This window comes from Sphingomonas donggukensis, assembly GCF_023674425.1.
Taxonomy (GTDB): Bacteria; Pseudomonadota; Alphaproteobacteria; order Sphingomonadales; family Sphingomonadaceae; genus Sphingomonas; species Sphingomonas donggukensis.
Genome location: NZ_CP098401.1, coordinates 1861801 through 1913596, shown reverse-complemented (window position 1 = coordinate 1913596; position 51796 = coordinate 1861801). Strand labels below are relative to the sequence as shown.

63 protein-coding genes and 1 tRNA gene (2 of these 64 running past the window's edge) are annotated in these 51796 nt (G+C 68.2%); 31 read left to right on the top strand and 33 right to left on the bottom strand.

Annotated elements, in window-relative coordinates; genetic code table 11:
* The 3 genes in view from fumC to M9980_RS09435 are tightly spaced (at most 52 nt apart) and all read left to right on the top strand, a layout consistent with a single transcriptional unit that may run on beyond the window.
* Positions 1 to 348, top strand: partial view of a class II fumarate hydratase gene (gene fumC, locus M9980_RS09445; RefSeq protein WP_250749796.1) — the end only. Its footprint begins 1032 nt before the window's first position; the window shows 348 of its 1380 coding nt (coding positions 1033-1380); its start codon lies beyond the left edge, outside the window; its stop codon occupies positions 346 to 348.
* A gap of 52 nt (positions 349 to 400) precedes the next feature.
* Entirely contained in the window at positions 401 to 616 is a 216-nt protein-coding gene (locus M9980_RS09440) for a hypothetical protein (protein ID WP_250749793.1), read from the top strand.
* The gene (locus tag M9980_RS09435; protein ID WP_250749790.1) at positions 613 to 810 is read left to right on the top strand and encodes a hypothetical protein; all 198 of its coding nucleotides are present in this window, start codon (positions 613 to 615) and stop codon (positions 808 to 810) included. The genes M9980_RS09440 and M9980_RS09435 overlap by 4 nt, the downstream gene beginning before the upstream one ends.
* On the opposite strand, the gene M9980_RS09430 is transcribed toward M9980_RS09435, so the two are convergent.
* On the bottom strand, positions 807 to 1220 hold the full coding sequence (locus M9980_RS09430) for a polyketide cyclase (RefSeq protein WP_250749787.1): 414 nt from the start codon (positions 1218 to 1220) through the stop codon (positions 807 to 809). The two genes, M9980_RS09435 and M9980_RS09430, sit on opposite strands and share 4 nt — an antisense overlap.
* Entirely contained in the window at positions 1220 to 1795 is a 576-nt protein-coding gene (locus M9980_RS09425) for a DUF2585 domain-containing protein (RefSeq protein WP_250749784.1), read from the bottom strand. Before M9980_RS09425 ends, M9980_RS09430 begins: the two co-directional genes overlap by 1 nt.
* Positions 1796 to 1871: 76 nt before the next feature.
* On the opposite strand from M9980_RS09425, the gene gmk reads away from it, so the two are divergent.
* Both gmk and M9980_RS09415 read left to right on the top strand, forming a co-directional pair.
* Complete coding sequence (gmk, locus tag M9980_RS09420; protein WP_250749773.1) at positions 1872 to 2528, top strand: guanylate kinase; 657 nt, start codon at positions 1872 to 1874, stop codon at positions 2526 to 2528.
* A 21-nt stretch (positions 2529 to 2549) separates the two neighbouring features.
* The gene (locus tag M9980_RS09415; RefSeq protein ID WP_250749771.1) at positions 2550 to 3110 is read left to right on the top strand and encodes a hypothetical protein; all 561 of its coding nucleotides are present in this window, start codon (positions 2550 to 2552) and stop codon (positions 3108 to 3110) included.
* A 37-nt stretch (positions 3111 to 3147) separates the two neighbouring features.
* Here the strand turns inward: M9980_RS09415 and M9980_RS09410 are convergent, their stop codons facing one another.
* From M9980_RS09410 to M9980_RS09380, 7 genes are all read right to left on the bottom strand, one after another.
* Positions 3148 to 3840: an ATP12 family chaperone protein gene (locus M9980_RS09410; protein ID WP_250749769.1), complete on the bottom strand. Its 693-nt coding sequence runs from the start codon at positions 3838 to 3840 to the stop codon at positions 3148 to 3150.
* A complete protein-coding gene (locus M9980_RS09405) occupies positions 3837 to 4067 on the bottom strand; it encodes a hypothetical protein (RefSeq protein ID WP_250749767.1) in 231 nt (76 codons plus the stop codon). Before M9980_RS09405 ends, M9980_RS09410 begins: the two co-directional genes overlap by 4 nt.
* Complete coding sequence (locus M9980_RS09400) at positions 4064 to 4807, bottom strand: HAD-IA family hydrolase (protein ID WP_250749764.1); 744 nt, start codon at positions 4805 to 4807, stop codon at positions 4064 to 4066. The genes M9980_RS09405 and M9980_RS09400 overlap by 4 nt, the downstream gene beginning before the upstream one ends.
* Positions 4808 to 4965: 158 nt before the next feature.
* The gene (locus M9980_RS09395) at positions 4966 to 5571 is read right to left on the bottom strand and encodes an ankyrin repeat domain-containing protein (RefSeq protein ID WP_250749762.1); all 606 of its coding nucleotides are present in this window, start codon (positions 5569 to 5571) and stop codon (positions 4966 to 4968) included.
* Positions 5572 to 5680: 109 nt separating this feature from the next.
* Positions 5681 to 6937 carry an RluA family pseudouridine synthase gene (locus M9980_RS09390; RefSeq protein ID WP_250749759.1) on the bottom strand — a complete coding sequence of 419 codons (1257 nt, stop codon included), beginning with the start codon at positions 6935 to 6937 and terminating at the stop codon, positions 5681 to 5683.
* Positions 6934 to 7311, bottom strand: a complete 378-nt coding sequence (gene crcB / locus M9980_RS09385; RefSeq protein WP_250749758.1) for a fluoride efflux transporter CrcB — start codon at positions 7309 to 7311, stop codon at positions 6934 to 6936. Before crcB ends, M9980_RS09390 begins: the two co-directional genes overlap by 4 nt.
* Before the next feature lie 47 nt (positions 7312 to 7358).
* A complete protein-coding gene (locus M9980_RS09380) occupies positions 7359 to 8099 on the bottom strand; it encodes a hypothetical protein (RefSeq protein WP_250749756.1) in 741 nt (246 codons plus the stop codon).
* Positions 8100 to 8182: 83 nt separating this feature from the next.
* On the opposite strand from M9980_RS09380, the gene M9980_RS09375 reads away from it, so the two are divergent.
* Entirely contained in the window at positions 8183 to 8404 is a 222-nt protein-coding gene (locus M9980_RS09375) for a hypothetical protein (protein WP_250749754.1), read from the top strand.
* A 65-nt stretch (positions 8405 to 8469) separates the two neighbouring features.
* Here the strand turns inward: M9980_RS09375 and M9980_RS09370 are convergent, their stop codons facing one another.
* Together M9980_RS09370 and M9980_RS09365 are read right to left on the bottom strand one after the other, a co-directional pair.
* Positions 8470 to 9018, bottom strand: a complete 549-nt coding sequence (locus M9980_RS09370; protein ID WP_250749752.1) for a glycine zipper 2TM domain-containing protein — start codon at positions 9016 to 9018, stop codon at positions 8470 to 8472.
* Between the two features lie 78 nt (positions 9019 to 9096).
* Positions 9097 to 9936, bottom strand: a complete 840-nt coding sequence (locus tag M9980_RS09365; protein ID WP_250749750.1) for a class I mannose-6-phosphate isomerase — start codon at positions 9934 to 9936, stop codon at positions 9097 to 9099.
* A 119-nt stretch (positions 9937 to 10055) separates the two neighbouring features.
* Between M9980_RS09365 and M9980_RS09360 the strand changes: the two genes are divergently transcribed.
* The 6 genes from M9980_RS09360 (at position 10056) to M9980_RS09335 (ending at position 14925) form a co-directional block, all read left to right on the top strand.
* Entirely contained in the window at positions 10056 to 11027 is a 972-nt protein-coding gene (locus M9980_RS09360; RefSeq protein ID WP_250749748.1) for an outer membrane protein assembly factor BamD, read from the top strand.
* Between the two features lie 14 nt (positions 11028 to 11041).
* Entirely contained in the window at positions 11042 to 11821 is a 780-nt protein-coding gene (locus M9980_RS09355) for a TlyA family RNA methyltransferase (RefSeq protein WP_250749747.1), read from the top strand.
* An 871-nt stretch (positions 11822 to 12692) separates the two neighbouring features.
* Positions 12693 to 13247, top strand: a complete 555-nt coding sequence (locus M9980_RS09350) for a TspO/MBR family protein (RefSeq protein ID WP_250749745.1) — start codon at positions 12693 to 12695, stop codon at positions 13245 to 13247.
* Positions 13248 to 13261: 14 nt separating this feature from the next.
* Positions 13262 to 13543 (top strand): accessory factor UbiK family protein, encoded by a 282-nt coding sequence (locus M9980_RS09345; RefSeq protein WP_250749743.1) that lies wholly within the window; start codon positions 13262 to 13264, stop codon positions 13541 to 13543.
* A gap of 90 nt (positions 13544 to 13633) precedes the next feature.
* A complete protein-coding gene (locus M9980_RS09340) occupies positions 13634 to 14137 on the top strand; it encodes a type III secretion system chaperone family protein (protein WP_250749742.1) in 504 nt (167 codons plus the stop codon).
* 38 nt (positions 14138 to 14175) lie between these two features.
* On the top strand, positions 14176 to 14925 hold the full coding sequence (locus M9980_RS09335; RefSeq protein ID WP_250754861.1) for a pyrroline-5-carboxylate reductase family protein: 750 nt from the start codon (positions 14176 to 14178) through the stop codon (positions 14923 to 14925).
* A gap of 93 nt (positions 14926 to 15018) precedes the next feature.
* On the opposite strand, the gene M9980_RS09330 is transcribed toward M9980_RS09335, so the two are convergent.
* Positions 15019 to 15525 carry a MarR family winged helix-turn-helix transcriptional regulator gene (locus M9980_RS09330; RefSeq protein WP_250749741.1) on the bottom strand — a complete coding sequence of 169 codons (507 nt, stop codon included), beginning with the start codon at positions 15523 to 15525 and terminating at the stop codon, positions 15019 to 15021.
* 66 nt (positions 15526 to 15591) lie between these two features.
* On the opposite strand from M9980_RS09330, the gene M9980_RS09325 reads away from it, so the two are divergent.
* Both M9980_RS09325 and M9980_RS09320 read left to right on the top strand, forming a co-directional pair.
* Positions 15592 to 16674, top strand: coding sequence for a branched-chain amino acid aminotransferase (locus tag M9980_RS09325; RefSeq protein WP_250749740.1), 1083 nt, complete (start codon positions 15592 to 15594; stop codon positions 16672 to 16674).
* A 48-nt stretch (positions 16675 to 16722) separates the two neighbouring features.
* A tRNA-Gln gene (locus M9980_RS09320) sits at positions 16723 to 16797 on the top strand.
* Between the two features lie 24 nt (positions 16798 to 16821).
* Here M9980_RS09320 and M9980_RS09315 read toward each other — a convergent pair.
* From M9980_RS09315 to M9980_RS09300, 4 genes are all read right to left on the bottom strand, one after another.
* Positions 16822 to 17622, bottom strand: a complete 801-nt coding sequence (locus M9980_RS09315) for a DUF2189 domain-containing protein (protein WP_250749739.1) — start codon at positions 17620 to 17622, stop codon at positions 16822 to 16824.
* Positions 17623 to 17746: 124 nt separating this feature from the next.
* Positions 17747 to 19147: a PepSY-associated TM helix domain-containing protein gene (locus M9980_RS09310; protein WP_250749738.1), complete on the bottom strand. Its 1401-nt coding sequence runs from the start codon at positions 19145 to 19147 to the stop codon at positions 17747 to 17749.
* A gap of 2 nt (positions 19148 to 19149) precedes the next feature.
* Positions 19150 to 21363, bottom strand: a complete 2214-nt coding sequence (locus tag M9980_RS09305) for a TonB-dependent receptor family protein (RefSeq protein ID WP_250749737.1) — start codon at positions 21361 to 21363, stop codon at positions 19150 to 19152.
* A 62-nt stretch (positions 21364 to 21425) separates the two neighbouring features.
* Positions 21426 to 21857 (bottom strand): hypothetical protein, encoded by a 432-nt coding sequence (locus M9980_RS09300; protein ID WP_250749736.1) that lies wholly within the window; start codon positions 21855 to 21857, stop codon positions 21426 to 21428.
* 72 nt (positions 21858 to 21929) lie between these two features.
* On the opposite strand from M9980_RS09300, the gene M9980_RS09295 reads away from it, so the two are divergent.
* Entirely contained in the window at positions 21930 to 23000 is a 1071-nt protein-coding gene (locus tag M9980_RS09295) for a hypothetical protein (protein ID WP_250749735.1), read from the top strand.
* Here M9980_RS09295 and M9980_RS09290 read toward each other — a convergent pair.
* Positions 22955 to 23509, bottom strand: a complete 555-nt coding sequence (locus M9980_RS09290) for a CAP domain-containing protein (protein WP_250749734.1) — start codon at positions 23507 to 23509, stop codon at positions 22955 to 22957. The genes M9980_RS09295 and M9980_RS09290 overlap by 46 nt on opposite strands.
* 25 nt (positions 23510 to 23534) lie before the next feature.
* Between M9980_RS09290 and hemW the strand changes: the two genes are divergently transcribed.
* Positions 23535 to 24653, top strand: a complete 1119-nt coding sequence (gene hemW / locus M9980_RS09285; RefSeq protein WP_250749732.1) for a radical SAM family heme chaperone HemW — start codon at positions 23535 to 23537, stop codon at positions 24651 to 24653.
* 88 nt (positions 24654 to 24741) lie between these two features.
* On the opposite strand, the gene M9980_RS09280 is transcribed toward hemW, so the two are convergent.
* Entirely contained in the window at positions 24742 to 25938 is a 1197-nt protein-coding gene (locus tag M9980_RS09280; protein WP_422921352.1) for a penicillin-binding protein activator, read from the bottom strand.
* Positions 25939 to 25950: 12 nt separating this feature from the next.
* Between M9980_RS09280 and rsmI the strand changes: the two genes are divergently transcribed.
* Positions 25951 to 26787: a 16S rRNA (cytidine(1402)-2'-O)-methyltransferase gene (rsmI, locus tag M9980_RS09275; protein ID WP_250749728.1), complete on the top strand. Its 837-nt coding sequence runs from the start codon at positions 25951 to 25953 to the stop codon at positions 26785 to 26787.
* Here rsmI and M9980_RS09270 read toward each other — a convergent pair.
* The gene (locus tag M9980_RS09270) at positions 26784 to 27317 is read right to left on the bottom strand and encodes a hypothetical protein (RefSeq protein WP_250749727.1); all 534 of its coding nucleotides are present in this window, start codon (positions 27315 to 27317) and stop codon (positions 26784 to 26786) included. The two genes, rsmI and M9980_RS09270, sit on opposite strands and share 4 nt — an antisense overlap.
* 136 nt (positions 27318 to 27453) lie before the next feature.
* Between M9980_RS09270 and M9980_RS09265 the strand changes: the two genes are divergently transcribed.
* From M9980_RS09265 to M9980_RS09240, 6 genes are all read left to right on the top strand, one after another.
* Positions 27454 to 27834 (top strand): YraN family protein, encoded by a 381-nt coding sequence (locus tag M9980_RS09265; RefSeq protein WP_250749725.1) that lies wholly within the window; start codon positions 27454 to 27456, stop codon positions 27832 to 27834.
* 31 nt (positions 27835 to 27865) lie between these two features.
* A complete protein-coding gene (gshB, locus tag M9980_RS09260) occupies positions 27866 to 28834 on the top strand; it encodes a glutathione synthase (RefSeq protein WP_250749723.1) in 969 nt (322 codons plus the stop codon).
* 217 nt (positions 28835 to 29051) lie between these two features.
* Positions 29052 to 29660 carry a DedA family protein gene (locus M9980_RS09255; RefSeq protein WP_250749720.1) on the top strand — a complete coding sequence of 203 codons (609 nt, stop codon included), beginning with the start codon at positions 29052 to 29054 and terminating at the stop codon, positions 29658 to 29660.
* Between the two features lie 111 nt (positions 29661 to 29771).
* Positions 29772 to 30230, top strand: a complete 459-nt coding sequence (locus tag M9980_RS09250) for a hypothetical protein (RefSeq protein ID WP_250749717.1) — start codon at positions 29772 to 29774, stop codon at positions 30228 to 30230.
* An 80-nt stretch (positions 30231 to 30310) separates the two neighbouring features.
* Entirely contained in the window at positions 30311 to 30634 is a 324-nt protein-coding gene (locus tag M9980_RS09245) for a hypothetical protein (RefSeq protein WP_250749713.1), read from the top strand.
* Positions 30582 to 30974 carry a hypothetical protein gene (locus tag M9980_RS09240; protein WP_250749710.1) on the top strand — a complete coding sequence of 131 codons (393 nt, stop codon included), beginning with the start codon at positions 30582 to 30584 and terminating at the stop codon, positions 30972 to 30974. The genes M9980_RS09245 and M9980_RS09240 overlap by 53 nt, the downstream gene beginning before the upstream one ends.
* Positions 30975 to 30978: 4 nt before the next feature.
* On the opposite strand, the gene M9980_RS09235 is transcribed toward M9980_RS09240, so the two are convergent.
* Both M9980_RS09235 and fsa read right to left on the bottom strand, forming a co-directional pair.
* Entirely contained in the window at positions 30979 to 31863 is an 885-nt protein-coding gene (locus tag M9980_RS09235; RefSeq protein ID WP_250749707.1) for a tyrosine recombinase XerC, read from the bottom strand.
* A gap of 10 nt (positions 31864 to 31873) precedes the next feature.
* Positions 31874 to 32527, bottom strand: coding sequence for a fructose-6-phosphate aldolase (gene fsa / locus M9980_RS09230; protein WP_250749704.1), 654 nt, complete (start codon positions 32525 to 32527; stop codon positions 31874 to 31876).
* Positions 32528 to 32628: 101 nt separating this feature from the next.
* On the opposite strand from fsa, the gene M9980_RS09225 reads away from it, so the two are divergent.
* Entirely contained in the window at positions 32629 to 34083 is a 1455-nt protein-coding gene (locus M9980_RS09225) for a sensor domain-containing diguanylate cyclase (protein WP_250749702.1), read from the top strand.
* A gap of 351 nt (positions 34084 to 34434) precedes the next feature.
* Here the strand turns inward: M9980_RS09225 and M9980_RS09220 are convergent, their stop codons facing one another.
* The 4 genes from M9980_RS09220 to M9980_RS09205 form a co-directional block, all read right to left on the bottom strand.
* Positions 34435 to 34593 carry a hypothetical protein gene (locus M9980_RS09220; RefSeq protein ID WP_250749693.1) on the bottom strand — a complete coding sequence of 53 codons (159 nt, stop codon included), beginning with the start codon at positions 34591 to 34593 and terminating at the stop codon, positions 34435 to 34437.
* A gap of 62 nt (positions 34594 to 34655) precedes the next feature.
* Positions 34656 to 35117, bottom strand: coding sequence for a PA2169 family four-helix-bundle protein (locus M9980_RS09215; protein WP_250749690.1), 462 nt, complete (start codon positions 35115 to 35117; stop codon positions 34656 to 34658).
* Positions 35084 to 36301, bottom strand: a complete 1218-nt coding sequence (locus M9980_RS09210; RefSeq protein ID WP_250749687.1) for a hypothetical protein — start codon at positions 36299 to 36301, stop codon at positions 35084 to 35086. Before M9980_RS09210 ends, M9980_RS09215 begins: the two co-directional genes overlap by 34 nt.
* Entirely contained in the window at positions 36298 to 36528 is a 231-nt protein-coding gene (locus tag M9980_RS09205; RefSeq protein WP_250749684.1) for a hypothetical protein, read from the bottom strand. Before M9980_RS09205 ends, M9980_RS09210 begins: the two co-directional genes overlap by 4 nt.
* A gap of 275 nt (positions 36529 to 36803) precedes the next feature.
* On the opposite strand from M9980_RS09205, the gene M9980_RS09200 reads away from it, so the two are divergent.
* On the top strand, positions 36804 to 38432 hold the full coding sequence (locus M9980_RS09200) for a deaminase (RefSeq protein ID WP_250749682.1): 1629 nt from the start codon (positions 36804 to 36806) through the stop codon (positions 38430 to 38432).
* Between the two features lie 336 nt (positions 38433 to 38768).
* Here M9980_RS09200 and uvrA read toward each other — a convergent pair whose 3' ends face one another.
* Entirely contained in the window at positions 38769 to 41810 is a 3042-nt protein-coding gene (gene uvrA / locus M9980_RS09195) for an excinuclease ABC subunit UvrA (RefSeq protein WP_250749679.1), read from the bottom strand.
* A 266-nt stretch (positions 41811 to 42076) separates the two neighbouring features.
* On the opposite strand from uvrA, the gene M9980_RS09190 reads away from it, so the two are divergent.
* Both M9980_RS09190 and M9980_RS09185 read left to right on the top strand, forming a co-directional pair.
* Positions 42077 to 43534, top strand: coding sequence for a DNA methyltransferase (locus M9980_RS09190; protein ID WP_422921351.1), 1458 nt, complete (start codon positions 42077 to 42079; stop codon positions 43532 to 43534).
* 66 nt (positions 43535 to 43600) lie between these two features.
* Positions 43601 to 44047, top strand: a complete 447-nt coding sequence (locus M9980_RS09185; protein ID WP_250749676.1) for a hypothetical protein — start codon at positions 43601 to 43603, stop codon at positions 44045 to 44047.
* 122 nt (positions 44048 to 44169) lie between these two features.
* Here M9980_RS09185 and M9980_RS09180 read toward each other — a convergent pair whose 3' ends face one another.
* On the bottom strand, positions 44170 to 44652 hold the full coding sequence (locus M9980_RS09180; RefSeq protein WP_250749672.1) for a vgr related protein: 483 nt from the start codon (positions 44650 to 44652) through the stop codon (positions 44170 to 44172).
* A gap of 146 nt (positions 44653 to 44798) precedes the next feature.
* Between M9980_RS09180 and M9980_RS09175 the strand changes: the two genes are divergently transcribed.
* Positions 44799 to 45533 (top strand): hypothetical protein, encoded by a 735-nt coding sequence (locus M9980_RS09175; RefSeq protein ID WP_250749669.1) that lies wholly within the window; start codon positions 44799 to 44801, stop codon positions 45531 to 45533.
* Here the strand turns inward: M9980_RS09175 and M9980_RS09170 are convergent.
* Both M9980_RS09170 and M9980_RS09165 read right to left on the bottom strand, forming a co-directional pair.
* Positions 45530 to 45790, bottom strand: a complete 261-nt coding sequence (locus M9980_RS09170; RefSeq protein ID WP_250749666.1) for a hypothetical protein — start codon at positions 45788 to 45790, stop codon at positions 45530 to 45532. The two genes, M9980_RS09175 and M9980_RS09170, sit on opposite strands and share 4 nt — an antisense overlap.
* A 4-nt stretch (positions 45791 to 45794) precedes the next feature.
* A complete protein-coding gene (locus M9980_RS09165) occupies positions 45795 to 46223 on the bottom strand; it encodes a copper chaperone PCu(A)C (protein WP_250749663.1) in 429 nt (142 codons plus the stop codon).
* Between the two features lie 103 nt (positions 46224 to 46326).
* Between M9980_RS09165 and murI the strand changes: the two genes are divergently transcribed.
* Positions 46327 to 47130: a glutamate racemase gene (gene murI, locus M9980_RS09160; RefSeq protein WP_250749660.1), complete on the top strand. Its 804-nt coding sequence runs from the start codon at positions 46327 to 46329 to the stop codon at positions 47128 to 47130.
* A 194-nt stretch (positions 47131 to 47324) separates the two neighbouring features.
* Here murI and M9980_RS09155 read toward each other — a convergent pair whose 3' ends face one another.
* A complete protein-coding gene (locus M9980_RS09155; protein ID WP_250749657.1) occupies positions 47325 to 47477 on the bottom strand; it encodes a hypothetical protein in 153 nt (50 codons plus the stop codon).
* A gap of 233 nt (positions 47478 to 47710) precedes the next feature.
* On the opposite strand from M9980_RS09155, the gene hemA reads away from it, so the two are divergent.
* On the top strand, positions 47711 to 48955 hold the full coding sequence (hemA, locus tag M9980_RS09150; protein ID WP_250749654.1) for a 5-aminolevulinate synthase: 1245 nt from the start codon (positions 47711 to 47713) through the stop codon (positions 48953 to 48955).
* 68 nt (positions 48956 to 49023) lie between these two features.
* On the opposite strand, the gene bla is transcribed toward hemA, so the two are convergent.
* Positions 49024 to 49917, bottom strand: coding sequence for a class A beta-lactamase (bla, locus tag M9980_RS09145; protein ID WP_250749638.1), 894 nt, complete (start codon positions 49915 to 49917; stop codon positions 49024 to 49026).
* 102 nt (positions 49918 to 50019) lie between these two features.
* Between bla and M9980_RS09140 the strand changes: the two genes are divergently transcribed.
* Positions 50020 to 50886, top strand: a complete 867-nt coding sequence (locus M9980_RS09140) for a LysR family transcriptional regulator (RefSeq protein ID WP_250749635.1) — start codon at positions 50020 to 50022, stop codon at positions 50884 to 50886.
* 296 nt (positions 50887 to 51182) lie between these two features.
* Here M9980_RS09140 and M9980_RS09135 read toward each other — a convergent pair whose 3' ends face one another.
* Both M9980_RS09135 and M9980_RS09130 read right to left on the bottom strand, forming a co-directional pair.
* On the bottom strand, positions 51183 to 51662 hold the full coding sequence (locus tag M9980_RS09135; protein WP_250749633.1) for a hypothetical protein: 480 nt from the start codon (positions 51660 to 51662) through the stop codon (positions 51183 to 51185).
* An 83-nt stretch (positions 51663 to 51745) separates the two neighbouring features.
* A protein-coding gene (locus M9980_RS09130; RefSeq protein ID WP_250749630.1) for a fasciclin domain-containing protein crosses the window boundary here: on the bottom strand, positions 51746 to 51796 show its 3' end. Its footprint extends 507 nt past the window's final position; 51 of the gene's 558 nt are visible here — the last part of the coding sequence; the start codon falls outside the window, past its right edge — the gene reads right to left on this strand; the stop codon is at positions 51746 to 51748.

Below are 51796 nucleotides of genomic sequence, written 5' to 3'. Positions count from 1 at the left end.
GCGATCACGGTCGGCGGCTTGCAGGGGCATTTGGAGCTGAACGTGTTCAAGCCGATGATCGGTGCCGCCGTCCTGCGCTCGATCGACCTGCTGAGCGTCGGCATGGCGAGCTTTGCCGAACGGTGCATCGAGGGGCTGGAGGCGGACGAGCGGCGGATCGGGGAGCTGGTCGATCGCTCTCTCATGCTGGTGACCGCGCTCGCGCCCGAGATCGGCTATGACAATGCCGCGAAGATCGCCAAGCACGCGCATGAGCATGGCCAGACGCTGAAGGAGGCCGGGCTTGCGCTGGGGCTGGTCGATGCGGCCACGTTCGACCGGCTGGTGCGGCCCGCCGATATGGTGTGACGGAACCAACCCGGCAGTCCCGCGCTATGCGAGGCGAACGGAGATTTCGGACATGTTGAGCACAGCCATCGGCGCCCTGATCGGGGGCGCCATCGACAGCGCGAGCGGAGACGATTCGGCCGCGGACGGCGCGATCATCGGCGGTGCTACCGCGATGTTCGTGCGGGCGATCGTGCCGTTTGCGGCCACCTATGCGGTCGGCTGGGGTGTGCTCAAAGGTCTGGAGAAGGCCAAGAATACCGTGTTTTCCGAAGGGGTTGTGAAATGATCGGCAAGATTATCGGTGCGCTCGTCGGGCGTGAGATCGACCGTCGCGACGGTTCGGCCGGCACCAAGGGCGCCCTGCTCGGCATGGCCGCGGCGGGTGGCCTGCGCCGGCTCGGGCCCCTCGGCCTGATCCTGGGTGGCGGTTACGTCGCCAAGAAGGCGTATGACCGTCGCAAGGCGTCGCGCCGGGTCTAAAGCGACCTCGCGAGGCTCTTGAGCCTTTGCAGGTCACGGTGGATCCACTTGGCGTCGGCGGCGAATCTTTCGTCGCTCATGCCGGGCTGACGGAACAGCGTCACCATCACCTCCGCCCCGCGACCGTTGGCGACGATGCGCATGGGGACGTGGACGTCGGCGCCGTTCGACACCTCAACGACGTGGTCCATCACGCCGTGATCGTTGTGCGGCGTGAAGCGGATGCGGACCGGGCCTTCGGGACCGTCCGCCATCCACCCGTCGCCTTCGGGGCGCAACGCGGACTCGGCAAGACCGCTCGCCCAGCGCGGAAATACTTCCGGTCGCCAGATCGCCGCATATAGATCGCGCCAGTCGCGGTCGATCGACATGCTGTAGGTACGCGACGGCAGCATCGGGGCATCGGTCATCAAAGTGCTCCCTGCCAAGCCCGGATCGCGTCGCTCGGCGCGACCAGCATGACGATGTTGAGGGTCAGGTTGTCGCGGATCACGTAGAGCGCGACGAGTTCGAAAGCGATGGCGACCGCTACCGTCGCCCACACCGGCGCGCGCCGCGCGAAGGCGAAGCCCAGCGCCATCCACGCGACGTCGGTGACCGAATTGACGATCGAATCGCCAGTGTAGCCGAGCGCGATGGTCGCTTCCCGGTAGCGATCGATGATGATGGGTGAGTTTTCCAGCACTTCCCATGCCGCCTCCAGCACCACCGCCAGGATCAGTCGTTCGCCGGGCGGGCGCCGCCGCAGGACGAGCCAGCCCAGCGCGTAGAACAGGAAGCCGTGGATGATGTGGCTGGGGGTGTACCAGTCGGCGAGGTGCTGGCTGTTGCCGCTGTCGAGTGCGCCGTGCCACAGTTCGACATAGCCGCAGGTGCAGATGGGGTTGCGCCCCGCCCACCAGAGGGCGAGCGCCTGGACGAGCAGGATCGCCGCGACGATGAGCCAGTTGCGCGCGCGGATATCGGACAGGGCGGGGGATGGCATGGGCCATCGATAGGCCCGATCGCCCGCGTATTGCCAGTGCGGTTGACCCCGCGGCTCCCCCGCGCCACTAGCGGCCATGCCCAGCCGCACCGAATCCGACCCGCATGGCTTCAAACGCCGGGGGATGCTGTTCGTCCTCTCCTCTCCATCGGGGGCGGGCAAATCGACCATCGCCGGCAAGCTGATGAAGGCCGAGCCCGAACTGGCGGTCTCGGTGTCGTACACCACCCGGCCCATGCGCCCGGGCGAAGTCGACGGTCGCGAATATCATTTCATCGACCTCGACCGGTTTCGCGAGATGGTCGACAATCACGAATTCCTCGAATGGGCGCACGTTTTCGACCACCGTTACGGCACGCCCAAGGCCGATGTGTTCCACATGCTGGGCGAGGGGCAGGACATCCTGTTCGACATCGACTGGCAAGGTGCGCAGCAGCTGCACCAGCTGGCCGGGGGCGATGTCGTTCGCGTGTTCATCCTGCCGCCGTCGATGCCCGAGCTTCGCGAGCGGCTGGAGCGCCGCGCGACCGACAGCCAGGACGTGATCGACGCCCGCATGGCGCGGGCCGCCAACGAGGTCAGCCACTGGGATGGCTATGACTATGTGCTGGTCAACGACGACGTCGAGCAATGTTTCGAATGCGTCCGCACGATCTTTGCCGCCGAGCGGCTGAAGCGGTCGCGCCAGACAGGATTGATCGGCCTGATCCGGAGGCTGATGAAGACCGCCTGAGGGCGGATGAGAGGGGGTCGCATGGCACGCGTTGCACTCGGCGGTATCCTGGGCGGGATCGCCATGTGGCTGATCGGCTTCCTGTTCTGGGGCACGCCGCTGTCGCGGATCGCGCTTTCCAGCCTGGACGATGCGAGTGGCGCTGCACTCCAGGGTGCGCTGAAGCAGCATCTGAGCGCGGGCGGCGCCGGAGCTTATCCGGTGCCATGGCCGGGGACCGACGTCGGCACGACGCTGTACGGCCAGGGACCGAGCGCGATGGTGTTCTATCATCCCGGCGGCCTGCCCGTGGTCGATTCGAGCGCGCTGATCGGCGGGCTGGTGCTGGCGGTCGTGTGCTCGCTGCTCATCGGTATCGCCCTTTATGCCCTTCGCGAGCGGGTCACGACGTTCGCCGACCGGATGAAAGTGGTCGTGTGGTTCGTGCTGGCCGCGACATTGTGGACCGAGATCGGCCAGCCGGTGTTCAATCACATGCCGTGGACGTATTTCGTCTATCTGTGGGTCAGCGACGTGGTGGCGCTGGTCGCGGCGGGGGCGGTAATCGCGCGGTGGTTTTTGCCGCGGGTGCTCGAGGCTTAGGCATTTCCGACCGCTCCAACGGATCCAAGAGGGGCGGTCAGCTAACTAAGTCCAGCATCCGCACCCCCGCATCAAAGTCGGCGCGGTGGGCGGCGGTGGCGGCGGTGGCGAGGGGGTCTTCGCCCCAGAGCTCGATCTGCCAATCCTCGTCGATGCGCGCCGCCTGCCACACGGTTTCGGGGTCGGCAGCCCCCTCCAGCACGGCGAGGCCGAGGATCAGCGATCCGGTGACGGTCACGATCGGAGACAGCGCGGCGAGCTCGTAAGCGTCGCGCGCGATGACGGCAGCCGCCAGCCGCTCCACAGTTTCGCGCGGCTGCGGCGTCGGCATCACCCCGCTGGTCGTTTCGAAATGCACGTCGTAGCGGCCCCGCGCCCAGTCGAGCAGCGGGTTCCAGGCCGCTTCCTGACGCGCGACCAGTTCGGGCGGATCGACCGCGCGGTAATAGAGCAGGTCGCTTTCGGCATAGCGCGCAAGGCCATCCGCGAACGGGCCGGGCGCGGGGGCAATGCGTTCGATCGCGGCGTTGGCGAGGCCGGTGAGCGGCATCGCGCGCGGATCGATCTCGCCCTCGACCGCGCGCCATTCGTCGGCGATCGCGTCTGCCAACAGGGCATGCGGTACAGCCAGCGGCAGGCGACCGGGGGTGCGCACCGGCTTGCCATCGAGCGTGACGGCATGGGTACCATCCGATGCGTGGACGGCGACGTCGCTCCAGAACCGCTTCACGCGTCGCCGCCGCTGCGCCAGCGATGCGCGAGCGCCAGCGGCACCACCGCCATCAGATAGAGCGCGGCAAGGACGATCGCGACGCCCAGCCCCTTGGTCGGCCAGTCGTGCGCGCGCGCGACCAGGATCAGCCCCAGCACCGCGCCCGCGGTCGCGGCGATGCGCGTGGCGACGATCGCCAGCCAGCGGTTCCGCGCCTGTGTGTCGTCGGGGGTTTCGTCAGTCATGGCGCGGAGATAGAGGGTTCGCCAACGCAGGCAAGCAGCGCCGGTATCAGCGCGGCGGCGTCTGAGACGACGTGCGCAGCGCCCGCGTCGCGCAGTTCGTGCGCGTCGTGATAGCCCCAGTCGACCCCGACGGCGTGCGCGCCCGCCGCCTCCGCCATCATCATGTCGAAACTGGTGTCGCCGATCATCACGGTCGTCGCGGGCGATGCCCCCGCCTCCGCGATCGCGGCCAGCGCCATCGCCGGGTGGGGCTTCGACGGATGGCGGTCGGCGGTCTGGAGGGTGACGAACCGGTCGGTCAGGCCGTGGGTAGCGAGGATGATGGCAAGGCCGCGGTCGGACTTGCCGGTGGCGACACCCAGCATCCAGCCGTCCTCGGCCAGCGTCACGATCACCTCGGCGATGCCGGGATACAGCGGCTCGTGGGTGAAATCGGGCGTGCCGCGCATCGCGACGAAGGCATCGCGGTAGGATTGGGCGAGGCGAATGTTGAGCGAATCGTCGGCGTCCGGGTGCAGCACCGCCACCGCCTCGACCAGGCTCAGCCCGACGATGCGGTGGATCTCCGCGCGGGGCGGTGGGACAAGGGCGTTGGCATCGAAGGCACGTTCCATCGCCAGGCAGATATTGGCGCCCGAATCGACGAGCGTCCCGTCGCAGTCGAACAGCGCGAGGCGGTTGCCGATGCCGCTGTCCGCCGCATCCCGAGCCGCGCCGAAAGTTCCGCGAAACGCCGTCATAGGCGAACTTTCGGCCCATGCCCGGCGCGGCGATCAGCAGATAATGGTGCCGGTGCGGACAGGGTCATGCCGGCGGCTATGCCAATTCCCGGCGATGTAGGACAGCGCGTTGTGCGTGACGGCGCTCCCCTGCCGTCCGGAAATCGCCCGGAAATCGCTCAGTAGTAGGAGCCGGTCTTCAGGCAGGTCTGCCATTTGCGATATTCGCGCATCTTGCACGTGCTGTCCGAACACAGCGCCTGGCTGGAATACCAGCGCGCCTGACATTGCTTCGCGCGGGGCGACTGCGGCTTGGCCGGCGCGCTGGCGCCCGAGGCGGAGGCGCGGGCGGGCTGGGGTGCAGACCGTGCCGGCGGCGCCGCGCGGTCGGGCGCGCCCGGCGCCCGCCCGGTGCGCTGCGTCACGGCGGCGACCAGCGCCGAGCGGACCATCGTCGCCGACGCCACGTCCCACGGGGTCGAGCCCCATTTGGTCTTGAGCGTCGGATCGGCGCGGCGATCGAGCAGCGCCTTCACCATGTCGAGATTGCCGGCCTCGGCGGCATAGTGCAGCAGCGTCCAGCCCTCGTAATTCGTCTGGTCGATCGGGAACTGGCCGCTGTCGATCAGGCGCAGCGCCTCTGCATTCTGGCGATTGACGACATAGTGCCGCGCGTCGTCGAACGGATCGCTCTCGACCATCGCCGACACGGCGGGCACCGCCGCCAGCAGCTGCATCGCCGCGGCCAGCGCCAGCGCAATCGCCCCGAATCGCATCCGTCGCATCCCGACATCTCCCCTCGCGCGGTTCATCGCGCGCATCAGGGCAGAAGGTGGCGCGCGCCGGCGCGGTCGCCGCGACGGACACGCCCCGCCGCGCGACCAACCGCCGCCGCTACCGCGCCCCGGGCGTCCGTGGCTTGCCCGCGGGTCGCCGCCCCGCGGGGCCGCGGGGCGTTGCGCCGGCGGGCTTGCCGCGGGGCGGGCGCGCGCCGCCGGGCTTTTTCGCCGTCGGAGCAGCAGGCTTGCGCGTGCTGGTGGTCGGGCGCTCGGGATGCTTGTCGTCGCTGCCGCGGCCGCGGCGCTCGCCCTTGCGATCCTTGCGGATGGCCTTGGCGTGCTGCTTCGCGAACTGCTTCTCCTCCGCCTTCGACGGGGGCGGAGCCTCGTCGGGCAGCGGGCGGTCGCCCAGGGCCATGTCGAAGCCCAGCAGCTTCATGCTGTCGGCGAAATGCTCGGGCAACTCGGCAGTCACGTCGACGCGCCCGCCATCGGGGTGGTCGATGCGGATGCGCCGCGAGTGGAGGTGCATCTTGCGGCTGACCCCGCCGGTCAGGAAGGCATCGAACCCGCCGTATTTGCCGTCGCCGATGATCGGGTGGCCGATCGCCGCCATGTGGACGCGCAGCTGGTGGGTGCGCCCGGTCAGCGGTTGCAGTTCGACCCAGGACGCGCGGTTGCCGGCGCGTTCGAGCACGGTGTAGCGGCTGCGCGAGGGCTGGCCCTCATGCTCGCTGACGTGCATCTTCTCGCCGCCGGTGCCGGGCTGTTTCGCAATCGGCAGGTCGACGACGCCATCGGCGATGTCGGGCACGCCGGCGACCAGCGCCCAGTAGATCTTGCGCGCGGTGCGGCCGGAAAAGCTCTTGGAGAAATAGGCGGCGGCGCGAGCGGTGCGGGCGATCAGCAGCGCGCCCGACGTGTCCTTGTCGAGACGGTGGACGAGCTTCGGGCGCCCCTCATTCTCGAATTGCAGCGCGTCGAGCAGGCCGTCGACATGCTCGGTGGTCTTGGTGCCGCCCTGCGTCGCGAGGCCAGGAATCTTGTTGAGCACGATCGCCTGCGCGTCGCGGTGGATGACCATCGATTGCGCGAGCTCGGTCTGTTCGGGCGACAGCGGCGTGCGCTCACGCTTCGGGCGGGCGGGGGCGTCGGGGCGCGGCGCTTCGGGCGGGGGCATGCGAAGCTGCTGGCCGGCGGACAGGCGATCGCCGGTGTCGGCCTTCGCCCCGTCGACGCGGATCTGGCCGGTGCGCGCCCAGCGCGAGACGATGTTGAAGCTGGTGTCGGGCATGTGCCGCTTGAACCAGCGATCGAGGCGGATGCCGTCGTCGTCGATGCCGACGGTGAACTCGCGGACGTCCCGGCTCATGCCGCGACACTCCGGGCGAGGGCCAGGCCGGCGAACAGCGCGACGATCGATCCGATCACGGAGGCGGCAACGTACAGCCCGGCGGGCACAAGCGCGCCGCGCTCCAGCATGTTGGCGGCGTCGAGGCTGAACGCGGAGAAGGTGGTGAAGCCGCCGAGCACGCCGACGCCGAGGAACAGCCGCGCGGACTCGTTCGCGCCGGTGCGGGCAAGCGTGCCGACCAGCAGACCCATCAGCAGCCCGCCGATCAGGTTCACGCCCAGCGTCCCCCACGGGTAGGCGGGGCCGAGCGTGGACAGCGTCGCGCGCCCGAACAGATGCCGCGCACCGGCGCCGATCGCGCCGCCGGCCATGACGAAGAGGAGATTGGACATGCCCGCCGCGGTAGCCCGAATGGCGCGCGGAGGAAACTCCCGGCGATTCAGGTACCGGTGGTGGTGACGAGATCGACGTCGCTGCCACCATCGGCGCGCGCGGTGAGGTAGAGCGCGTAGGCGGCGCCGTCACGGGCGCGGCGGCCGGTCAGAACGTGGCGGGTGGCGTCGCTCTGCTGCTCGGACACGAAGCCCGCGGCCCGTGTGCGCGTGAAATACCAGTCGAGCATCGTCTGCACCGGCTGCGCGGCGGTGAAGCTGGCAAGGCGCAGGCGGCACTGCGCGGTCTGCACGCCCGCCGCCTCGATCACGCGCGCGTTGATGTAGAGCGGCACGTCGCGACCGAGGCGGTTGGCCCAGCCGGCGGCGTAGCGGACCTGCGACGCGCAGGCGCTGGCGTGGGGGGCGGCCTGACGCGCGGCGAGCGCGGCGAGGGTGACCGCCTCGCCCGCGACGGCGCATTGCGGGCAATCCTTGCGCGTCGGGGCGGGCGCGGCGGTCAGCCCGCCGAGGTCGGGCGCGGGTGCGGCAGCGACGTCGTCGGCGGGTATTGCGGCGCTATAGGGCTGCGCGGGCGGGCGGATGGCGTCGGCATTGGCGCGACCGGCAAGGCCGGGGTCGGTCATCAGCGGATCGGCGAGCGCGGCGGCGAGCATCGGATCGTCGCCCGATCCGGTCGCGGACTGGGCCAGTTCCTGGTCGAGCGAGTCGGCGGCGGTGTCGACCGGCTGCGCGGCGCTGCAGGCGGCCAGCAGCAAGGCGGTCAGGGCAGGCAGGATGCGGCGCATCGCCCGCATATGTCAGGGGAGGGATTAAGGAATGGCGACTGTGTTATCTTGCCAAGACACCGGGGCGTCGCCATATTGCCGTCATGCTGAATATTCTTTCCATCCTCGTCGGTCTCACGTCGCTGATCTTCGTGATTCCCGGAATCATCCCGCTGCTCGGCGCGCTCAACTGGCTGGCGATCCCGATCACGCTGGTCGGCGCGGTCATCGGCATGCTGTCGAGCAAGACCGCGGGCCGCAACCTGAACCTGCTGCTGCTGGTCGTCGCGATCGTGCGCCTGTCGCTGGGCGGCGGATTGCTCTGACCTGACACGCAAACGGCCCGGCGGTGTCCCGCCGGGCCGTCCGTCATTGCCTGCGTGGCAAAGGCTTAGCGGCAGCTGACCTGGCCGCGGTCGATCGAGCGACCGAGTGCTGCGCCGCCTGCTGCACCGAGCAGCGTACCGAGCAGGTTCGAGCTGCCGTTGCTCAGCGCGTTGCCGAGGAAGCCGCCGGCGACGCCGCCGATGATCAGGCCGGTCGTGCCGTCGTTGCGGCGGCAGTAATAGCGCCCGTCGTTGCCGCGATAGATGCGGTCGTTACGGCCGAGGCGACGGGTCTGATAATAGCGGCCATCGCGATAATATTGATCGGCATAATAGCGGCGCTGGCCGTTCTCGAAACGGTTGTAGTCGTAGTTGCGATACTGGCGCCAGTCGCGGCGACGGTCCTGACGCGCGTCGCGAATCTCGCGATTGTACTCGCGGCGGGCGTTGCGAACGTCACGCGGCGAATTCGCGTCGCGCAGGTCGTTGCGATAGTCGCGCTGGGCGTCGCGCACCTCCTCGCGATATTCGCGGTTCGGGTTCGACTGCGCCGCAGCCGGAACGGCGGCGAGGGTCGTCGCGGCAAGGGCTGCGAAGATGATCGGGGTACGCATGACTTCCTCCTTGAATGGAATGCGTGCCGAACGCCCGCTGCGCCGGGTAAGTTGCGTGAACGAAAAACTACGATCCGTTCACGCGCCCGACAGGTCGATGCGGGTGGTGCCGGGATAGGCGAGCAGCAGGTCGGCGCCCGCCTCTGCCGCGACGACGCACGCCCCCTCCAGCGTCAGGCACTGGCCGGCGGCAAAGGCGACGCCGTCGGCAGTGCCACTGCCGGTGACCGGGATCAGCCACGCGGTCGTGCCTGCGGGCAGGCTGAAGGCCCGGCACCCCGCCGACCAGCGTTCGAGGACGAATTTCGGCCCCTCGACCAGGATCGTGCGATCGTCGGCGACGCGCCCCGGCGCGGGCGGCGCGACATAGGGGCGGGCGTCCGACACCGCGACGCCGTCGTCGAGATGCAGCTCGCGCGGGCGGCCATAATCGTAGAGGCGGTAGGTGGTTTCCGAATTCTGCTGCACCTCGATCAGGGTGAGCCCGGGCCCGATCGCGTGGACGGTGCCCGAGGCGGAATAGAAGAAATCGCCCGCCTTCACCGGCTTCCAGTCGACCAGCTGCTCGATCGACCCGTCGAGCGCGGCGGCGCGGAGGGTTTCGGCATCGACCGGTTCGTGCGTGCCGATCGCGATCGTCGCGCCGGGTTCAGCATCGAGAATCAGCCAGCATTCGTCCTTGCCGCGCGGCAGGCCGCGGGCGTGCGCCTGTTCGTCGTCGGGATGGACCTGGATCGACAGTTTTTCGGAGGTGAACAGATATTTGACGAGCAGGTCGGGCTCGGCATCGCCCGGCGCCTGGAACCAGACCTCCCCCACCGGATCGCCGCCCGGCGCCGGATCGGCAAAGCCCGGCCACAAGCTGTGGCGGCCCCACGGTTTTTCGACGCGGTGGGTGGCAAGCAGCGTGGCGGTCATTCGGCGGTTCCGTTTCGGGTGATGGCGTGCCCCGGGGAAACGCTGCGCCACCGTCTGCGATCCGTCCATATGCAAAAGCATTTGTCCGCGGACCCCCGGCTACGCTACATGCGCGCTCGATGCGTATTCCAGCCTTTCGCGCCGTCGCGCTTTCCGCCTTGGCCCTCAGCGTCGTCGCAACCGCGGGCTGTGCCCGTCGGGGCGGCAACGCCGCCGATACCCCCTATGTCGCGCGCGACGTCGGCACGCTGTATTCGGCGGCCAAGACCCGGCTCGACCGCGGCCAGTACAAGGAAGCCGCGGCGCTGTTCGACGAGGTCGAGCGCCAGCATCCCTATTCGATCTGGGCGCGACGCGCGCAGCTGATGGGGTCGTTCAGCTATTACCTCGACGGCGACTATACGAAGGCGATCCAGGGGTCGCAGCGGTTCCTGTCGGTGCATCCGGGCAACCGCGATGCGCCCTATGCCTATTACCTCGTCGCGCTCAGCTATTACGAGCAGATCAGCGACGTGACGCGCGACCAGAAGATCACGCAGCAGGCGCTCGATGCGCTCGGCGAACTGCAGCGGCGCTATCCGAACACGCGCTATGCGTCGGATGCGCGGCTGAAGGTCGATCTGGTCCGCGACCATCTGGCCGGCAAGGAAATGGAGATCGGGCGCTTCTACGAACGCCGCGGCCAGTGGCTGGCGGCGTCGATGCGCTTCCGCCAGGTCGTCGACCAGTATCAGACGACGACACATGCGCCCGAGGCGCTGATGCGGCTGACCGAGACGTATCTGGCGCTGGGTCTGCGCGAGGAGGCGAAGAAGTCGGCCGCGGTGCTCGGCGCCAACTATCCGGGCACCGACTGGTACGCCCGCGCCTACAAGCTGGCCGGCGAATATCCGGTGCTGCCGCCGCAGGCGCAGCCCGCGCTCGTGCCGCAGACGGTCGCGCCGCCGCAGGCGAAGCCGTCGAAAACTCCGGCGCCGATCACCAACCCGACGACCGCGCCCGCGCCGCCGGCGAACGCGACGCCGCCGGTCGTGCCGGGCCCGAACCCCGCGCCGGCCACGACGCCGCCGACCCCGACGCCGACCAACTGATCGCGGTCGCGCGCGTGGCCGCGGGCAAGGTTCGCGCCGACCAGCTGATCGCCGACCGCGGCCTGGCCGAAAGCCGCACCCGTGCGCAGGCGCTGGTGATGGCAGGGCTGGTGTTCGTCGGCGATCGCAAGGTCGACAAGCCCGGGCAGCTGTTGCCGACCGATGCCACCATCGACGTGCGCGGGCGCGACCACCCGTGGGTGTCGCGCGGCGGCATCAAGCTGGCCCACGCGCTCGACCATTTCGGCTGGGATGTCGGCGGTACGGTGGCGATCGACGTCGGATCGTCGACTGGGGGCTTCACCGACGTGCTGCTGACCCGCGGCGCCGCGCGCGTCTATGCGGTCGATTCGGGCACCAACCAGCTGGCATGGAAGCTGCGCCAGGACGACCGGGTGATCGTCCACGAACAGACGAGCGCGCGCATCCTGACCGCGGCGCACATTCCCGAAAGCATCGACCTGATCGTGTGCGACGCGAGCTTCATCGGGCTGGCCAAGGTGCTGGCCGTGCCGATGGGATTCGCTGCCGAGGGCGCGCGCCTGCTCGCGCTCATCAAGCCGCAGTTCGAGGCGGGGCGCGAGGAAGTCGGCAAGGGCGGCGTGGTCCGCGACCCCGCGATCCACGCGCGCGTCTGTGCGGAAGTGGCGGACTGGGTCGCGGGCGAGGGCTGGTCGGTGGTGGGCGTGGTCGAGAGCCCGATCACCGGCCCGGAGGGGAATGTCGAGTTCCTGATCGCGGCGGTGCGGGGGGAGGCTTTCCTTACTCCGCCCCCATCCGTTTGCCTCGAGTAGGCGTCGAGCCTGTCGAGACGCCGTATCGAGAGGTTGGTGCCGCACTCGCGAAGACTTCTCGATACGGGCTCTCGACAAGCTCGATCCCTACTCGAAGCGAACGGTTTGGGTGGGGCGTCCGGTCGGGTGGTTTTCGGTCGTGGCGCCCGCGGTGTGTGGTCCGACTTCACTCGGCACGAACGGCTTGCGGCGCTCTCGCCCCCACCCGTTCGCCTCGAGCAGGTGTCGAGCCTGCCCAGACGCCGTATCGAGAGGTGGGTGCCTCATGGAGAGGACTTCTCGATACGGGCTCTCGACAAGCTCGATCCCTACTCGAAGCGAACGGTGTGGGTGGGGGGGCGTCCAGTCGGGTGGTTTTCGGTCGTGACACCCGCGGTGTGTCGTTCGACTTCACTCGGCACGAACGGCTTGCGGCGCTCCCGCCCCCATCCGTTCGTCTCGAGTAGGCGTCGAGTCTGTCGAGACGACGTATTGAGAGGTGGGTGCCTCTGCGAGAGGACTTCTCGATACGGGCTCTCGACAAGCTCGATCCCTACTCGAAGCGAACGGTTTGGGTGGGGGGCGTCCGGTCGGGTGGTTTTCGGTCGTGGCGCCCGCGGTATGTGGTCCGACTTCACTCGGCACGAACGGTTTTTGCGGCGCTACCTCACCCACCCGTTCGCCTCGAGTAGGTGTCGAGCTTGTCGAGACGCCGTATCGAGAGGTTGCTGCCTCAGGCGAGGACTTCTCGATCCCGCCTTCTCTATCCCTGTTCGAAGCGACCGGATGTCGGTCGGGGCGGGCATGGGCGAGGGCGGTGTCCCCTCTGCATTGAACCCGCCCCCGCCACTCGCTACGGAAGCCGCCTGCTGCCGGGCAAGGAGCGTGGGATTTGAGCGAGATCGCGTCACGAGGGCAATTGCGGGCGTCGTTCCTGCGCTGGGCGATAGTCACGGTGCCGCTGATCGTGTTCCTGGGCTTCCTGTCCGGGCGGCTGGTGCCGAGCGGGGACGACAATGCCTGGTACGCCGCGCTGGTGAAGCCGGCGCTGACGCCGCCCGGCATCGTGTTCCCGATCGCGTGGACCATCCTCTACGTCCTGCTGGGCCTCGCTCTCGCCATGATCGCCGATGCGCGCGGCGCCCGCGGGCGCGGGCTAGCGATCGCGCTGTTCGCGGCGCAACTGGCGGCGAATTTGCCGTGGTCGCCGCTGTTCTTCGGCGCGCACATGATCGCGGCGGCGTTCGGCCTGATCGTCGCGATGCTGCTGCTGTCGGTCGCCACGACCTTTGCCTTCGCGCGGATTCGCAAGGCGGCGGCGTGGCTGATGGTGCCGTACATGGTGTGGATCTGCTTCGCCGGCGCGCTGACGTGGAGCATCGGCCAGCTCAATCCCGGCGCCGACGGGGTTGTCAGCGACGCATCGAGCACCCAGATCGCGCTCTGAGGAGTTTCACCGCAATGCAGACCGAAAACCGCTTCTTCGACGATTTCGTGAAGTTCATGAACGGCGCCGCCGGCACGATGGCGGGCGTCGGCCGCGAGGCGGGCGAGAGCGTGCGCGAGCACGCCAAGGGGCTGATCGGCGGGCTCGACTTCGTCAGCCGCGAGGAATTCGAGGTGGTGAAGGCGATGGCCGCCGCCGCGCGCGACGAGAACGACGCGCTGAAGGCGCGGATCGAGGCCCTCGAAGCTGCCGCCAAGCCGGCGCGCGCGCCGAAGCCCGCGGCGCCCGCGATCTGACGCTGGTTTTCCACAGTTTTCGGATGGGTGGCCAAGCTTCGCTAGGCGCAGTCGCTTGGCATCCCGGTGCCGAGCGGGGATAAGACGCGGATGCTCGACGAGATGGAACACGACCGCGACGACGCCGCACCGATCGAGATGCTCGAGCGGTATTATGCGGCGCATGGCTGGACGCACGAGCGCGACGACGACGAGATCGTCGCGAAGGTGAAGGGCAGCTGGACCGAATACGAGCTGCGCGCGATCTGGCGCGACGAGGACGCGGTGCTCCAGTTCCTCGCCTTTCCCGACGTGCGCGTGTCGGACGAGCGGCGCGCGGCGATGTACGAGGCGATCGGGCTGGTCAACGAACAGCTGTGGATCGGCCATTTCGAGCTGTGGTCGTCGAGCGGCATCCTGCTGTTCCGCCACGCCGCGCTGATCGACGGCGACGACGAACCGTCACTCAGCCTGGAAAGCGCCGAGACGCTGGTCGAGAGCGCGATCGACGAGTGCGAGCGCTTCTACCCCGTGTTCCAGTTCGTGCTGTGGGGCGGCAAGACGCCCAAGGAAGCGATGGCCGCGGCGTTGATCGAGACGCAGGGCGAGGCGTGACGTATCCCGCCCGGCTGTGGCTGGTCGGGGCCGGCAACATGGGTGGGGCGATGCTGGCGCGGTGGATCGCCGACGGGGCCGACCCGGCGAATATCGTCGCGATCGATCCCGGCGCGCCCGACGTGCCCGCCGGCGTGACGCTGGTCGCCGCGCCGCCCGAGGGGCGTCCGGACGTTCTGGTGCTGGCGATCAAGCCGCAGTTGCTGGACGCGGTGGCGCCGTCGCTGGCGAGCACGAACCCGGACGTGCTGGTGTCGATCCTGGCCGGAGTCGAGGAAGCGACGCTGGCCGCGAAGATACCGGCGCGCGCGGTGGTGCGGGCTATGCCGAACCTGCCGGTCGCGATCGGGCGTGGGGTGGTGGCGCTGCACACGACGAGCGATGACGCGCGCGTGCGCGATGTGGCGGAGGCGCTGATGGCGCCGCTGGGGCTGGTCGAGTGGATCGCCGACGAGGCGCTGTTCCACGCCGTCGTCGCGCTTTCGGGGTCGGGTCCGGGGTTCGCGTACCGCTTCATCGAGGCGATGGCGGCGGGTGCGGCCGCGCTGGGGCTGCCGGCGGCAATGGCCGAGCGGTTCGCGATCGCGACGGTCGAGGGCGCGGCGGCGCTGGCGGCGGATTCGGACGTGGGACCGGCGGTGCTGGCGGACCGGGTGGCCAGCCCGGGCGGGACGACGCGGGCCGGGCTGGACGTGCTGGATCACGGGGCGGCGATGCGGCGGCTGGTGGCCGACACGCTCACAGCGGCAGCGCGGCGGAGTGCGGAGCTGGCGGAGGCGGCGCGCTGACCTCCGCTCCGTTCCTTTCGAGCGCAGTCGAGAAACTTTGGTCGCGCGGAACTGAGCGGTTTCTCGACTGCGCTCGAAACGAACGGGAAGGGGTTACAGCTTGCCCAGCTTCGCCACCCGCGCGCGTTCCGGGCCGGGGATCAGCCCCTCCAGCACCGCCCAGAACCCGCCGACCGCGCCCTGGCCCGCGCTCGAATACGCCGCCGCCAGCCGTCCGCTCAGCGACGCATACAGGTCGCGCTCCAGCGTCACGCCGTCCGCGGTCAGCGCCAGCAGCTTCTGCCGCCGGTCGCGGTCGCCGGTGCGCGTCTCGACCAACCCGCGCGCCTGAAGGTCGGTCAGCACCCGGCCGAGCGATTGCTTGGTGATCGCCAGCAGGCCCAGCAGCTCGCCGACCGGCAAGCCGGGGCGCCGCGCGATGAAGTACAGCGCGCGGTGGTGGGCGCGCCCCAGGCCCTGTTCGGCGAGCCCCGCATCGATCGCGCGGGTCAGGTGGCTGTAGCCGAAATAGAGCAGTTCAATCCCCCGGCGAATCTCCGGCTCGGTCAGGAACAGCGGCGACGCCGCGATCGGGGAAGGGATCGGGTTTTGGCCAGCCATGTTGACCTTTTATGGCACCGGTCCTACCCCCGCGGCAACCCGGACAGACCCCAAGGATCGCCTGAAATGACCGCGTTTGCGCACGAGCCGAATCCCCAGCCGCTCAGCGTGAACGAGCGCGCCGGCCTGCTCGCCGATCCGGGTTTCGGCCGGGTGTTCACCGACCATATGGCGACGATCCGCTACAGCGCGGACGAGGGCTGGCACGACGCGAAGATCACTGCGCGCGGCCCCGTGACGGTCGATCCGGCGACCGCGGTGCTGCATTATGCGCAGGAGATTTTCGAGGGGCTGAAGGCCTATGCGCTGGATGAGGGCGGCATCGCGCTGTTTCGCCCCGATGCGAACGCCGCGCGCTTCCGGTCGTCGGCGGAGCGGATGGCGATGGCCCTGCTGCCCGAGGAGATGTTCCTCGAATCGTGCAGGCAGCTGGTGCTGACCGATCGCGACTGGATCCCGGCGATCGACGGCGGCGCGCTGTACCTGCGCCCGTTCATGTTCGCGAGCGAGGTGTTCCTGGGCGTGAAGCCCGCGACCGAATATCTCTACTGCGTGCTCGCCTCGTCGGTCGGTGCGTATTGGAAGGGCGGGGCGCGCGCGATTTCGCTGTGGGTCAGCCACGATTATACGCGCGCCGCGCCGGGGGGCACGGGCGCGGCGAAGTGCGGCGGCAATTACGCCACCAGCCTGGTCGCGCAGGCCGAGGCGGTGCGCCGCGGGCATGACCAGGTGCTGTTCCTCGACGCGGTCGAACGCCGCTGGATCGAGGAGCTGGGCGGCATGAACGTGATGTTCGTGATGGCCGACGGCAGCCTGGTGACGCCGCCGCTGACCGGCACGATCCTGCCCGGCATCACCCGCGCGTCGATTTTGCAGATGGCGCGCGACGAGGGGCTGACCGTGCGGGAGGAGCTGTATTCCATCGAGCAGTTCCGCGCCGATGCGCAAAGCGGCGCGCTGGTCGAGGCGTTCGCCTGCGGTACCGCCGCGGTCGTCACCCCGATCGGCAAGGTCGCCGGACCCGACTACGCGTTCGACATCGGCAGCGGCGGCACCGGTCAGACCACCGCGCGCTTCCTGCAGCGCCTCAGCGACCTGCAACGCGGCCGCGCGCCCGATCCACACGGCTGGCTGCACCGCATCGCATAGAGGCTTCCCACGCGCCGCCGCGCCGCTATAAGCGCGCTTCCGCAGCGATGGGGCGTCGCCAAGTGGTAAGGCAGCGGCTTTTGATGCCGCCATTCGCAGGTTCGAATCCTGCCGCCCCAGCCAGCGGAACGGCCGCCCACCCTCGCGTTATCGGGCGACGATCCGGGTGTAGAGGTGCCAAGTCGCATAGCCGAGCCACGGCAGCACCACCGCCAGCCCGATCGCGGCGGGCAGCAGCCCGAGGAGCAGAAGGCCGGCGACGCGCAGGCCCCAGCCGAACGCCTCCCGCGGGTTGCGGCGCACCGCGGCGATCGAGGTGCGCACCGCGAGGCCGGCGTCGACCGGCTTGTCGACCACCATCGGGAACGACACGAGCGAGAAGATCAGCGTGACGACCGCGAATGCCGCGCCCGCCAAATTGCCGATCACGATCATCATCCAGCCCTCCGGCGTCGTGAAAAGCTGCTCGACGAACCCCGATATGCCGCGCGGTGCCTGCGTGCCGAGGGTCACGCCGTAGATCGCATAAGCGACGATCAGCCAGCCGAGGAAGAGCACGGCCAGCCCGCCGGTCAGCGCGAGCAGCGGCGTGCGGCTGCGCCCGTTCAGCGGATCGAGGAAATGCCACCAGCTCGCATCGCGCCCCTCTTCCCGCCGGCGCGCCAGCTCGTAGAAGCCCGACGCCACCGCCGGCCCGGCGATCGACAGTCCCGCGACGAGCGGGAAGAACAGCGGCAGCAGCGGATCTTTGAACGTCACCATCGCCGCGGCGAGGCAGATGAGCGGATAGAGCAGCCCAAGAAACAGCAGGTCGCCGCGCTTTGCGCGGAAGTCCTTCCACCCTTCCGCCAATGCCCAGCGCAGGTCGTTGGGGCCGATGCGGCGGATGTCGGGCAGGCCCGCCGCGGCGGGAGCGTGGGTGGGGGCGAAAGTGTCACGGGTCGGCATGTGCCATCTCCCTGGTCGACGATCGATCGATACCGATCCCCCTGTCACGGGCGCGCGACCGACGTGCTCGGACCGCCCGCACGCGCGAGCCGGGAGGCGACGCCGGCTCGCAGGGGCGCGACCATCATACGCCCGTTCGGCGCAATGGACCACTGTTCGCTGCACGCAGCCCCAGCCAGCGACGCATGCCGCTTGCCCGACGCAACGCATAGCGATCGATCGCCAGCACCGCGAGCAACGAGGCGCCGAATAGCGGCAGCAGCAGGCCGAGCGCCGTGACGAGCGCGGCGAAGCTGTAGGCGGCGGGGCGCGGGAGCGGGTCGGGTGGCGCCCCCAGCCGGCCTTCTGGCCGCCGTCGCCACCACATCGCCACGCCGCTGACCGACAGCAGGACGAGACCGAGCGCCGTCAGGAGATTGAGCAGCTGGTTCAGCCAGCCGAACAGCGCGCCTTCGTGCGCGGCGATGCCGTAGCCGACGAGCCGGTCGATCAAGCGCCGCTGGTTGAAATCGCGCCGTGTGAGGATGCCCCCGGTGGCACCATCGAGCGTCAGGTCGGTGCGGCGCGGGCGGTCGGCGGCGTCGGACTTGGCGGTCCACGGCGCGCCCATCGCGGTCGGTGGCGCGATCAGGACAGGTGCGGCGAGCTCCAGCGGGCGGACGGTCGCGACCAGCCGGTCGAGCGGGGCGTAGGACATCGGCGCATGGGCCATCGTCATGCCGCCGTGTTCGGCATGGGCGCCCAGCATCGCGCGGGTGCCGGCGTCGGCGGCGGCGCGCGCGAGCGTCTCGTCGGCGCGGCTGGTGGTCCAGTCCTGACGCGCCGGGCGATCCTCGACCACGCTGCGCACGACTTTCAGATAGCCACCCCAGCTTTTCGCCCAGGGAAGCCCCGATAGCAGCAGAAACAGCGCCATGAACGACACCCAGAAGCCGGTGACGGCATGGATGTCGCGCCAGAAGCCGCGCTTTCCACGCGACAGGCGGGGGTAGAGCACGCCGGCGATGCCGCGTCCGCGTGGCCACCACAGGAATAGCCCCGACAGGATCATGACGATCGCCCAGGAGGCGGCCAGTTCGACCACATAGGACCCGACGTCGCCCGCGAGCAGTTCGCCGTGCAGGCGGAACACGACCCGCATCAGCCGATCGTCCTCGCGCACCTGTTTGAGTACCGCCAGCGTCTGTGGGTGGATATAGACGCGGGTTTCTACGCCGCCCTGTCCGACGATTATCTGCACGGCTTCCGTCGGCGTGTCGGGCAGCTGGTAGCGGTGGAGCACCGACCCCGGCACCGCGCGCACCGCCGCGGTGACCTGCTCAGCGGCGGTCGCGCGCGGGCCGGCGGTGGCGACGTTTGCGTAGGGGCGATCGATCAGCGCCTCGACCTGCGGCTTGAACAGGTAGGTCGAACCGGTGGTCGCCAGCCACAGCACGAAGGGGATGCAGAACAGGCCGGCGTAGAAATGCCAGCGCCAGATCGCGGCATAAGCGGGCCATTGGCGAGCGGGGGTGGAGGAAGCCACCGTCAGAACCGCGACTTGATGCCGGCATAGATCGTGCGCGGCTGTCCCGCATAGATCGAGCCGGTGGTGTTGGCCAGGACCACCGCGGGGTTCTGCGCGCCGGTCGCGGCGTTCAGGCTGTTGGCGATGACCGATGCCGAGCCGATGTAGGTGCGGTCGAACAGGTTCTGCACGCTGGCATACAGGCTGATCCGCGACCACCAGCCCGCACCCTTTGGTGGGTCATAATGGAGGTTGGCGTTGACGAGCGTGTAGGCCGGGATCTCGAGCAGGTTCGCATTGTCGATGAAATACCGGTCGCGGTAGGTCACCTCGACGAAACCGCCGAGCCCGGTGAGCGCGCCGCGCGGCTGGTCGTAGCCGGCGCGGGCGTTGACGAATGTCGGAAAGACGCCGGGGATCGCCTTGCCGTCGCGATCGACCACGACGGACATGGTGCCCGCGGTCAGCCGCTCGGAGAAGTCGGTGTAATGGTGGTCGTTGTAGCTGTAGCTCGCCTCGATTTTGGTACCCGGCAGCGGGCGCCAGGAGACGCCGACCTCAACCCCGCGGTGGAGCGATTTCGGGACGTTGGACGTGTAGGCGAGCAGGTTCACGCCCGCCGACTGGCTGACCAGTTCGTCGGTGAACCATTCCTGATAGCCGGTGACCTCTCCCGTCAGATGGTCGCCGAACGCGATCTCCGCACCGATGTCCACGCCGGTGTTCTTCTGGCTGCGCAGCGCGGTGTTGTTGCCGAATACGCCGGCGGAGGTGATGAACAGGCTGTTCGCCTGCGGGATGCCGTAGCCGGTACCGACGCGGGCATGCAGCCGTACCGCGTCCAGCGCCTGCCAGAACAGCGCAGCTTCCGGCGCGACGTTCGAAAAGTCGCGCCGCGCCGGAATCAGCGTGATCGTGGGGCTGGCGTTCAGCGGATAGGCATAGGCGGTCTGACGCACGTCGATGGTCGAGCGTTCGATGCCGATACCGCCGATAAGTTCGAGCGTAGGCGTGACGGTCATCTCGACGCGGGCGCGGGCGCCCAGATTGCGGATATCGCCGAACACGGTCTGCGTCGGTGCGCCGAAGCCGTTGCGGACCGCCGGCGTCTTGTTGAAGCTGAAGCTCTGGTTGTCGAGATAGTTGTAGAAGATGCCGGCGAAGAATGTGGTGCCGCCGGTGCGGTGCGTGACGTCGGAGGTCAGATTGTAGCTGTCGAGCGTGCCCTTGAACGGGGTCGCGCTGGTCGGCTGGTTGACGACCCGGCTGTCGAACGTCGCCTGAGTGCGCCACGTCGTGTCCGCGCCGAAATCATGTTCGTAGCGCAGGCCGGCGATGGTGCGACGATCATTGCGCGCCAGATCGCCCTCCGCTGCAGTCTGCGCGATCCGCGTCCCGTTCACGCCGTTCACCAGCACCGAGATGGTACCGCATCCTGACGCCGCGGTCGCCGCGCGCTCGCAGCCCTGCTGGTACGGGTTGGCGAGATACTGGTTGTACGACAGCCGGGTGGAGAGAGCGAATTCGCCCTCGTTGTAGATGACCTTGGCGGCCACGCGGTCGCGGTCGCCGAGCGCATAGGTAGCATAGGCGTTGAGCGTGCCGGTCTGGTAGCCGGTGTGGCCGGTCGCGCCATCGCCGCCGACGAAGCTGCCGAACACGGCGTATTCGTAACCCCGCCCGGCGTGGCCGATCGTGGCGTACACGTTGCCATAGCCGTCGCCGCCCAGATCGCTGCCGACCTCCAGCCCTTGGATATCGCGGCCGCGGCGGGTACGGAAATTGACCGCGCCGCCCAGCGCGTAATTGCCGTAGCGCGCCGACGACGGCCCGCGCACGATATCGACCGCGCCGTAGGCGTGGGGATCGGTCAGGTCGAAGCGGGCGAGACCGTCGGGCTGGGTGACGGGAAAGTCGTCCTCGAACACCTGAATGTTCCGCGCGCCGAAACCGTTGCGCGCGTTCGATCCGCGCACCGACACGATGACGTCGCGCGGGCCGTTGCCCTGGGTGACGGCAACGCCGGGCGACAGCTTGACGATGTCGGCGATGGTGGTGGCTGGGGTGTTGCGGAAGGCGGCTTCGTCGACGGTGGTGACGGTCTGGCCGGTGACCTTGGTCGTGAGCGAGAGCGCGCGACCGGTGATGACGATATCGTCCGCGCGGTCCTGCGCGGAAGCGACGGACGAGAGCGCGATCGCCGGGATGGCGACGGCGAGAGACAGGCGAGACATGGGACAGTCCTGATCCGGGCGCACGGCGTCGAACCGCCGCGCGCAGTAACGAAAGGGCGGAATCAGGCGGTGGTCGGGGGGCCTCTGAGCGGCGGGCGCAGATAGGTTCGCGCGGCGATGAGCGGGGTCGGAGCTAGGCTGCCCACGACATGCAGAATCAGTGCGATCGCGACCGCGAGCAGGATCGGATCGACCGCCGACAGCGCCGGCGCGGAAAGGCCGGCGAAGGTGCACGGCATTTCTGCCTTGTCCTGCTTGTGATGCTGGTCGGGCAGGCCGGGGATGGCGATTTCGATCGTCGCCGGACCAGTCCCGGAGCACATCTGCACGGTCATCACGCCGCCGCTGGCAACCGGCATGAAGCCCGCCGGCACAAGCACCTTCATCGCCAGCGCCGCGCAGACGAGCAGCATCGCGAAGGCGACATGACGTCGGGCAAGGCGGCGGATCGCGGTCACGCCCGCGCCCGTACGCTCGACCGGCGGTGTTGTCACCCCGCACCTTCGGACGATGGCTCGACGCGAGCGGCGTTTATCGCGACAGTGGGCGTAGCGACGGGGGTAGCGATGTTGAAATGGGTGATGTTCGTGGCGGCGGCGATCTTGGCGATGCCTGCGGCGGCGCAGGCACCGGTGGCGCCGCCGTGCCGGACGGTCGGGCCGGCGGACTTCATCCGTATCGACCCCGCGTCGGCGGCGGCGCTCGGCGAGATCGGACTCGACCGGGCGACAATCTTCGAGCGGATGCGCGAGACGTCGATCCCGGAGACGATGGGATGCTGGGCGATGCCGGTCGGCAATTTCGACAGCCAGCTGATCTCGGTCGGGATGGCGCAGTGGAATTACGGGACGGGCAGCCTGCAGCCGATCCTGACCGCGTGGCGCGAAGGCTTCGGATCGCGGCGCAAGTTTCGGACCGCGCTCGACACGCTGGCGCCGACCTATGGCCGGTTGCTGCTGTTAAAGGATTGCCTGGCGGTGCCGGTGCGCCAGCGATGCCGTGACGGCATATTGGCGGCCCACGGCGCAGACGGGCGCATCGCTCCTGCGCTCGCCGCCGAACTGACCGCGATCTTCGAAAGCGATGCGATGGTTCAGGTGCAGGCCGACGCCTATGTCGCGCTGCTGATGGAGGTGCGGACCGAACTGCTGCGGCTGTGGCCCGCAAGCGCGGTGACGATGCGCAAGGTGCGCTGGGCGATCGACACGCGGGTGCAGCAGCGGACGTTGCCGGGCGACGAGGATGCGTATCGATTGCGGGTGAAGCTGGCGGCGGTGCGGCCCGAGGAATGGGCGCCGCGGCTGTACGCGATCCTCGACTGGTACCGCGGGCTCGCGCAGTCGGTCGACCAGGACGGTATCGCGAAGGATTATGCGTGGAACGTCGCGCAGTGGCGGTGCCTGATCGACACCCGGGCGATCGATCCCGAGCAATATGAGCTGTTGCACCTCACCTTCCTGCGTAGCCGCACCGCGACCGGCAACAGCGGGCGGTGGCAGGCGCTGACCTTCTCGCGCCGGGCGAAGATCGTGCTGGGGGTCGGCAGCGTTAGCGGGGTGCGTGACGGCGCCTGCGTTCAGGCCATTCCCAATCAGGGCAGCGTCAGTTCGCCGACGACATTGCCCGCGGGGACGTAGCGGCACACCAGATAGTCGTCGCGCGCGTTGCTCGCCATCGCGCAGCCGACGCGGGTGGTGCGCGACCAGATGATCTGGGCGTAATGGCCGACGTCGCGGTAATCGCCGGTGCGGCTGAAATTCGGCGTGACCTGGTTCACGAAATCGCGCTTCTCGTCGATCCAGTGCTGCGCCATCTCGTCGTAGCGATAGGCGCCGCGGGTGCCGGTCCACAGATTCTCGCCCTGATTGGGCATGCCGCGCGGCTGCGGCGAATGTTCGAATCGCCCGGTCCGGGCCATCTCGCGCGCATAGCCCGCAGCGGCGGTGGCGAGCGCGTCGTCCCACACGAGCGGCGGCTGGCGGACGGAGGCGCGGGCGGCGTTGTGCATGGTCAGCATCGCGCGGCGCAGGTCGGCATCACCGCGCGCGGCCGGCCCGGCGAAGGGGCGCTCCTCGACGGTGCGCTGCGGCGCTTGCGGGGCGCAGGCGGCGAGCGCGAGGAGCAGGGCAAGGCATGACTTTCGCATCGCGAGGGACCATAGCGCGGCCTAGATGAACGCTCCAGAACCTCTCGCGCTCTACGTCCACTGGCCGTTCTGCGTGTCGAAATGCCCCTATTGCGACTTCAACAGCCATGTCCGCGACGACGTCGACCAGGCGCGGTTCCGCGACGCGCTGGTGGCGGATTTGCGACACGAGGCAAGCGTGCTGCCGGGGCGACGGCTGGGGTCGATCTTTTTCGGGGGCGGCACGCCGTCGCTGATGCCCCCTCACACGGTCGCGGCGGTGCTGGCGGCGGCGGAGGACGCGTGGGGTTTCGTTGACGATATCGAGATCACGCTGGAGGCGAACCCGTCATCGGTGGAGGCGGCGCGGTTCGGCGACCTGGCGGCGGCGGGGGTGAGCCGGGTGTCGCTGGGGTTGCAGGCGCTGGACGACGCAGCGCTCGCGTTCCTAGGGCGCGCGCATGACGTGCGCGAGGGCCTCGCCGCCCTCGACACCGCGCAGGCCGCATTCGCGCGAGTGAGCTTCGACCTGATCTATGCGCGGCCCGGCCAGTCTCTGGCGGCGTGGGAGGGGGAACTGGCGCGCGCGATCGGGTTCGGGACCGAGCATCTGTCGCTGTACCAGCTGACGATCGAGCCGGGTACGCGCTTCGCGACACTCGCGGCGAAGGGCGAGCTGGCAATCCCCGAGGGCGACGATGCCGCCGACCTGTTCGAGACGACGCAAGCCATGACCGCGGGAGCGGGGCTTCCGCGCTACGAAGTGTCGAACCATGCGCGCGTCGGGGCGGAAAGCCGCCACAACCTGACCTATTGGCGGTACCGCGATTATGCCGGAATCGGGCCGGGCGCGCATGGCCGGCGTGGGGGCGTGGCTACCGTCAGGCATCGCAAGCCCGAGAACTGGCTGGCCGCGGTCGACCGCAACGGCCACGGGACGCAAAGCGAAGACGTGCTGACCGCGCAGGAGCGCGCGAGCGAGGCGCTGGTGATGGGGCTGCGCATGACCGAGGGGATCGTGGTCGATCCGGCGTTCGTCGATCTGGCGGCGGTCGACCGGCTGGTGGCGCAGGGGCTGCTGATGCGCGACGGGCACCATGTCGCGACGACCGAGGCGGGGATATTGCTGCTCGATTCGATCCTGCCGGCGATCGCGCGGGATTAGAGATTGCCCTGCGGAGGCGGGAACCCAGCGCCACGGACGATATCGCCCGTTGCCCTGGGCTCCCGCCTTCGCGGGAGCACGGTCTGATCTACCGTCCGAAGCCCTGCGGCGCCGGCGATACCGTGGTCGTCGTGCCGCCCTTGATCTCCTGCACCTCCAGCGCGCGTTCGGCGATGCCGTCGCGGGTGAAGCGGAACGCGCCGTCGAGGCCGGCGAAGCCGTCGCTATCGGTCAGGCGGCGCTCGGGGAAATTATCCCCCACCCGCCAGTCGCGGGCGATGCGGACGGTCAGCAGCACCGCGTCGTAGCCGAGGCTCGAGAGGCGGTACGGCGCGGCGCCGAAGCGGGCGCGGTATTTGGTCGCATATTGGCGGTACAGGCTGTCCGAAACGCTGGCGAACCACGCGCCCTGCAACGCGGCGTTGCGACCGATGGCGGCGTCGGCGTTCCACAACTCGGTGCCGAGCACGCGCGCACCAGCCCCGCCGCTGCGGCGCAGCGCGGGTACGGCCAGGCTGGCGGTGCCGGCGCTGTCGGCGATCAGGATCGCCTGGTACGGCGTGCCGCGCATCCGCCCGACCGCGGCGGTGATCGATCCAGCGCTGCGATCATAGGTCTGGACGCTGGTCACGCTGCCGCCCGACCGTTCGACTGCGCGCAGGAAGGCAGTCGACGCACGTTCGCCGTAGAGGCCCGACGGCATCAGGCCGGCGAACTGGCTGATGCCGCTGCGCTTCGCATAGTCGACGACGCGCTCGATCGACTGGGCGGGGGCATAGCCCATCAGGTAGGCGCCGTTGCCCGCGACCCCGGCATCGTTCGAGAAGCTGAGCACGGGCACGCCGGCGCGGCGTGCGATCGGCGCGACGCTGCGGACGTCGTCGGCCAGCAGCGGCCCCAGGATCAGCCGGGCACCATCCGCGATCGCGCGCTGCGCGGCGGCGGGCGCACCGAGCGCGGTGTCGTAGGTGGTAACGCGGATCTGTTCGTTGCGGGTGTCGAGCAATGCGAGCTGGGTGGCGTTGGCCAGGCTGCGTCCGACCGCGCCATTGGCTCCGGTCAGCGGCACCAGCAGCGCGACGCGGTGACGCTCGTTATCCTCCGGAATCCCGGGCTGCATCGGGCGCGGCGTCACCGGGCGCGGTGCCTCGGTCGGCGGGGGCGGGGGCGGGCCGGTGTCGCGCGGGACGATCGTCGAGCAGGCACTCGCCAGCGCCGCCAGGCCGAGCACGATTGTGCGCCACATCAACTTACGCGGTTGCAGCCGCCGTGCCGCCTCGACCATAGCTATCCCCTCATGAACGCAGAACTTGCCCCCGGCCTCTACATCGTCGCGACCCCGATCGGCAATCTCGGTGACCTGACTCCGCGCGCCGCGGAGGTGCTCGCCCGCGCCGACGTGATCGCGGTCGAGGACAGCCGGGTGACCGCGAAGCTGCTCCACCACATCGGCGTGAAGCGCCCGATGACGCCGTATCACGACCATAATGCCGAAGGCGTGCGCCCCGGGCTGGTCGCACGGATGGGTAGCGAGGTGGTGGCGCTGGTCAGCGACGCGGGTACGCCGCTGATCTCCGACCCCGGGTATAAGCTGGTGCGCGACGCGCGGGCGGCGGGGCATCTGGTGGTGACGGTACCGGGACCGTGCGCGGCGGTGGCGGCGTTGACGCTGGCGGGACTGCCGACCGACCGGTTCCTTTTTCTCGGCTTCCTGCCGCCCAAGGCTGGCGCGCGAGCAACCGCTATCGCCGAAGTGGCGGCAGTGCGGGCGACCTTGATCCTGTACGAATCGGGGCCGCGACTGGCGGTGACGCTGACGGCGTTGGCCGAGCGGCTGGGCGACCGCGAGGCTGGCGTCGCGCGCGAGATCACCAAGCGGTTCGAGGAATGCGTGACGGGGACGCTTACCGAACTCGCCGCCCGCTATGCCGATGCTCCGCCCAAGGGCGAGATCGTCGTGATCGTGGCGCCGCCGGGCGAGGTCGTGATCGAGACGAGCGAGGACGACATCGACGCCGCGCTGGTGGAAGCGATGACGCGGCTGCCGGCATCGAAGGCGGCGGGAGAGGTGGCGAAGCGCCTGGGGCTCGACCGCCGCGAGCTCTACGCGCGGGCGACGGCGCTAAAGGGTTAGCGCGCGGCTGTGTAGAACAGGCGTGCCGCGCACAGCCACAGGAACGTGAATCCCAGAGTGATCGGGCCGATGAAGGCCCAGCCGGCGACCAGGGCGATCGCGAACGTCGCCACTTGGCCGATCGCGGCGGCGATCATCGCGCGGTACATGCCGAGCGGGCGGAAGCGGGCGATCACGGCCCCTGCGCCCGCGATCAGTGGCACGGCGAAGAACATCAGGTTCGCCGGGTTATCCTCCGATCCGATGATGCCGACCGCCAGGTTGATCCACACGATCAGGAACGAAACCGCCACCGCGATCATCACGCCGCCGCGATAGGACCAGTCGCTGGTCGCGTGCACCGCCAGCTCGACGAGCAGGCCGACCGTGCCCATCATGATCGCCGCGAACAGGAAGTCGCCGGGCGTCCAGACGACCTCGGTGGTGAATTGCATGGCCACCAGCGGGGTCAGGAGCAGGAGCGCCGCCACGCTCCACGCGGCAATGCGGATGCGGTGGCCGCGTAAGGCGGTGGCTGCGGTCGGCGTCATGGTCGGTCCCCTCGATGCGATGCCGGAGGATACCGGGTGGGGTGGCGCGAGGGGAAGCGAGGCTGTCGAGGAATCGCCGTGCAGTTTCGGTGCAGGCGGGCTTGTCGAGTGCGCGGTGGCGAGGCAGTCCCATGCCATGCCGATCGCTTCCCCGACACCGCCCAAGCGCGACCGCCGCGCCGCCGAGGCCGCGGGGCGGCGGGGGGAGCGGATTGCGGGGTGGTGGCTGCGGCTGAAGGGCTGGCAGATCCTCGACCGCCGCGTCCGCACGCCGGCGGGCGAGGTCGACATCGTCGCGCGGCGCGGTAATCTGGTCGCGTTCGTCGAGGTGAAGGCGCGCCAGTCGGTCGCCGAGCGCGATATCGCGATCGACCATCGCCGGCTGTCGCGCGTCGCGGCGGCGGCGGAGTATCTGATGCCGCGCTATGCCGGCCCCGGCGACGACATTCGCGTCGATGTGATCCTGCTCGCCCCCGGACAGGTGCCCCAGCATATCGAGAATGCGTGGATCGGGTGACAAAGGACGTATGCGTGCCTACCTGCCGGGCATGACCCAGCCACTGACCGTCGCCGTCCAGATGGACCCGCTCGATTCGATCAACATCGCGGGGGATTCGAGCTTCGCGCTGATGCTGTCGGCGCAGGCGCGCGGGCACCGGCTGTTCCACTATGCGGCGGAGGATTTGAACTACGCCGACGGGCGGGTGTGGGCACGCGCGCATCCGGTGACGGTGCAGCGGGTCGATGGCGATCACTTCACGTTCGGCGAAGCGGTGAATCTCGACCTCGGCGACGAGGCCGATGTGGTGCTGATGCGGCAGGATCCGCCGTTCGACCTGGGCTACATCACCGCGACCCACCTGCTCGAGCGGATCGCCGACCGCACGCTGGTGGTCAACGATCCGGCGAGCGTGCGGAATGCACCCGAGAAGGTGTGGGTGCTCGACTTCGCCCGTTTTATGCCGCCCACCTTGGTGACGCGCAGTTTGGACGAGGCGCGCGCCTTTCTAGCCAAGCACGGCGCGATCGTGGTCAAGCCGCTGCACGGCAACGGCGGCAAGGCGATCTTCAAGGTCGACAGCGATGGCGCGAACCTGTCGGCGCTGATCGAGGTGTTCAACATGACCTGGCGCGAGCCGCACATGATCCAGGCGTTCCTGCCGGGCGTGGCGCAGGGCGACAAGCGTATCGTGCTGGTCGATGGCGAAGTCGCGGGTGCGATCAACCGCCTGCCGGGCGAGGGCGAGATCCGGTCGAACCTGGCGGTCGGCGGATCGGCGGTGAAGACCGAACTGACCGCGCGCGAGGAGGAAATCTGCGCCGCGCTGAAGCCCGAACTGAAGCGCCGGGGGCTGATCTTCGTCGGGATCGACGTGATCGGCGGCGAATGGTTGACAGAGATCAACGTAACCTCGCCGACCGGGATCGTCGCGATCGACCGGTTCAACGGGACGGATACGGCGGGGATGATCTGGGATGCTATCGAGCGGCGGGTGGGGGCGATGAAGAAGGGGTGATCTTGGGCGCCCTGCGGGCGCAAGGCGCGGAGGCGCCAAGGTTGCGGTACTGCTTGGCTGCGCAGCAGCCCGTATCAGGCCCTGTGTTGTCTTCCGATCGCAAGCATCTCGCGCAAACATCTTCGCGCCTCCGCGCCTTGCGCCCGCCGGGGCGCCCAACCCCTTCTTCTTCCTTCCGATCGGACCTTCCCGACCCCCCGCGAGTTAGCCCCCACGCATGACCAACTTCATCCTCGATGCGATCGCCTGGGGCGGATATGTCGGCATATTCCTGCTGATGGCGCTGGAGAATGTCGTTCCGCCGGTGCCGTCAGAGGTCATCATGGGGCTGGGCGGCATGGCGGTCGCGCGCGGCGACATGGCGGTCGTGCCGCTGATCCTGTGGGGCACCGCCGGGACCACCGCGGGGAATTATTTCTGGTACGCGATCGGGCGGCGGTTCGGCTACCGCGGGCTTGAGCCGTTCGTGACGCGGTGGGGCCGGTGGCTGACGGTCGAGTGGGAGGACGTCGAGAAGCTGCACCGCTTCTTCCTGAAGCATGGCGGCAAGACGGTGTTCGTCTTTCGCTTCCTGCCCACCTTCCGCACGATGATCTCGCTGCCCGCGGGCATGGCGAAGATGCCGCACTGGCGCTTCGCCGTCGCGACATTCCTCGGCAGCGCGATCTGGAACAGCGTGCTGGCGGGGGCGGGATATTATCTCGGCGCCAATTTCGACAAGCTCGGCGATTACGTCGGCCCCGCCGCGATCGGCCTGACGGTCGCGATCATTGCCGGCTATCTGTACCGCGTCGTCACCTGGAAACCCCGCGTCCGCGACGCGTGATCGATCCGGAACGGACGCACTAGCGCAATATCGCGCCATCTCGGATCGATCGTCCACGTTGATCTAACCCGCCGTCGTCAGAATTCGTCCTGTAATTTCAGGAGGAAATCTATGCGGTATCTGATCCCCAGCCTGCTGCTGCCGGCGATGATCGCGGCCTCGCCCGCCGCGGCGGCGGACGTCGTGTTCACCGGCGCGCTGGTCAACAGCTGCGTGCTGAACGTCGGTACGCCTGGCGTGCTCGGCCCGTCGAGCGATGGCCAGACGCTGAGTTCCGAGACGGGCACCGGCGTCGCCGCGGTGCTGGCGGTCGTGGCGGTCGGTTCGGCGCCGACGCTCAGCTTCTCGGCGCCGTCGCTGACGACGCCCGCCGGTTTCTCGGGCACCGCCACCACCGCGATCCGCTACCAGGCGCTGAGCGGCCATACCCAGGCCTATACCAGCGGTGCGTCGAGCATGTCGGGCGGCGCGCTGCTCGACACGATCACGGTCAATTCGCGGGTGCAGAGCGCGAGCGGCTTCGCGAGCGGCCTCTACACCGTCCGCACCGTCGTGACGTGCCAGCAGTGACGCGGGCGGGCGCCGCCCTAGCCGCGGCTGCGCTGCTGGCGTCGCCGGGCGCGCCCGCGCACGCCGTCGGCCTCGGCCCCTTGCGCAAGGAAGGGGTCACCGACGGGCCGGACAAGGCGTTCTACCTGACCTTGTTCAATCCCTATGCCGAACGCGCCGCCTTCACCGTCTATGCGATCGGTGCCGAGGACGAAGCGACACCGGCGCGCGTGCGCGTGCCGGCGATGCCATTGCCGCTGCGGGCCCAGGCGGCGCGCAAATTCACGATCGTCGCGGGGGGCCTCGCGCCGGGAGAAAGCTTCACTTTTCGGGTCTGCGCCGAAAAAATGGTCATGAAGGAACAACCGATCCATGCGCGCGTCTGCTCTCGCCTCACTGCTCGCCGTCTCGCTGATCGCGCCTAGCGCGACGGCGACGGCCCAGGGCATCTTCCTGCCACAAAGCCCGATCGGGCCGGGCGGCGAGGATTCGATCGAAACCGCCGAAGGCACGCGGTGCCGTCAGTCGATCAACAACAGCGGCGCCTATGCCGACATGGGCGTCGTCGGCAACAAGGCGCAGCGGCCCGATTACCGGACCGGCGTGTCGCTGCTGAACAACAACACCGACTATGCTCTGGCCTATATGCGGGTCACGATCCCGCTGGGGGCCAAGCCCAAGCGGCTCGATTGCACGCGGGTGTACGACATGGAGATTTCGCGGTTGAAGCGCGAGATCGAGCTGTTGCGGATGACCCCCGAATGACATGCTACGCCCGCGGATGCGCGTTGCGATAGACGTCGAGCAGGTGGGCGGCATCGACCGCGGTATAGACCTGGGTCGAGCTGAGGCTGGCGTGGCCGAGCAACTCCTGAAGCGCGCGCAGGTCGGCACCGCGCCCTAATAGATGGGTGGCGAAGCTGTGCCGCAGGGCGTGCGGGGTGGTGCGGTCGGACAGGCCGAGCCGGGCCCGTGCCGCCTGCACCGATCGCCGGATCAGGCCGGGCGACAGCGGCCCGCCCTTCGCCCCGCGGAACAGTGGCTCGTTCGCCACCAGCGGCCACGGCTGGAGCGCCAGATAGCGGTCCATCGCCTCGGCGACCTGCGGCAGGACCGGTACGATCCTCGTCTTCGCCCGCTTGCCGGTGACGACCAGCGTCTCGCCGATCGGCAGCACCGCGGGGGTCAGCGCCAGCGCCTCACCGATGCGCAGGCCCGCGCCGTACAGCAGCATCAGCACCGCCCAGTCGCGCGCGGCGATCCAGGGCTCGGCGGCATTATCGGCCACGTCCTCCGCGAGGGCCACGACCTCGTCCGGGGCGATCGGGCGAGGGACGCCCTTCTTGACGCGCGGGCCCTTCAGTCGCGGCGTGGCGCCCTCACCGACCGCCCAGGCGAGGTAGCCGCGCACCGCCGACAACTCGCGCGCCGCCGACGCATTACATATCCCCTCGCCGCGCCGCCGGGCGAGGAAAGCGCGCAGGTCGGCGGCGGTCACCCCCGCCAGCGCCGACCGCTCGACCGCGCCGCCCCAATGCCCCTGGAGGAACGTCATCAGCCGCTCCGCCGTCGCCTGATACGCCCGCACCGTATGCACCGACCGCCGCCGGTCGCGGGCGAGGTGCTGGGCGTACAGGGCCGGGATGGGGTGCATCGAACCTGCGTCAGCCGATCTTCTGGCCCGACTTTGCCCAGTCGGCCAGGAAACCCTCGATCCCCTTGTCGGTCAGCGGGTGCTTGACGAGCTGGCGGATGACGGCTGGGGGCGCGGTCATCACGTCGGCGCCGAGCTTTGCGCTTTCGAGCACGTGGATCGGGTGGCGGACGCTGGCGACCAGGATCTCGGTCGCGAAGTCGTAATTGTCGTAGATCAGGCGGATGTCGCTGATGAGGCCCATGCCGTCGAGGCCGACGTCGTCGTGGCGTCCGACGAACGGCGAGACGAAGGTCGCTCCCGCCTTTGCCGCCAGCAGCGCCTGATTGGCCGAGAAGCACAGGGTGACGTTCACCATCGTGCCGTCGTCGGTCAGCGCTTTGCACGTCTTCAGTCCGTCGATCGTCAGCGGCACCTTCACCGCGACGTTGTCGGCGATCTTGCGGAGGATTTCGGCCTCCCGCATCATCCCGTCGTGGTCGAGCGCGACGACTTCGGCGGACACCGGGCCCGGCGTGATCGTGCAGATTTCGGCAACGACCTCAAGGAAATCGCGGCCGGCCTTGTGGATCAGCGACGGGTTGGTGGTGACCCCGTCGACCAGCCCGGCCTCGGCCAGTTCGCGGATGTCATTGGTGTCGGCGGTATCGACGAAGAATTTCATCTCGGCTGGTCCTTCTGGCGTTTGAATATCGCGCTGGCTCTATGCCCGATACGGTGGCGCTGCACCCGGAAAATTAACCTGCCGCGAGATACGCACCGGTCATGCCCGATCCCACCCCCGACATGGCCCGCGACGCCAGCCGTCTGCGGGCGCTGGCGACGCTGGACCTGGCCGGCATGCCGCCCGAGCGCGAGTTCGAGGCGCTGGCTGCGTTGGCCGCGGCGTTGCTCGACTGCCCGATCGGCATGGTCACGCTGATCGACCGCGACCGCCAGTGGGTCGCCGCCGCGGTCGGCAGCGACCTGACCGAGGTCCGCCGGTCGGAGGCGTTCTGCAACCACACGATCGAAAGTGCCGCGCCGCTGGTGGTGGGCGATGCGACGCGCGATCCGCGCTTCGCCGACAACCCGTTCGTCACCGGCTCCGCCGGCGTGCGCGCCTATGCCGGACAGGCGATTTCCGCGATCGATCCGGCGACAGGCAGCAGCGTGCCGGTCGGCGCGGTCTGCGCGGTCGACACCAGCGCGCGCGGGTTTGGCGCCGCGCATCATTCCGCGCTCGACCATCTGCGCCAACTGGCCGAGGCGTTGCTGGAGGCCCGCGCGCTGCGCCACCAGGCCGAAGCGCAGGCCGAGGCGCTGCGCCGCACCGATCGCGCGTTCCGCCAGGCCGAGCGCATGGCGCAGATCGGATCCTGGCGCCTCGCGCTGGAGGACGATGCGGTCACCTGGTCGGAGGGGGTGTTCCGCATCTACGACCTCGACCCCAGCGGTGCGCCGCCGCTGCAGAATGCGCTGGAGTTCTTTCCGCCCCACGCCCGCGCGCAGGTGACCGAATCGCTGGCCAACACGATCGAGACCGGTGCGCCGTTCGACATCGAGGTCGATTTCCTGACCGCCAAGGGCCGCCAGCGGCGGGTGCGGTCGATGGGCGAGATCGAGTTGAAGGACGGGCGCCCCGATTCCGTCGTCGGCGTGTTCCAGGACGTGACCGACCGCCACGCGATCGAGGAGAGCCTGCGCCGGTCGGCGACGATCGACGTGCTGACCGCGATCGCCAACCGCGCGGCCTTCACCGCCGAGATCGAACGCGCGGTCGATGCGGCGCGGGTGACCAACGACCCGCTCGCGCTGATCCTGGTCGACCTGGACCGGTTCAAGGCGATCAACGACGGCCACGGCCATCTGGTCGGCGATGACGTGCTGCGCGCCGCGGGACGCCGGCTGCGGCGAGTGGCGCCGGTCGGCGGCTTTGCCGCGCGGCTGGGCGGGGACGAGTTCGCGCTGCTCTTGACCGGGCGCGCCGCGGCGCAGGTCGACGAGGTGGCCGAGCGGCTGCGGATCGAGCTGACCATGCCGGTGCACGTCGGCGGCTGGGCGATCGAGACGTCGGCGACGATCGGCCACGCCAGCCTGTGCGAGGACGTCGACGGCCCCCGCGCGCTGATCCACCGGGCGGACACCGCGCTGTACCACGCCAAGCGCAGCGCGCGGGGGTCGGTGACGGCCTGGGGCCGGATGCGCCCCGGCGAGCGGCGGCGGGCCGATGCGGCGTGAGATGAGATTGGCGGGGAAGCGTCCCTGCCGATGATCGCGTGGGTGCGGAGTTCGGGCCGGCAGTAGCGGGCGAGGCGCCCGCGGCCCTGGGCTTCCGCGTCCGCGGGAGCACGGAGTGGGTGGCGCGGGCGCTTGTGATGCGGTTTGCGGCCTTGGCATGCGTTCCCCCCTTTAAGGTCCGGTATCCCCGCGGAGGCGGGGATCCAGGGTTTCGGGCGGGGCGGTCTTGGCTCTGGGCTCCCGCCTTCGCGGGAGCACGGAGTGAGTGGCGCGGGCGCTGATGATGCGGCCTGCGGTTCGCGACTGGGCCCCGGCCTTCGCCGGGGTACACGTTACCCGACAGGGTCGATTTCAGACCTTCGGGGCGGGTGGGACTTCGTTTTCCGCCTTCTCCAACTCATCGGCCATCCAGTCGCGGCGGTGGGCGAAGATGCCGACGAGGGCCGCCGCGCCGCCGAGGAACGCGGCGCCGATGGCGATGCTGCGGGCGAAGCGGCGGGTGCGGGCCATGATTTCAGTTTCCGAAGGCGTGATCCGGGCGACGCGCTGCGCGCCGCCCGGACCGGAACGGATCAGTTGCTCGCGGCCTGCATAGAATGCTTCAGGTCGCGCATCTGGTCGTGGCCCTGCTTGACCGAGCCCCAGCCACGCTCGACGGCGGCGCGGGTTTCGGGCGACAAGTCGGTGTCCTTCAGCGCGGCTTCGAACTTCGCCTTGATATGGTCCTCGCCACGCTCGACCTCGTTGACGATCGCCTGGTCGTCCTGGCCGGTGATCGACGCCTTGAGGTCGAGGAACACGCGGTGCGCGCCGGCGAGGATCGTGCCGTCGTCCTCCGGGTTGCCGCCCAGGCGACGCACTTCGGACTGGAAGTCGGTGACGACCTGGCGACGCTCGTTCGCGCGATCGGTGAACATCGACGCATAGCGGCTGTTCTCGGTATCCTTGGCCGCTTCCTGATAGCCGTCGACGCTGTCGAGCGTGGTGGCGATCAGGCCGTTCAGGGTGCGGATGTCGTGGCTGGTGTCTGCCATGTCGTTACTCCGGTACGTGTGTTGGACGCCGGGGTAACGTGGGGCGCGGCATCGCGTTCCGCCGCGGTTTCGAGTTCTGCGGCGAGCGCGGCGAACCATGCGTCGCGCTGTGCGCCCTCGACCGCGGCGAGCGCGGTGGTTTCGCGGTCCTTGGCCGCCTCGACCAGTGCACGCTCGTCGTCGGAGAGGTCGCGCGCATAGTCGGGGTCGCCGAATTCCCCGTCCTCGATCCCGTCGAAATCGGGCGGGGGCGGGAAATCGGTGCGCCATTCGTCGCTATCTTCGCAGAACCAGACCGAGCCGGAAAAGGGGCTGTCTTCCTCCTCTTCCTCTCGTGAATGTTGACAAAGTTGATGCCCGATCGGGGGGTCGTGCGGGGAAGATTCGGGGGCGAGCGCGAGCAGGCCGGCGGCCTCGGCCCGGCACCATTGGTCGGCGCTCCAGTCGGCGCGCTTCGCGGGATCGAGGTCGGACGTGTCGACTTCGCCCGGCACCCCGGCATGGGCGCGGACGTAGCAGTCGGCGCGGCCGAGCGCGGCGATGGGGGCGAGGGCGGCGCTTTCCCCCTCGGTCACGCGCAGCGCCAGGAACATGCCGGCGCGGGCATTCCCGGCATCCTCGCCGATCAGGTCGAGATAGCGGTCCCATTCCTGTGCGGCGAGGCGGGCGGCGCGGGCGTCGCCGGTGTGGTCCGGCCCCTCGGCGGCGGCGATCCTGTCGAGACGGGCGAGGAGGCGCAGCGCGACGCCGTTGTCGTAGCGGTGATGCTCGGTGGTCGAGCCGTCGGGGTGGGTGATGGTGTTGGTCTGCCCGCGCAGCGCCCGGCTGGTGAGATCGTCGACGATGCGGTTGCGCTGGAGCAGCAGCGCGGCGTTCCAGCCGACGTTGAACGCCGCACCGCGCGCGGAATTGCGGAAGGCATAGGCCGACGCGGGCGAGAGGCCGACGATGGTGCAGGCATCGTGGACGGTCAGCCCCTCTGCCAGATGGAACAGGAATTTCTGCTGGCGCGCCGCGGTCCAGCCGTCGTGGCGGCGCGAGGGGAGCAGGATGCCGGTATCGAGCGCGGCGGCCCGCGCGAACGGATCGGCGGCGTTGAGCGCGACCTGCTGATCCTCCTCGGCGTTATGCTGGAGCTTCGCCTCATGGGTGGGGGAGAAGACGATGGGGGTGGGGTTCCTCACAGGCCGTACTCCCGGCAAGCGCGGGCGTAGTCGGCGGCGCGGCGGCGGAAAAGCGCGTCGTTGGCCTCCCGCTGGGCGGCGACCTCCGGCGGGGTGGGGAGGATGTTGCCGATGAGGCGGGCGTCTAGGAGGGCCTGCCACCGCTGCACGGCATCGCGCGTGTCGCCTGTGCCGCATGGTTCGTACCAGACCGGGCTGGCCGGCAGGTGGCTGATGTCGTGTGGCATGTGGAATCCCCCCGGATGATCGACAGAGGGGGGACCAGTTATAGGATGAAGAGCGTGTGGGACAGCCCCCGGCGCCGCGAGACTGTAGCGAAGCTACGGACGAGCGCACCCGGCGCCGGGCCGGCCGGCGGGGCTACGAGCCCCGACCGACGACGCGGCTTTGCCGCGGCGATAATCTTGACGTGGGTGGTTAGGACGTAACATACCTGTACAGTAAATATCTTTTTTTGTGGCATCTAATTGTGGGAGCTGCATGATGAGCGCTGTGAGGTTCAATGGCAATTAAAGATAAGGCAGTCTCTGCCCGTCCGGATTTATATGTTGGCCTGGTTTGCGCCGCTGGCACTGACCTAAGCGATCTGAAAGACCAAATTCAGGCGCAACTTTCGGTTGTCGGTTACGATATTCAAATTATAAAAGTCAGTAACCTAATAAAGCAAATAATAGAATTGCCGCATATTGATGACGAATATTATAGAATGAAGGCGCTCATGCGCGGTGGCGACTGCATAAGAGAGGCTTCAGAGGGAGGTAACGGTGTAGCCAGCGCTATTGTATCTGAGATTAGAAGATTGCGTAATGGAAGCGAGCTACCGCAGTCGACAGCTTACGTAATTGATTCTCTTAAAAGCCCTTACGAGATATCTCTTCTAGATCAAATATACGGTAGAAACTTCTACTCCATATCTGTCTTTAAGCCTCAATCTGAGAGAACGGATACGCTAAGTGGTTTGATTGCCAAAAAACGACACCAGCCACCAGGAGATGAGCATAGATCACTGGCTAATGATTTGATCAAAGAGGACGAAAAAGGGTCGGGTAAGAAAGCGCAAAATGTTCAAAGTACCTTTCCCAAGGCTGATTTCTTTGTAAACGGCTCTCAAAATACGTCGAGTCAAATAGAAAGATTTATCAAAATAATATTTGGACAACCGTTTGAGACGCCGACACTTGATGAGTATGCGATGTTTATGGCGCGTGGATCGGCCTTGCGTTCATGTGATTTGTCGAGGCAGGTCGGGGTCGCAATTGTGGATCAGGATAGGTCGATTCTCGCAACGGGGTTCAACGATGTCCCTTATCCGGGAGGCGGCGTCTTCCTTCCAGAGTTTGGAGGAAAAATCGGTGACAATCGTGATTTCAAAGAGGGGCACGATCCTAACTACATTGAGATTCAGAGAACATTGATTGAGTTTATCAAGCTTCTCCAGTCAGTTGGCCACGTAGATGTTTCATTAGATCCTAGCACGGTTGCTGATGGATTGTTGCATGGTGAGTATAAAGAACTCACTTCAAATGTAAGAATCAGGAATCTTATTGAATTTGGACGAGTTGTTCATGCGGAAATGCATGCCATATCGCAGGCTGCATCAAGTGGACGAAGTGTGAAGGGTGCGTCTCTATATTCTACAACATTTCCCTGTCATGGTTGCGCTAGACACATTATTTCATCTGGAATATCAGAAGTTGTTTTTATCGAGCCGTACCCGAAAAGTATGACCTTCCACCTTTATGGAAAAGAAATAGAGATGGTAAGTGATCGTTCAGAAGTGCAGTCGCCGGATGAAATGATTAGAACTGTCAAGTTTAGGCCGTTTTATGGCGTTGCGCCGCAGCTTTACATGCGCGCCTTTACTGCGCATGAGCGGAAGAATCAGTACGGCACCATTGCCACATGGTTGCCAAAGACTGCGGTGCCGGTCGGCGCTGTTTTCGGCGTCGAGCGGCCAAAAACTGAGGTAGCCGCTGCGGCTTCGCTTGCAAGCGTGGCGAAAAGAGCTATAAAACTTTTCGCGGAACAATCCCAAACTGAAGGTGCTGACAATGGAGCCCAAGACACTCTTGGATCAAATGGCGGCCGACAAAGTTTCTTTTCTAAAATTTTCCAAGGCAGAGCGAACTAACGCATGGCGTGAGTTGCGATTCGCCGGCTCTAACTCGGCGCCGGGTACGGTTTTTCTTGAAAAAATTGGTGAAGATAAAGGCGCATCCGAATAATTTGGGCGACCCTTTTTTGGAATAAATGTAATAATGGTTAAATACGGGACGTGCAAGTCACGTTAGACTTCTGTGGCAATTTTTGTGGCGTTAGATAGCTCATTAAGGCGTCACTAAGGCGTATGGTGCTCACTCCGCCGCCTCAACCTCCCGCACACCGCTCACGCCACCCTTCAACAACGGCGCCAGATACCGCCCCGTAAAGCTCCGCGCCTCCTTCGCCACCGTCTCCGGCCCTTCGACTACGCCGCCGCTTCCGCGCCGGCTTCGCTCAGGACAGGCTCGTCCCCGCCGCCCTTTCGCAACAGCGGTGCGAGATAGCGGCCAGTGAAGCTCTTCGGTTCTTTCGCGACAGTTTCGGGGACGCCCTCCGCCACGATCTCCCCGCCCTTCACGCCGCCTTCCGGTCCCAGGTCGAGCACCCAGTCGGCGGTCTTGATGACGTCGAGGTTGTGTTCGATCACGACCACCGTGTTGCCCTGCTCGACGAGCTGGTGGAGGACTTCGAGGAGCTTGCGGACGTCCTCGAAATGCAAGCCCGTCGTCGGCTCGTCCAGAATGTAGAGCGTGTTGCCGGTGGCGCGGCGGGAGAGTTCCTTGGCGAGCTTCACGCGCTGCGCCTCGCCGCCCGAGAGGGTCGTCGCCTGCTGGCCGACCTTCACGTAGCCGAGGCCCACTTCGGCCAGCATCGCCATCTTGTCGCGGATCGGGGGCACGGCCTTGAAGAACTCGACCGCGTCCTCGACGGTCATGTCGAGCACGTCGGCGATGCTCTTCCCCTTGAACTTCACCTCCAGCGTCTCGCGGTTGTAGCGGGCGCCGTGGCAGACGTCGCACTGGACATAGACGTCGGGGAGGAAGTGCATCTCGATCTTGAGCACGCCGTCGCCCTGGCACGCCTCGCACCGGCCGCCCTTCACGTTGAAGCTGAAGCGGCCGGGCTTGTAGCCTCTGGCCTGCGCCTCCGGCAGCCCCGCGAACCAGTCGCGGATCTGGGTGAAGGCGCCGGTGTAGGTCGCCGGGTTCGACCGCGGGGTGCGGCCGATCGGCGACTGGTCGATGTCGATGACCTTGTCGAGGTACTGGAGGCCGGTGATCCTGTCGTGCTTGCCGGCGAGCATGCGCGCGCCGTTCAGCTCCCGCGCGGCGGCGGCGTAGAGCGTGTCGATGGTGAAGCTCGACTTGCCCGACCCCGAGACGCCGGTGATGCAGGTGAAGGTGCCAAGCGGGAGCGACGCGGTGACGCCGGTCAGGTTGTTGGCGGTGGCGTTGTGGACGGTCAGCTTCTTGCCATTGCCCTTGCGGCGCTTGGCCGGAAGCGGGACTTCGCGGCGGCCGGCGAGATAGTCGGCGGTGATGCTGTCCTGGTTGGCGAGCACTTGCTCGAAGGTCCCTTGCGCGACGATTTCCCCGCCGTGGACGCCGGCGCCGGGGCCCATGTCGATGACATAGTCGGCGGTGCGGATCGCGTCCTCGTCATGTTCGACGACCAGCACGGTGTTGCCGAGGTCTCTTAGACGACGGAGCGTCTTCAGCAGCATGTCGTTGTCGCGCTGGTGGAGGCCGATGCTGGGCTCATCAAGGACGTAGAGCACCCCCGAAAGGCCCGAGCCGATCTGGCTGGCGAGGCGGATGCGCTGAGACTCGCCGCCCGAGAGCGTGCCGGACGTGCGGTCGAGGTTGAGGTAGTCGAGGCCGACGTTGTTGAGGAAGCCCAGGCGTTCGAGGATTTCCTTCAGGATGCGTTCGGCGATTTCCTTCTGCTGGCCGTTGAGGGTGTCGGGGAGCGCGGTGAACCAGGCGAGCGCATCGACGACCGAGAGGTGGGTGGCGTGGCTGATGTTCTCGCCACCCAGCTTTACCGCCAGCGCCTCGGGCTTCAGGCGGGCGCCGTGGCAGGTCTCGCACGGCTGGCTCGACTGGTATTTGGAAAGCTCCTCGCGCATCCACGCGCTCTCGGTCGAGAGCATGCGGCGGGTGAGATTGCCGATGACGCCCTCAAACGGCTTCTTCACGTCGTAGCTCTTGCGCCCGTCGATGAAGGTGAGGGTGACGGGCTTGCCGCGGGTGCCGTGGAGGATGACGGATTGCGCCTCTGCGGGCAGGTCGCTCCACGCGGTTTCGAGGTCGAAGCTGTAGGCCTTCGCGAGGGAGCCCAATACCTGCATATAATAAGGGCTGGGCGGGTTGGACTTCGCCCACGGCACCACCGCGCCCTTCTTGATCGAGAGCGCGTGGTTGGGGACGACGAGATCCTCGTCGAACACGAGCTTTTCGCCGAGGCCGTCGCACGCCGGGCACGCGCCCTGGGGGGCGTTGAAGCTGAACAGGCGGGGCTCGATCTCTGGGATGGTGAAGCCCGAGACGGGGCAGGCGAATTTCTCGGAGAAGACGATGCGGTTGGCGGGCACGCCCGCGCCCTTCATGGCGCCGCCATCGGTTTGCGCAACCAGTCCTCCGTTCGCTTCGAGCGCAGTCGAGAAGCCGGTTTCCGCGGCCTGTTTCTCGACTTCGCTCGAAACGAACGGGGTTTTTGCAGCCGCCAGCGCCTCGGCCACTGTCGTGTCGACCAGGTCGACATAGGCCAGCCCCTCGGCGAGTTTCAACGCGGTTTCGAAGCTTTCGGCCAGGCGGGTGGCCTGTTCGGCGTTGACGACGATGCGGTCGACGACGACCTCGATGTCGTGCTTGTACTTCTTGTCGAGCGCAGGCGCGGCGTCGATGTCGTGGAGTTCGCCGTCGATGCGCACGCGGCTGAAGCCTGCCTTCTGCCACTCGGCGAGTTCCTTGCGGTACTCGCCCTTGCGCCCGCGGACGACCGGGGCGAGCAGGTACAGGCGCGTGCCTTCTGGCAGGGCCATCACGCGGTCGACCATCTGGCTGACGGTCTGCGCGCTGATCGGCAGGCCCGTAGCGGGCGAATAGGGCACGCCGACCCGCGCCCAGAGGAGCCGCATGTAGTCGTAGATCTCGGTAACGGTCGCGACGGTCGAGCGCGGGTTGCGGCTGGTCGTCTTCTGCTCGATCGAGATGGCGGGCGACAGCCCCTCGATATGGTCGACGTCGGGCTTCTGCATCAGCTCGAGGAACTGGCGCGCGTAGGCAGAAAGCGACTCGACGTAGCGGCGCTGGCCCTCGGCATAGATGGTGTCGAACGCGAGGCTGGACTTGCCCGACCCCGACAGCCCGGTGATGACCGTCAGCGTATCGCGCGGGATGTCGACCGACACGCCCTTGAGGTTATGCTCGCGCGCGCCGCGCACGGAAATGTGGGTGAGGGACATGTCGGGAGTTCTACTTCTGTTCTGAACGGGAGGCCAGAGCAGAGATAGGGTCGGGGCACGACGCTTTCCAGCGATGCCAACAGCATCCGTTCCGGTGGCTTGCGCCGAGCGGTCGCGGCGGGGGATCGATGCCGCCCCTTCGGCGGTCGGTCGCGCCGGCTGGCTCATGGGAGCAGCGAAAGGAACCGAACCGGACGCACCCGGCGTTCCGTTCCTGTCTGGACCGCACGATGGTCGCCGCCACCCGACCGCGGCGGAGCGAGCCTGTGCACATCGCCAACCACCTGTTCTACGGCGACAATCTGGACGTGCTGCGCGCGCATGTGCCCGACGATAGCGTCGACCTGATCTACCTCGACCCGCCGTTCAATTCGAACGCCAACTACAACATCCTGTTCAAGTCGCCGGCGGGCCTGTCGAGCGAGGCGCAGATCGAGGCGTTCGAGGACACGTGGCACTGGAACGAGGCGGCGGCCCACGCCTTCGACCAGGTCGCGCGCAGCGGCCATACCAAGGCGTTCGACCTGCTGGCGGCGATGCGCAGCTTCCTGGGCGAGAACGACATGATGGCGTATCTGTCGATGATGGCGATCCGCCTGATCGAACTGCACCGCGTGCTGAAGCCGACCGGGAGCCTGTACCTCCACTGCGACCCTACCGCGAGCCACTATCTGAAGCTGTTGCTGGACGGGGTGTTCGGCAAGCGCAACTTCCGCAACGAAGTCGTCTGGTGCTATCGCAAATGGAGCGTGGCGCAGGGCCAGTTCGTCCGCAACCACGATGTCCTGCTGTTCTATGGCCGGAGCGACGGGCGACAGGTGTTCAACACGCTCTACGTCCCGCCATCCGACGGGACCATGAAGCGTTGGAAGGGACACCGGCAGCAGGCCGTGTTCGAGGATGGCGTGCGCAAGGCCAGCAGCATGGCCGAGGCGACACCGGGCAGCCCGATGCCGGATTGGTGGGAGATATCCATCCTGAATCCCAACGCCGCCGAACGCCTCGGCTATCCCACGCAAAAGCCGCTCACCCTGCTCGAACGCATCATCGCGGCGTCGTCCAATCCGGGCGACGTCGTGCTCGACCCGTTCTGCGGCTGCGGTACGGCGGTGCATGCCGCGCAGAGGCTGGGACGACGATGGGTGGGGATCGACGTCACCCACCTTGCCATCTCGCTGATCGAGAAGCGGATGCGCGATGCGTTTCCGGGGATCGCGCTGACCGTCGAGGGGACGCCGAAGGATATCGCCGCCGCCGAGGACCTGGCGCGCCGCGACAAATATCAGTTCCAGTGGTGGGCCGTGTCGATGGTCGATGCGATGCCGTTCGGCGGCAGGAAGAAGGGCGCCGACGGCGGGGTCGACGGCATCATCTATTTCAAGCCCGAGGGGCGTCAGACCGCCAAGGCGCTGGTGTCGGTGAAGGGCGGCGACCATGTCGGCGTGCCGATGATCCGCGACCTGCATTCCGCGATGGAGCGCGACCGCGCGCCGATAGGCGTTTTCATCACGAAGCGTAATCCGACGACGCCGATGACGCGCGAAGCGGCGGCGGTTGGGCGCTTCCATTCGGAGGCGGCGGGGCGGTCGTATCAGCGACTGCAGATACTGACACTGGAGGATCTGTTCGGCGGCAGGCGGCCCGACCTGCCCTTCGTCGATCCCGGCGCGGCGTTCCGCCGAACCTCGCGCGAGGCGCTGGCGAGCCAGGGCCGGCTGCTCTGACGACGTTAGCCTCTTGGCAAGCGCGATCCGTGTATTATCTTCGTGATACACGTTGAGGTGAGCGAGATGGCAAAGGACGGTAAGGGAGCGAAATCGGTCAAGATCCCCAAGCGGATCGGCGGGGTGAAGCTGTCGAAGGGCTTGCGCAAATCGGGCGAGAAGCTGCTGGAGAAGGCGCAGACGCCGGAGGGGCGCAAGATGCTCGCCGCAGGGCTGGCGATGGCGGCCAGCGTCGCCGCGCGGGCGCAGACGCCGCAGGCGCCGCGGGCGCCGGTGCCGCCGGTGCCGCCGGTGCCGCCAGTCCCACCCGTGCCGCCTGTCCCACCGGTCGCGCCCGTCCCGCCGGTGGCCGAGAGCGGTGAGGGCGTGCCGCCGCCGCTCCACGCTAGTCATCCTGCGCCAGACGGGATGGGCACGCCGGTTGTCGACCCGCAGGAGATCGTCGCCGCGGTCGGTGCGGTGGCCGGGGCGTTTCTGGATGGACTTTTCGGGCGCAAGCGGGGCGGGAGCTAGGGCGCGTGAGGCGGGCATGGGCAAAGCCCATGCCGTCGGTCGGGCGATGCCCGCTGGCCGGGCTTGCGCGAGTCGGGCCGACGCGGTCGGCCTGACGCGCTTCGCAGCCGGGCTGGCGCGAGTCAGGCCGACTTGGTCGGGCTGCCGCGCTGCGCCTGAAACGGCAGAATCGTCTCGTACTGTCGCAGTTCCGGCGCTCCTGGCACCACGCGTCCGGCGCGCAGCAGGAAGGCGTGGCGCACGATTTCGGCCTGTTGTTCCAGGCCGTAGCGTTTGAGCGGCCAGCCGGGCTTGATCGTGTAGGCGTAGCGGCAGAAGGGGTGGCGGGCGAGGGGAAGGTAGATGCCGCGCTGATGCTGCCAGACGTGGGTCATCTCGTGGATGAACAGCCCCTGCGCATCGGCGGGCGCGCAGGCGAAATCGTCGCGGTAGAGCGATCCCTTCGGGTGGAAGTGCAGGCACCCGGTCGGCGCCATCACCGTCTCGCGCGGCTGGAAGAAGGCCCATTTGGTCTGGGCGATGCGGACCGGGGCATAGTCGATCGCGTCGCCGAAGACGCTCGCGGCCAACTCGATTTCGGCGGGGGTCAGCGGGCGGGCGGTCATCGTCGTCCCATGTAGTGTCGCGACCGCGCGGCGGCAATTTGCGGGTGGGCTAGGGTGCAGCGCGGGCATTCAGTTGCCGTACAGCCGCGCGGCGCTGTCCTGCGGGTCAGCCGGCGCGCGTGACGCCGGAAAACAGGGAGGCGGAAATGGGATCGACACGACTCTTCGCGACCGCCGCAGCGGCGCTGACGATCGCGGGCTGCACGCCGCTGACGACGACCGGCTTCGACACGCTGGCGCCGGGGTCGGAGCGGATCGAAGTGCGGGTGCCGGCGTGGCGCGACGGAGCGATCGCGATCGACGGGGTCGCGAGCGGCCATGTGCGCCGCCGCACGACCGGGCGCGAGGAGGTGCGCGACTGGTTCGGGCTGGAGCGTGCGTGGATCGAGCGGTCGGGGCATTTCGCCTTCACCGCGCGGGGCCCGCGGGTCGGCGGCGAGATCGCGGGCGACTGCGTGTACGGGCGTAGCGAGCGGCAGGCGCGCAGCGGTGCGCTGGCCATCGCCGAGCCCGATGCGCCGCTGCGGCTGCGGTGCAGTTTTGCGCGGGACGGCGTGGCGCTGGGCGCGCTCGCGCTCGACGGGGGCGAGGCCGCGGGGGACGACGCCGCGTTCGATGCTCGGGTCGGGGACGTGCGTGTCGGCGACACCCTGCTCGGCATCCGGTCGCTCCACCGGGTCGGAACGGGGCGCGGCTTTCCGACCGACGCGCCCGCTGGCTATGCGTTCGAGGGCGCGGACGGGAGCGCGATCGGCGGGGTGGATGTGAGCGGCGGCGCGACGCGCCGGCTGTCGCTGCCGACCGGCGGGCCGGCGCGTGATGCCGCACTGGCGGCGGGGCTGGCGCTGGCGCTGTTCTGGGACCCCGGCGACGTCGACTAAGGCCGGTCGGACGCGACGAGTTCGACGATCTCGAAGACGTGCGAGGCCCAGCCGCGGGTGGTTGCGGCCTGGGTCAGCGCGGTGCGCTTGGCCTTGGCTTCGGCCAGAGACTTGGTGTGGCCCCAGAAGACTTCGGTACGCCCGTTCGCCAGCACCGCGACGACGCGCCAATAATGGGTGAAGGGCAGCGCGGTCGGGCCGATCGTCTTGACGTAGCCGTCGGGCAGCGTCGCGGTGAGGTAGCGGCGGCGCGGCATGGCTTCAGGGGGCGGGATCGCCGGCGGCGAGGATTTTCGCGTCGGCGGTGAGCGACTTGCCGTTCCCGAGCGTGAGGGTGAGCGGGGCGGTGGTGCCGGCGCGCGCGGTCTCGGCGACGTCGAACAGCATGACGTGGCGGCCGGCGGGGGCGAAGGTGACGCTGGCGCCGGCGGGAACGGGCACCTGCGTCAGCGGCGTCATGCGCATCATGCCGCCGGCACCGGCCATGCTTTCGTGCAGCTCGGCGCGGGCGGCGGCGGGGGTGGTGACCGCGGTGAGCGTCAGCGAGTCGGTGCCGGCGCGCAGCGTGAAGTATGCCGCGGCGGGGCGGCCCGGGACCGCGTTCAACCGGATGTAGGCGCTATCGACCTGCGCTTGCGGGGCGGTGCCGCAGCCAGCGAGAAGAAAGGCGGCGAAGAGGGGCAAGCGCATGACGGTGGGCTCCTTGGGCGGTCGCGGCCTGCCGTAGAGGGTGCGCCCCGGCACGGGCAAGAGCGGTTGCGGGCCGCGCGCGCGGGCGCGATAAGAGGCGGCGATGACCGATCCGCGCGACCGCCCGCTGCTGTTCTTCGATTCAGGTGTCGGCGGGCTGTCGGTGCTGGCGCCGGCGCGCGCGCTGATCCCGACCGCGCCGATCGTCTATGTCGCCGATTCGGCGGGCTATCCCTATGGCACGCGCAGCGAAGCCGAGATCGCGGCGCGGGTGCCGGCGCTGCTCGGGCGGCTGGCCGAGCGGTACGACCCGCGGCTGATCGTGATCGCGTGCAACACCGCCTCCACCATTGCGCTCGCCGCCGTGCGCGCGGCGCTGGATGTCGGCGTGGTTGGCACGGTGCCCGCGATCAAGCCGGCGGCGGAGGCGAGCGTCAGCCGAGTGATCGGCGTGCTCGGCACCGACGCGACCGTGCGCCAGCCCTATGTCGACGACCTGGCGGCGCGGTTCGCCGCCGACTGCACGGTGCTGCGCCACGGATCGGCGGCGCTGGTCGAGCTGGCCGAGGCGAAGCTGCGCGGCGAGGCGGCGGATTTGGCCGCGTATCGCGTGGTGCTGGCGGGGTTGTTCGGGCAGCCGGGGGGCGAGCGGATCGACACGATCGTCAACGCCTGCACGCATTTCCCGCTGGTGGTGGACGAGTTGACCGCGGCGGCGGGGCAGCGGTTGCGGTTCGTGGACGGCGGGCCGGGGATCGGGCGGCGCGTGGCGCACTTGACCGCTGGGCAGGACTGGCCGGATGTTGCGGGCGAGGGGGTCGCGGTGTTCACGCGGCTTGACGCGCGGGCGGAGGCTTTGGCGCCGGCGCTCAGGGGATATGGGCTGGGGCGGATCGAGGGGCTTTAGCTGACTGGTGTTCGCACTGACGGTATTACGAAGCCTGCCTCCTCCGTTCATTTCGAGCGTAGTCGAGAAACTGCGACGGGCGCGCGGGTTGCGGTTTCTCGACTACGCTCGAAACGAACGGAGAAAGCTGCAGCTCCGCCCCCGCGCCTGGAACACCTGCTTCGACACGCTCAGCACGAACGGTGAATATCGACTCAGGCCGCGACCAACTCGGTCGCCTTCGCGGCATAGCGGGCCGCCAAATCGAGGTGGACGCGGCGCGCGATCGGATCGGTCGTCCGTTCGGCGGCGTCGCGTTCCTGCTGCTCGCGCTGGGCGTAATAATCGGCGTGACGGCGATCGGTCATGGGCGCGGTTTCCGATAGTGTTCGATACCGTGGCGACAGGCCAGTACACGCCCGATACGCCGTCGCGATCGAATCGCGGCGAGGGCGACGGGAAGCATTTACCACGTCGCAGGCGCGCAGGAATTGACGCGGATCAGTTTGCGCCGCGCTAACCGGATTTTCGGCACTTTCCGGCTCAAAGAACGATAGCGACGGGGCTGGCATCGCGCCCGCGATTTCGCTAGTGGCCGCGCATGAACGGCGAGGGCACACCCGCACGCGCAGTCGATTACTCGCGCGTCTTCACCCAGGCGATCGACCGGCTCCATGCCGAGGGGCGATACCGGGTGTTCATCGAAATCCTGCGCAACAAGGGTATGTTCCCGTCCGCGCGGTGCTTTGCCGGGCATAACGGACCGAAGCCGATCACCGTGTGGTGCTCGAACGACTATCTCGCGATGGGTCAGCATCCGAAGGTGATCGCGGCGATGGAGGAAGCGCTCCACGACGTCGGCGCAGGGTCGGGCGGCACCCGCAACATCGGCGGCAACACGCATTATCACGTCGATCTGGAGGCCGAGCTCGCCGACCTGCACGGCAAGGAAGCGGCGCTGCTGTTCACCAGCGGGTACGTGTCGAACGAGGCGACGCTGTCGACGCTGGCCAAGGTGCTGCCGGGCTGCATCGTGTTTTCCGACGAGCTGAACCACGCATCGATGATCGCGGGCATCCGTAATTCGGGCTGCGAGAAGGCGGTGTGGCGGCACAACGACCTGGCGCACCTCGAGGAACTGCTGGCGGCGGCGGACCCGGCGGCGCCGAAGCTGATCGCGTTCGAAAGCGTGTATTCGATGGACGGCGACGTCGCGCCGATCGCGGCGATCTGTGATCTCGCCGACCGCTACAACGCGCTGACCTACCTCGACGAAGTCCACGCCGTCGGCATGTACGGCCCGCGCGGCGGGGGGATTTCGGACCGCGACGCGGTGGCGGAGCGGGTGACCATCATCGAGGGGACGCTGGGCAAGGCGTTCGGGGTGATGGGCGGCTATATCGCCTGCGACCGCACGATCATCGACGTGATCCGCAGCTACGCGCCGGGCTTCATCTTCACCACCAGCCTGTCGCCGGTGCTGGTGTCGGGCGCGCTGGCGAGTGTGCGCCACCTGAAGGCGTCGAGCGAGGAGCGCGACGGCCAGCAGGCCGCGGCGGCCATGCTGAAGGCGATGTTCGAGGACGCGAACCTGCCGCTGCTGCCGACGACGACGCACATCGTGCCGCTGATGGTCGGTGATCCGGTGAAGGCCAAGAAGATCAGCGATATCCTGCTCGCCGAATACGGCGTGTATGTGCAGCCGATCAATTACCCGACGGTCCCGCGCGGCACCGAGCGCCTGCGCTTCACGCCCGGACCGAGCCATGATGCGGCAATGATGCGGGAGTTGACGGACGCTTTGGTGGAGATCTGGGGTCGGCTGGAACTGCGGCTGGCGGCCTGAGGGCTGAGGGCTGAGGGCCGGGGGGCTCCCCCCTACGCTCGAAACGAACGGAAGAGGGGAGTCGTGCTCTACCCCACCGCCGCCGCGATCGCGCGGGCGACTTCGGCGTGGGCGGCGTATTGGTGTTTCTGGTCGACCTTTGCCGCGGTGAGGTAGCTTGTCACCAGGATCGGGCGGCGGTCCGGCGTCGGCCACAGGACGCCGATGTCGTTGGCGCTGCCATTCTCGCCGGTGCCGGTCTTGTCGCCCACCCGCCAAGTCCGGGGCAGGCCGGCGCGCAGGCGGGCGCCGCCGGTGGTGTTGGCGACCAGCCACGCGGTCGCCTGCGCGCGCGAGCGGGGGGTGAGCACCGGGCCGAACAGCGCGGCGTTCATGCTGTCGAGCATCGCGTCGGGGCTGGTGGTGTCGCGCGCGTCGCCGTGGACCGCGGTGTTGAGTTCGGGTTCGATCCGGTCGAGCCGGGTCACGCGGTCGCCGAGCAGGCGGGCGAAGGCGTTGTATCCGTCGACCCCGCCGATCAGCGGCAGCAGCAGATTGGCGGCGGCGTTGTCGCTCTGCGTCACCGTCGCCCGGCACAGCGCGGCGACGCTCATCGTGCGTCCGGCCATCGGTTTCACCGCCGGAGAATTGGCCGGCAGGGGACCGCGCGGAATCGCGACCGCCCGGTCGAGCCGCAACCGGCCCTTGTCGGCGGCGTGGAGCACGGCGGCACTCAAGAGGAATTTGAAGGTGCTGCACATCGGGAAGCGCTCGTCGCCGCGGTGCGCGAAGCGAGCACCGGTCGCGAGGTCGAGGATCGCGACGCCCAGTCGCCCGCCGGTGCGCTGTTCGGCCCGCGCGATCGCAGCGGCGAAGGCCGGGTTACCGAAAGTCGCGGGATTACGCGGCATTGCGAGCGCAGGGCCAGTGAGGGCGAAAGCGGCGCTGCCGCCGATGAGCTTCAAGGTGTCGCGCCGGTCCATGATCGTCTCCTTGCTGTCGTCGCACCGAAACTGCGGTCTGGCGGGTCTGCGTACAATCGATCATAAATCGGGCGAGCCACTAGAAAAATCGGGGTCTGGGTCGTGGATCGTTCGCAATTGCCGCTGAATGCCCTGCGCGCGTTCGAGGCTTCGGCGAGGCATCTGAGCTTCACGCGCGCTGGATTCGAGCTGTGTGTCGGACAGGCCGCGGTCAGCCATCAGGTCAACCGGCTGGAGGATTTGCTGGGGGTCGTGCTGTTCCGGCGGCTGCCGCGCGGGCTGGCGCTGACCGACGAGGGCGCGGCGCTAGTGCCGACGCTGGTCGAGGGGTTCGACCGGATCGCCGCACTGCTCGATCGCTATCAGGGCGGGCGGATGCGCGAGCCGCTGGCGCTGGGCGTGGTCGGCACCTTTGCGACCGGGTGGCTGCTGCCGCGGCTGGCGGCGTTCGGGGCGGCGCATCCGTTCGTGGATGTGCGGGTGCGCACCAACAACAACCGTGTCGACCTGGCGGGCGAGGGGCTCGATTACGCGATCCGCTTCGGCGACGGCGCTTGGCACGGGGTGGAGGCCGACGCGCTGATGGCGGCGCCGCTGACGCCGATGGCGTCGCCGGGGATCGCGGCGACGCTGCGCGTGCCGGGCGATCTGGCGGGGCAGGTGCTGCTGCGATCGTATCGGGGCGACGAATGGCCGAGCTGGTTTGCAGCGGCGGGCGTGGCGGAGCAGCCGGCGACAGGAGCGGTGTTCGATTCGTCGGTGACGATGGCGGCCGCGGCGATGGCCGGGGTGGGCGTTGCGCTGCTGCCGCGGGCGATGTTCGGCGACGCGCTGGATGCGGGGACGCTGGTGGCGCCGTTCCCGGTGGCGGTGGATACCGGGCGCTACTGGCTGACGCGGTTGAAAACGCGGGTGCCGGGGGCGGCGATGCTGGCGTTTCGGGAGTGGTTGCTGGCGGCGGCGGGGTGAGGGGGGGCTGCTCATCCGTTCGTGGCGAGCACTGTCATCGCTTAGCGTGCGGCACGTGCTTCGACTGGCTCAGCACGAACGGGGAGAAGTGGGGCTTGGACACTTCTTTCGGCAGCGGTCGGTGTCACACAACCGATTCAGAAATCCCCGTTCGTTTCGAGCCCTTCGACAAGCTAAGGATAAACTTCGGCGCGATGCGCCGAAGTCGAGAAACGGGATCTCCGCGCTATCGGCTGTTTCTCGACTTCGCTCCGAACGAACGGGTGGGCGTTAGGAGAGGTTGGCGCCGCCCCGCCTCAATTCCTGCAATAGCCCTCGCCGCTCTTCACGGTCAGGCACGTCTTCTTGCCGGCGAGATATTTCAGGCCAGTGGCGTCGCCGTCGGTGAATGCCGCGGTTTCCGCAGTGCCGTTTCGCATGAAGCGCAGGCCCTCTGCAGTGACCGAGCCATCGAACTTGCCCTTGTTGTCCAGATCCCACTGCATATCGAGCGTGACGCCGCCGCCGGCTTTCCTGGCGACGTTCAAATACATGCCCTCGACCCCGATCCAGCGGCCGAGATAGGCGGCTTCGGTCGGGGCGGTGTCGGCGGGGCCGGCGGTGTTCGCGACGCTGGCGTTGGCGGCCTCGTCCACGTCGGGGACGACGTCCCCTTCGGCGATCGCGACTTCCTCGGTTCCGTTGACCTCGACCGCGGAGACGTTGTTCGCGACCGGCGGCTGCGACGAGCAGCCGGCGAGCGTGGCGGCGAGCGCGAGGAGGGGGAGGGTCTTCATGGGGACGTCCTTCGTGATTGCCCCCCGATAACCACGGGCGGCGGCGTTGCGTTCCCGCAGCGCCGCCGCCCGCGCAGGTCGGTTTACGGCATCAGCACGGTGTCGATGACGTGGATCACGCCGTTCGACTGCAT

What these genes read in the sequence shown, in the direction of transcription:
- M9980_RS09440 (WP_250749793.1), top strand. Translation starts at nt 401, where the DNA reads ATGTTGAGCACAGCCATCGGCGCCCTGATCGGGGGCGCCATCGACAGC.
- M9980_RS09435 (WP_250749790.1), top strand. Translation starts at nt 613, where the DNA reads ATGATCGGCAAGATTATCGGTGCGCTCGTCGGGCGTGAGATCGACCGT.
- M9980_RS09430 (WP_250749787.1), bottom strand. Translation starts at nt 1,220, where the DNA reads ATGACCGATGCCCCGATGCTGCCGTCGCGTACCTACAGCATGTCGATC.
- M9980_RS09425 (WP_250749784.1), bottom strand. Translation starts at nt 1,795, where the DNA reads ATGCCATCCCCCGCCCTGTCCGATATCCGCGCGCGCAACTGGCTCATC.
- gmk (WP_250749773.1), top strand. Translation starts at nt 1,872, where the DNA reads ATGCCCAGCCGCACCGAATCCGACCCGCATGGCTTCAAACGCCGGGGG.
- M9980_RS09415 (WP_250749771.1), top strand. Translation starts at nt 2,550, where the DNA reads ATGGCACGCGTTGCACTCGGCGGTATCCTGGGCGGGATCGCCATGTGG.
- M9980_RS09405 (WP_250749767.1), bottom strand. Translation starts at nt 4,067, where the DNA reads ATGACTGACGAAACCCCCGACGACACACAGGCGCGGAACCGCTGGCTG.
- M9980_RS09400 (WP_250749764.1), bottom strand. Translation starts at nt 4,807, where the DNA reads ATGACGGCGTTTCGCGGAACTTTCGGCGCGGCTCGGGATGCGGCGGAC.
- M9980_RS09395 (WP_250749762.1), bottom strand. Translation starts at nt 5,571, where the DNA reads ATGCGACGGATGCGATTCGGGGCGATTGCGCTGGCGCTGGCCGCGGCG.
- M9980_RS09390 (WP_250749759.1), bottom strand. Translation starts at nt 6,937, where the DNA reads ATGAGCCGGGACGTCCGCGAGTTCACCGTCGGCATCGACGACGACGGC.
- crcB (WP_250749758.1), bottom strand. Translation starts at nt 7,311, where the DNA reads ATGTCCAATCTCCTCTTCGTCATGGCCGGCGGCGCGATCGGCGCCGGT.
- M9980_RS09380 (WP_250749756.1), bottom strand. Translation starts at nt 8,099, where the DNA reads ATGCGCCGCATCCTGCCTGCCCTGACCGCCTTGCTGCTGGCCGCCTGC.
- M9980_RS09375 (WP_250749754.1), top strand. Translation starts at nt 8,183, where the DNA reads ATGCTGAATATTCTTTCCATCCTCGTCGGTCTCACGTCGCTGATCTTC.
- M9980_RS09370 (WP_250749752.1), bottom strand. Translation starts at nt 9,018, where the DNA reads ATGCGTACCCCGATCATCTTCGCAGCCCTTGCCGCGACGACCCTCGCC.
- M9980_RS09365 (WP_250749750.1), bottom strand. Translation starts at nt 9,936, where the DNA reads ATGACCGCCACGCTGCTTGCCACCCACCGCGTCGAAAAACCGTGGGGC.
- M9980_RS09360 (WP_250749748.1), top strand. Translation starts at nt 10,056, where the DNA reads ATGCGTATTCCAGCCTTTCGCGCCGTCGCGCTTTCCGCCTTGGCCCTC.
- M9980_RS09345 (WP_250749743.1), top strand. Translation starts at nt 13,262, where the DNA reads ATGCAGACCGAAAACCGCTTCTTCGACGATTTCGTGAAGTTCATGAAC.
- M9980_RS09340 (WP_250749742.1), top strand. Translation starts at nt 13,634, where the DNA reads ATGCTCGACGAGATGGAACACGACCGCGACGACGCCGCACCGATCGAG.
- M9980_RS09335 (WP_250754861.1), top strand. Translation starts at nt 14,176, where the DNA reads ATGGGTGGGGCGATGCTGGCGCGGTGGATCGCCGACGGGGCCGACCCG.
- M9980_RS09330 (WP_250749741.1), bottom strand. Translation starts at nt 15,525, where the DNA reads ATGGCTGGCCAAAACCCGATCCCTTCCCCGATCGCGGCGTCGCCGCTG.
- M9980_RS09325 (WP_250749740.1), top strand. Translation starts at nt 15,592, where the DNA reads ATGACCGCGTTTGCGCACGAGCCGAATCCCCAGCCGCTCAGCGTGAAC.
- M9980_RS09315 (WP_250749739.1), bottom strand. Translation starts at nt 17,622, where the DNA reads ATGCCGACCCGTGACACTTTCGCCCCCACCCACGCTCCCGCCGCGGCG.
- M9980_RS09305 (WP_250749737.1), bottom strand. Translation starts at nt 21,363, where the DNA reads ATGTCTCGCCTGTCTCTCGCCGTCGCCATCCCGGCGATCGCGCTCTCG.
- M9980_RS09295 (WP_250749735.1), top strand. Translation starts at nt 21,930, where the DNA reads ATGTTGAAATGGGTGATGTTCGTGGCGGCGGCGATCTTGGCGATGCCT.
- M9980_RS09290 (WP_250749734.1), bottom strand. Translation starts at nt 23,509, where the DNA reads ATGCGAAAGTCATGCCTTGCCCTGCTCCTCGCGCTCGCCGCCTGCGCC.
- hemW (WP_250749732.1), top strand. Translation starts at nt 23,535, where the DNA reads ATGAACGCTCCAGAACCTCTCGCGCTCTACGTCCACTGGCCGTTCTGC.
- M9980_RS09280 (WP_422921352.1), bottom strand. Translation starts at nt 25,938, where the DNA reads ATGGTCGAGGCGGCACGGCGGCTGCAACCGCGTAAGTTGATGTGGCGC.
- rsmI (WP_250749728.1), top strand. Translation starts at nt 25,951, where the DNA reads ATGAACGCAGAACTTGCCCCCGGCCTCTACATCGTCGCGACCCCGATC.
- M9980_RS09270 (WP_250749727.1), bottom strand. Translation starts at nt 27,317, where the DNA reads ATGACGCCGACCGCAGCCACCGCCTTACGCGGCCACCGCATCCGCATT.
- M9980_RS09265 (WP_250749725.1), top strand. Translation starts at nt 27,454, where the DNA reads ATGCCGATCGCTTCCCCGACACCGCCCAAGCGCGACCGCCGCGCCGCC.
- gshB (WP_250749723.1), top strand. Translation starts at nt 27,866, where the DNA reads ATGACCCAGCCACTGACCGTCGCCGTCCAGATGGACCCGCTCGATTCG.
- M9980_RS09255 (WP_250749720.1), top strand. Translation starts at nt 29,052, where the DNA reads ATGACCAACTTCATCCTCGATGCGATCGCCTGGGGCGGATATGTCGGC.
- M9980_RS09250 (WP_250749717.1), top strand. Translation starts at nt 29,772, where the DNA reads ATGCGGTATCTGATCCCCAGCCTGCTGCTGCCGGCGATGATCGCGGCC.
- M9980_RS09240 (WP_250749710.1), top strand. Translation starts at nt 30,582, where the DNA reads ATGCGCGCGTCTGCTCTCGCCTCACTGCTCGCCGTCTCGCTGATCGCG.
- M9980_RS09235 (WP_250749707.1), bottom strand. Translation starts at nt 31,863, where the DNA reads ATGCACCCCATCCCGGCCCTGTACGCCCAGCACCTCGCCCGCGACCGG.
- fsa (WP_250749704.1), bottom strand. Translation starts at nt 32,527, where the DNA reads ATGAAATTCTTCGTCGATACCGCCGACACCAATGACATCCGCGAACTG.
- M9980_RS09225 (WP_250749702.1), top strand. Translation starts at nt 32,629, where the DNA reads ATGCCCGATCCCACCCCCGACATGGCCCGCGACGCCAGCCGTCTGCGG.
- M9980_RS09220 (WP_250749693.1), bottom strand. Translation starts at nt 34,593, where the DNA reads ATGGCCCGCACCCGCCGCTTCGCCCGCAGCATCGCCATCGGCGCCGCG.
- M9980_RS09215 (WP_250749690.1), bottom strand. Translation starts at nt 35,117, where the DNA reads ATGGCAGACACCAGCCACGACATCCGCACCCTGAACGGCCTGATCGCC.
- M9980_RS09205 (WP_250749684.1), bottom strand. Translation starts at nt 36,528, where the DNA reads ATGCCACACGACATCAGCCACCTGCCGGCCAGCCCGGTCTGGTACGAA.
- M9980_RS09200 (WP_250749682.1), top strand. Translation starts at nt 36,804, where the DNA reads ATGGCAATTAAAGATAAGGCAGTCTCTGCCCGTCCGGATTTATATGTT.
- uvrA (WP_250749679.1), bottom strand. Translation starts at nt 41,810, where the DNA reads ATGTCCCTCACCCACATTTCCGTGCGCGGCGCGCGCGAGCATAACCTC.
- M9980_RS09185 (WP_250749676.1), top strand. Translation starts at nt 43,601, where the DNA reads ATGGCAAAGGACGGTAAGGGAGCGAAATCGGTCAAGATCCCCAAGCGG.
- M9980_RS09180 (WP_250749672.1), bottom strand. Translation starts at nt 44,652, where the DNA reads ATGACCGCCCGCCCGCTGACCCCCGCCGAAATCGAGTTGGCCGCGAGC.
- M9980_RS09175 (WP_250749669.1), top strand. Translation starts at nt 44,799, where the DNA reads ATGGGATCGACACGACTCTTCGCGACCGCCGCAGCGGCGCTGACGATC.
- M9980_RS09170 (WP_250749666.1), bottom strand. Translation starts at nt 45,790, where the DNA reads ATGCCGCGCCGCCGCTACCTCACCGCGACGCTGCCCGACGGCTACGTC.
- M9980_RS09165 (WP_250749663.1), bottom strand. Translation starts at nt 46,223, where the DNA reads ATGCGCTTGCCCCTCTTCGCCGCCTTTCTTCTCGCTGGCTGCGGCACC.
- murI (WP_250749660.1), top strand. Translation starts at nt 46,327, where the DNA reads ATGACCGATCCGCGCGACCGCCCGCTGCTGTTCTTCGATTCAGGTGTC.
- M9980_RS09155 (WP_250749657.1), bottom strand. Translation starts at nt 47,477, where the DNA reads ATGACCGATCGCCGTCACGCCGATTATTACGCCCAGCGCGAGCAGCAG.
- hemA (WP_250749654.1), top strand. Translation starts at nt 47,711, where the DNA reads ATGAACGGCGAGGGCACACCCGCACGCGCAGTCGATTACTCGCGCGTC.
- bla (WP_250749638.1), bottom strand. Translation starts at nt 49,917, where the DNA reads ATGGACCGGCGCGACACCTTGAAGCTCATCGGCGGCAGCGCCGCTTTC.
- M9980_RS09135 (WP_250749633.1), bottom strand. Translation starts at nt 51,662, where the DNA reads ATGAAGACCCTCCCCCTCCTCGCGCTCGCCGCCACGCTCGCCGGCTGC.